At 70.7% G+C, this 57,472-nt stretch carries 48 protein-coding genes and 1 pseudogene (2 of these 49 only partly in view); 28 read left to right on the top strand and 21 right to left on the bottom strand.

What is annotated here, in order from left to right; translation table 11 throughout:
• Positions 1-1,555 carry the 5' portion of an NAD-binding lipoprotein gene (locus AB0D48_RS06935; protein ID WP_362391590.1) on the bottom strand. The gene continues 389 nt to the left of window position 1, outside the view, so only the first 1,555 of its 1,944 coding nucleotides appear in the window; the start codon lies at positions 1,553-1,555; its stop codon lies off the left edge, out of view.
• Between the two features lie 453 nt (positions 1,556-2,008).
• Between AB0D48_RS06935 and AB0D48_RS06930 the strand changes: the two genes are divergently transcribed.
• The 5 genes from AB0D48_RS06930 (at position 2,009) to AB0D48_RS06910 (ending at position 9,894) form a co-directional block, all read left to right on the top strand.
• The gene (locus AB0D48_RS06930) at positions 2,009-2,248 is read left to right on the top strand and encodes a hypothetical protein (protein ID WP_362391588.1); all 240 of its coding nucleotides are present in this window, start codon (positions 2,009-2,011) and stop codon (positions 2,246-2,248) included.
• Positions 2,249-2,346: 98 nt separating this feature from the next.
• Positions 2,347-3,153 carry an HlyD family efflux transporter periplasmic adaptor subunit gene (locus AB0D48_RS06925; RefSeq protein WP_362391586.1) on the top strand — a complete coding sequence of 269 codons (807 nt, stop codon included), beginning with the start codon at positions 2,347-2,349 and terminating at the stop codon, positions 3,151-3,153.
• Positions 3,150-5,429 (top strand): NHLP family bacteriocin export ABC transporter peptidase/permease/ATPase subunit, encoded by a 2,280-nt coding sequence (locus AB0D48_RS06920; protein WP_362391584.1) that lies wholly within the window; start codon positions 3,150-3,152, stop codon positions 5,427-5,429. The genes AB0D48_RS06925 and AB0D48_RS06920 overlap by 4 nt, the downstream gene beginning before the upstream one ends.
• 136 nt (positions 5,430-5,565) lie before the next feature.
• Positions 5,566-8,373, top strand: a complete 2,808-nt coding sequence (locus AB0D48_RS06915) for an NHLP bacteriocin export ABC transporter permease/ATPase subunit (protein WP_362391721.1) — start codon at positions 5,566-5,568, stop codon at positions 8,371-8,373.
• A 270-nt stretch (positions 8,374-8,643) separates the two neighbouring features.
• Entirely contained in the window at positions 8,644-9,894 is a 1,251-nt protein-coding gene (locus tag AB0D48_RS06910; RefSeq protein ID WP_362391582.1) for an MFS transporter, read from the top strand.
• A 164-nt stretch (positions 9,895-10,058) separates the two neighbouring features.
• Here AB0D48_RS06910 and AB0D48_RS06905 read toward each other — a convergent pair whose 3' ends face one another.
• Positions 10,059-11,747 (bottom strand): protein kinase, encoded by a 1,689-nt coding sequence (locus AB0D48_RS06905; RefSeq protein ID WP_362391580.1) that lies wholly within the window; start codon positions 11,745-11,747, stop codon positions 10,059-10,061.
• A gap of 259 nt (positions 11,748-12,006) precedes the next feature.
• Positions 12,007-12,579: a TetR family transcriptional regulator gene (locus AB0D48_RS06900; protein WP_362391578.1), complete on the bottom strand. Its 573-nt coding sequence runs from the start codon at positions 12,577-12,579 to the stop codon at positions 12,007-12,009.
• 140 nt (positions 12,580-12,719) lie between these two features.
• Here AB0D48_RS06900 and AB0D48_RS06895 point away from each other — a divergent pair, with 140 nt between their 5' ends.
• The 3 genes from AB0D48_RS06895 (at position 12,720) to AB0D48_RS06885 (ending at position 16,500) form a co-directional block, all read left to right on the top strand.
• The gene (locus AB0D48_RS06895; protein WP_362391576.1) at positions 12,720-13,511 is read left to right on the top strand and encodes an SDR family NAD(P)-dependent oxidoreductase; all 792 of its coding nucleotides are present in this window, start codon (positions 12,720-12,722) and stop codon (positions 13,509-13,511) included.
• Positions 13,512-14,322: 811 nt separating this feature from the next.
• Entirely contained in the window at positions 14,323-14,508 is a 186-nt protein-coding gene (locus AB0D48_RS06890) for a hypothetical protein (protein WP_362391574.1), read from the top strand.
• A gap of 417 nt (positions 14,509-14,925) precedes the next feature.
• On the top strand, positions 14,926-16,500 hold the full coding sequence (locus tag AB0D48_RS06885; RefSeq protein ID WP_362391572.1) for a M9 family metallopeptidase N-terminal domain-containing protein: 1,575 nt from the start codon (positions 14,926-14,928) through the stop codon (positions 16,498-16,500).
• A gap of 32 nt (positions 16,501-16,532) precedes the next feature.
• Here the strand turns inward: AB0D48_RS06885 and AB0D48_RS06880 are convergent.
• The 3 genes and pseudogenes from AB0D48_RS06880 to AB0D48_RS06870 all read right to left on the bottom strand — a co-directional run.
• Positions 16,533-16,952: pseudogene (locus tag AB0D48_RS06880) on the bottom strand (plasmid pRiA4b ORF-3 family protein); the annotation flags it as partial.
• 429 nt (positions 16,953-17,381) lie between these two features.
• Positions 17,382-17,579: a hypothetical protein gene (locus tag AB0D48_RS06875; protein WP_362391725.1), complete on the bottom strand. Its 198-nt coding sequence runs from the start codon at positions 17,577-17,579 to the stop codon at positions 17,382-17,384.
• A 387-nt stretch (positions 17,580-17,966) separates the two neighbouring features.
• The gene (locus AB0D48_RS06870; RefSeq protein ID WP_362391570.1) at positions 17,967-19,136 is read right to left on the bottom strand and encodes a magnesium and cobalt transport protein CorA; all 1,170 of its coding nucleotides are present in this window, start codon (positions 19,134-19,136) and stop codon (positions 17,967-17,969) included.
• Positions 19,137-19,308: 172 nt separating this feature from the next.
• Here AB0D48_RS06870 and AB0D48_RS06865 point away from each other — a divergent pair, with 172 nt between their 5' ends.
• Both AB0D48_RS06865 and AB0D48_RS06860 read left to right on the top strand, forming a co-directional pair.
• Positions 19,309-20,457, top strand: a complete 1,149-nt coding sequence (locus tag AB0D48_RS06865) for a winged helix DNA-binding domain-containing protein (protein ID WP_362391568.1) — start codon at positions 19,309-19,311, stop codon at positions 20,455-20,457.
• 45 nt (positions 20,458-20,502) lie between these two features.
• A complete protein-coding gene (locus tag AB0D48_RS06860; RefSeq protein ID WP_362391567.1) occupies positions 20,503-22,215 on the top strand; it encodes an AMP-binding protein in 1,713 nt (570 codons plus the stop codon).
• A 38-nt stretch (positions 22,216-22,253) separates the two neighbouring features.
• Here the strand turns inward: AB0D48_RS06860 and AB0D48_RS06855 are convergent, their stop codons facing one another.
• Together AB0D48_RS06855 and AB0D48_RS06850 are read right to left on the bottom strand one after the other, a co-directional pair.
• Positions 22,254-22,742, bottom strand: a complete 489-nt coding sequence (locus tag AB0D48_RS06855) for a glutathione peroxidase (protein WP_362391565.1) — start codon at positions 22,740-22,742, stop codon at positions 22,254-22,256.
• Positions 22,743-22,824: 82 nt separating this feature from the next.
• Positions 22,825-23,670, bottom strand: a complete 846-nt coding sequence (locus tag AB0D48_RS06850) for a hypothetical protein (RefSeq protein ID WP_362391563.1) — start codon at positions 23,668-23,670, stop codon at positions 22,825-22,827.
• 269 nt (positions 23,671-23,939) lie between these two features.
• Between AB0D48_RS06850 and gcl the strand changes: the two genes are divergently transcribed.
• Positions 23,940-25,727: a glyoxylate carboligase gene (gcl, locus tag AB0D48_RS06845; RefSeq protein WP_362391561.1), complete on the top strand. Its 1,788-nt coding sequence runs from the start codon at positions 23,940-23,942 to the stop codon at positions 25,725-25,727.
• 148 nt (positions 25,728-25,875) lie between these two features.
• Here the strand turns inward: gcl and AB0D48_RS06840 are convergent, their stop codons facing one another.
• From AB0D48_RS06840 to AB0D48_RS06825, 4 genes are all read right to left on the bottom strand, one after another.
• The gene (locus AB0D48_RS06840; protein ID WP_362391559.1) at positions 25,876-26,394 is read right to left on the bottom strand and encodes a hypothetical protein; all 519 of its coding nucleotides are present in this window, start codon (positions 26,392-26,394) and stop codon (positions 25,876-25,878) included.
• A gap of 507 nt (positions 26,395-26,901) precedes the next feature.
• The gene (locus AB0D48_RS06835) at positions 26,902-28,359 is read right to left on the bottom strand and encodes a catalase (protein ID WP_362391719.1); all 1,458 of its coding nucleotides are present in this window, start codon (positions 28,357-28,359) and stop codon (positions 26,902-26,904) included.
• A gap of 216 nt (positions 28,360-28,575) precedes the next feature.
• Entirely contained in the window at positions 28,576-29,475 is a 900-nt protein-coding gene (locus tag AB0D48_RS06830; protein WP_362391557.1) for a 2-hydroxy-3-oxopropionate reductase, read from the bottom strand.
• A 75-nt stretch (positions 29,476-29,550) separates the two neighbouring features.
• Positions 29,551-30,384, bottom strand: a complete 834-nt coding sequence (locus AB0D48_RS06825; protein ID WP_362391555.1) for a TIM barrel protein — start codon at positions 30,382-30,384, stop codon at positions 29,551-29,553.
• Positions 30,385-30,509: 125 nt separating this feature from the next.
• On the opposite strand from AB0D48_RS06825, the gene AB0D48_RS06820 reads away from it, so the two are divergent.
• From AB0D48_RS06820 to AB0D48_RS06790, 7 genes are all read left to right on the top strand, one after another.
• On the top strand, positions 30,510-30,761 hold the full coding sequence (locus tag AB0D48_RS06820) for a thiamine-binding protein (RefSeq protein WP_362391553.1): 252 nt from the start codon (positions 30,510-30,512) through the stop codon (positions 30,759-30,761).
• A complete protein-coding gene (locus tag AB0D48_RS06815) occupies positions 30,758-31,153 on the top strand; it encodes a helix-turn-helix domain-containing protein (protein ID WP_362391551.1) in 396 nt (131 codons plus the stop codon). Before AB0D48_RS06820 ends, AB0D48_RS06815 begins: the two co-directional genes overlap by 4 nt.
• Before the next feature lie 154 nt (positions 31,154-31,307).
• On the top strand, positions 31,308-31,826 hold the full coding sequence (gene uraD, locus AB0D48_RS06810; protein ID WP_362391549.1) for a 2-oxo-4-hydroxy-4-carboxy-5-ureidoimidazoline decarboxylase: 519 nt from the start codon (positions 31,308-31,310) through the stop codon (positions 31,824-31,826).
• 2 nt (positions 31,827-31,828) lie between these two features.
• Complete coding sequence (uraH, locus tag AB0D48_RS06805; RefSeq protein WP_362391547.1) at positions 31,829-32,218, top strand: hydroxyisourate hydrolase; 390 nt, start codon at positions 31,829-31,831, stop codon at positions 32,216-32,218.
• Between the two features lie 2 nt (positions 32,219-32,220).
• Entirely contained in the window at positions 32,221-33,144 is a 924-nt protein-coding gene (gene pucL, locus AB0D48_RS06800) for a factor-independent urate hydroxylase (protein WP_362391545.1), read from the top strand.
• A gap of 191 nt (positions 33,145-33,335) precedes the next feature.
• Positions 33,336-34,739 (top strand): 8-oxoguanine deaminase, encoded by a 1,404-nt coding sequence (locus AB0D48_RS06795; RefSeq protein ID WP_362391544.1) that lies wholly within the window; start codon positions 33,336-33,338, stop codon positions 34,737-34,739.
• A gap of 273 nt (positions 34,740-35,012) precedes the next feature.
• The gene (locus tag AB0D48_RS06790) at positions 35,013-36,401 is read left to right on the top strand and encodes a nucleobase:cation symporter-2 family protein (RefSeq protein ID WP_362391542.1); all 1,389 of its coding nucleotides are present in this window, start codon (positions 35,013-35,015) and stop codon (positions 36,399-36,401) included.
• Between the two features lie 66 nt (positions 36,402-36,467).
• On the opposite strand, the gene AB0D48_RS06785 is transcribed toward AB0D48_RS06790, so the two are convergent.
• The 4 genes from AB0D48_RS06785 to AB0D48_RS06770 form a co-directional block, all read right to left on the bottom strand.
• Positions 36,468-37,055, bottom strand: coding sequence for a 3'-5' exoribonuclease (locus tag AB0D48_RS06785; protein ID WP_362391540.1), 588 nt, complete (start codon positions 37,053-37,055; stop codon positions 36,468-36,470).
• A gap of 49 nt (positions 37,056-37,104) precedes the next feature.
• Positions 37,105-38,295 (bottom strand): GDSL-type esterase/lipase family protein, encoded by a 1,191-nt coding sequence (locus AB0D48_RS06780; RefSeq protein ID WP_362391538.1) that lies wholly within the window; start codon positions 38,293-38,295, stop codon positions 37,105-37,107.
• A 267-nt stretch (positions 38,296-38,562) separates the two neighbouring features.
• Positions 38,563-40,182 carry a malate synthase A gene (gene aceB / locus AB0D48_RS06775; RefSeq protein ID WP_362391535.1) on the bottom strand — a complete coding sequence of 540 codons (1,620 nt, stop codon included), beginning with the start codon at positions 40,180-40,182 and terminating at the stop codon, positions 38,563-38,565.
• 252 nt (positions 40,183-40,434) lie between these two features.
• On the bottom strand, positions 40,435-41,070 hold the full coding sequence (locus AB0D48_RS06770; RefSeq protein ID WP_362391533.1) for a nucleotidyltransferase family protein: 636 nt from the start codon (positions 41,068-41,070) through the stop codon (positions 40,435-40,437).
• A gap of 243 nt (positions 41,071-41,313) precedes the next feature.
• Here AB0D48_RS06770 and AB0D48_RS06765 point away from each other — a divergent pair, with 243 nt between their 5' ends.
• Positions 41,314-42,801 carry a PLP-dependent aminotransferase family protein gene (locus AB0D48_RS06765; RefSeq protein WP_362391531.1) on the top strand — a complete coding sequence of 496 codons (1,488 nt, stop codon included), beginning with the start codon at positions 41,314-41,316 and terminating at the stop codon, positions 42,799-42,801.
• Between the two features lie 95 nt (positions 42,802-42,896).
• Here the strand turns inward: AB0D48_RS06765 and AB0D48_RS06760 are convergent, their stop codons facing one another.
• Positions 42,897-43,526: a response regulator transcription factor gene (locus tag AB0D48_RS06760; RefSeq protein ID WP_362391530.1), complete on the bottom strand. Its 630-nt coding sequence runs from the start codon at positions 43,524-43,526 to the stop codon at positions 42,897-42,899.
• Positions 43,526-44,725 carry a sensor histidine kinase gene (locus tag AB0D48_RS06755; RefSeq protein WP_362391528.1) on the bottom strand — a complete coding sequence of 400 codons (1,200 nt, stop codon included), beginning with the start codon at positions 44,723-44,725 and terminating at the stop codon, positions 43,526-43,528. Before AB0D48_RS06755 ends, AB0D48_RS06760 begins: the two co-directional genes overlap by 1 nt.
• A gap of 135 nt (positions 44,726-44,860) precedes the next feature.
• Between AB0D48_RS06755 and AB0D48_RS06750 the strand changes: the two genes are divergently transcribed.
• Together AB0D48_RS06750 and AB0D48_RS06745 are read left to right on the top strand one after the other, a co-directional pair.
• Complete coding sequence (locus tag AB0D48_RS06750) at positions 44,861-45,949, top strand: ABC transporter permease (RefSeq protein WP_362391526.1); 1,089 nt, start codon at positions 44,861-44,863, stop codon at positions 45,947-45,949.
• Positions 45,946-46,638, top strand: a complete 693-nt coding sequence (locus tag AB0D48_RS06745) for an ABC transporter ATP-binding protein (RefSeq protein ID WP_362391524.1) — start codon at positions 45,946-45,948, stop codon at positions 46,636-46,638. The genes AB0D48_RS06750 and AB0D48_RS06745 overlap by 4 nt, the downstream gene beginning before the upstream one ends.
• A 128-nt stretch (positions 46,639-46,766) precedes the next feature.
• Here AB0D48_RS06745 and AB0D48_RS06740 read toward each other — a convergent pair whose 3' ends face one another.
• A complete protein-coding gene (locus AB0D48_RS06740) occupies positions 46,767-47,570 on the bottom strand; it encodes an IclR family transcriptional regulator (RefSeq protein ID WP_362391522.1) in 804 nt (267 codons plus the stop codon).
• Positions 47,571-47,897: 327 nt separating this feature from the next.
• Between AB0D48_RS06740 and allB the strand changes: the two genes are divergently transcribed.
• Together allB and alc are read left to right on the top strand one after the other, a co-directional pair.
• Complete coding sequence (gene allB, locus AB0D48_RS06735) at positions 47,898-49,241, top strand: allantoinase AllB (RefSeq protein WP_362391520.1); 1,344 nt, start codon at positions 47,898-47,900, stop codon at positions 49,239-49,241.
• 2 nt (positions 49,242-49,243) lie between these two features.
• The gene (alc, locus tag AB0D48_RS06730; protein ID WP_362391518.1) at positions 49,244-50,377 is read left to right on the top strand and encodes an allantoicase; all 1,134 of its coding nucleotides are present in this window, start codon (positions 49,244-49,246) and stop codon (positions 50,375-50,377) included.
• A gap of 185 nt (positions 50,378-50,562) precedes the next feature.
• Here alc and AB0D48_RS06725 read toward each other — a convergent pair whose 3' ends face one another.
• Positions 50,563-51,294: an SDR family oxidoreductase gene (locus tag AB0D48_RS06725; protein ID WP_362391516.1), complete on the bottom strand. Its 732-nt coding sequence runs from the start codon at positions 51,292-51,294 to the stop codon at positions 50,563-50,565.
• A gap of 154 nt (positions 51,295-51,448) precedes the next feature.
• On the opposite strand from AB0D48_RS06725, the gene AB0D48_RS06720 reads away from it, so the two are divergent.
• From AB0D48_RS06720 to AB0D48_RS06710, 3 genes are all read left to right on the top strand, one after another.
• The gene (locus tag AB0D48_RS06720) at positions 51,449-52,069 is read left to right on the top strand and encodes a dihydrofolate reductase family protein (protein ID WP_362391514.1); all 621 of its coding nucleotides are present in this window, start codon (positions 51,449-51,451) and stop codon (positions 52,067-52,069) included.
• Positions 52,070-52,251: 182 nt separating this feature from the next.
• Entirely contained in the window at positions 52,252-53,103 is an 852-nt protein-coding gene (locus AB0D48_RS06715; RefSeq protein WP_362391512.1) for a DMT family transporter, read from the top strand.
• Positions 53,104-53,158: 55 nt separating this feature from the next.
• Positions 53,159-54,346: a cytochrome P450 gene (locus AB0D48_RS06710; protein WP_362391510.1), complete on the top strand. Its 1,188-nt coding sequence runs from the start codon at positions 53,159-53,161 to the stop codon at positions 54,344-54,346.
• Positions 54,347-54,420: 74 nt separating this feature from the next.
• On the opposite strand, the gene AB0D48_RS06705 is transcribed toward AB0D48_RS06710, so the two are convergent.
• Positions 54,421-55,425 carry a Gfo/Idh/MocA family oxidoreductase gene (locus AB0D48_RS06705; RefSeq protein ID WP_362391508.1) on the bottom strand — a complete coding sequence of 335 codons (1,005 nt, stop codon included), beginning with the start codon at positions 55,423-55,425 and terminating at the stop codon, positions 54,421-54,423.
• A 149-nt stretch (positions 55,426-55,574) separates the two neighbouring features.
• Here AB0D48_RS06705 and AB0D48_RS06700 point away from each other — a divergent pair, with 149 nt between their 5' ends.
• Both AB0D48_RS06700 and AB0D48_RS06695 read left to right on the top strand, forming a co-directional pair.
• Positions 55,575-56,585, top strand: coding sequence for a sugar ABC transporter substrate-binding protein (locus tag AB0D48_RS06700; protein WP_362391506.1), 1,011 nt, complete (start codon positions 55,575-55,577; stop codon positions 56,583-56,585).
• Positions 56,582-57,472 carry the 5' portion of an ABC transporter permease gene (locus tag AB0D48_RS06695; protein ID WP_362391504.1) on the top strand. The gene runs 147 nt beyond the window's last position, so 891 of the gene's 1,038 nt are visible here — the first part of the coding sequence; it begins with the start codon at positions 56,582-56,584; the stop codon falls past the right edge of the window. Before AB0D48_RS06700 ends, AB0D48_RS06695 begins: the two co-directional genes overlap by 4 nt.

Below are 57,472 nucleotides of genomic sequence, written 5' to 3'. Positions count from 1 at the left end.
GCGCGAGTTCCCGGTGTGCGGCCTCCCCGATGGCCCGCAGGTGCAGCAGCGTGACCAGCGTCCGGTCGTCCGCCTGCGCCTCCACGTCCGTGGCCGTGGCCGTCTGAGAGGTGAGGGGAGGCGCGGCCGTGGCCACGGGGTCCGCTTCACCGATCACGATCACGCTGTCGTACGACGGCACGTCCAGCTTGGCCAGGACGAGCGGGTCGGTGACGTCCCCGCTGTGGAAGGCCACTGCGAGATGGTTCCGGGCGTCCGTGACGTCACCGGTGCCGCACGCCGCCGCGCCGTCACCGAGCGCCACGACGTCCAGGGTGGTTCCGGGGCTCACGTACTGGTCGAGCTGATCCACGATGAGCGGAGCCCGGCGGTTCCAGCCGAGCAGGAGCAGGCGTTCGGCCACCGGGATCCTGGGCCCGGCCGTGACGATCGCCTCCTCCTCGACGCAGCAGGCCACGTCCACTTGTACGGCCGTGTCGTCGTCCTGTGAGATGACGATGATCCGGTCGCCCGCACCGATCGCCGTACCGGGGTCCGGATTGAGGGCGACCCCGCCGTCGGCGCGCAGCAGGCCGACCACGGCGGACGTGGCGAACGACAGCAGGGCCTCGCCGAAGGTGCGTCCCGCGAGCCCTTCGGCGGCGGCGGTGTAGAACTCGTCGCCTTCGAAGTCCAGCAGTTCCTGGTAGACGAGCGAGAGGCCGGGCTGGCGCGCGGTCTGCACGAGGAGCCGGGCGACGATGTCGTCGACGCACAGGACGTGTCCCGCCGGCCCTGCGGCCAGCTTGGCGGTCACGTGGTTGCGGGGGTCACGGACCGCGGCGACGACCACCCCCGCGTCACCCGCCCCGGGGACGGCCGCGTCGAGGGCGAGCAGGGTCTTCACGACGTGGGCGTCACCGCCGTCTCCGGCGGGAGGCAGGACGAGAACCGCCTTCGCGGTCTGCGGACTCACCCGGCGCAGCTCGGTGGGGTCGGTGGTGCTGCCGTTGCGGCAGATGATCCGCGTTCTGCCGCGGTCGGTGACACGGGCGGAGATGTCGTCCTCCATTTCCACCTTGTCCTTCGGGGCGAGCACGGCAATGGCCGACCGGCGCTGGTTCGCGTGGGCGGCGACCAACTCGCCGATCACGGGGAACACCTGGTCGGACCATCCCAGTACCACGGTGTGCCGTGCCTCCAGCACGGTGGAGTGGCCGCGGCGCAGCGACATGAGGCGCCGGTTGATGCCCGTGGTGATCAGACTGACCAGCGTCGAGACGAACAGCAGGGCGACCAGGGCGAGGGACACGGAGGCGAGGACGTAGAGCGGGGGGCCGACCGCACCCCCGATCTTCAGGGTCTGGCCGACGCTGACCCACACGGCCGTGAGCCGGCCCGAGAGAGTGCCGGGGGCCGTCCGGTCGGACCAGACGAGGACCGTGCTCGCCGGGACGACGACCGCGAGGCAGGCCAGGGCGAGCCAGCCGATGAGCGCAGTGGTCCCGCCCGCGACCAGATGGTCGAACCGGTAGCGAAGCCGCAGCCGGAGGGACGTCGTGTGGTCGTGCGTCACGAAAGCTCCCGAGCATGAGACGACGCGCCAGGCGGGCGGCTGCCCGCCACTTCAGGACTCACAGTAGGGAACTCACCGCCCCGTCGTACACCCGGCGTGACCGACCGGTCACTCCGCGCGCCTTCCGAAAACCTGCACATCGTGTGTGTGACCACACCGACCCGCTTTCACAGTTCACCCGCATGCCGGACACCTCCCAGTGTTTTGGCGGGTGTTTGTACCGTTTGATCCCGTGCGGGTGGCGGGTCGCGCGTATCTGTTACTCGTTCCTGCGGAGAAGTTGTCACTATTCGGTGAATGAAGCTGCACGCCGGTAGTCGGAGGTGGCCGTCTGCCCATGAGGGTGCGTCAACAGGATTGGCCTGCTCGCCCGTTCGCGTGCTTTCATCTGCGCACCGCGGCAGTCGAGTAATGACGACGCCGCGCATTCCCCCCAAATGAAAGGTGCGCATAATGCGTAACGACCTTGAGACCCGTGAGATGGCCGACTCCGAGCTGGACGCCGTCTCCGGCGGCATCGTCAGCATCTCCGGTGGCCTGGCCGGCGCCGTGACCAGCGACGTCAGCGGCATCGGGGGCGTCGTCGGCTCCCTCGACACCGTCCAGGCCGCGACCGGTCTCGTCAGCCACGTCCCCGGCCTGGTCTCGGGCATCACCGGCGTTTCGGTGAACACCGGTCGCGCCGGTCTCTGAGTGGGATATCCCGTGAACCCCGGAGTGCTTCCCACGGCTCCGGGGTTCATGGCTGCCCGCGTGCCCGAACGATACGAATGCAGTTGAAGGAATAGTCCGTGCAGTTTCGTCAAAAGGCTCTTTCCAAGCTGCAATCGCCCGAAGAACTCGATCTGCCCGTACGCTTCGCGCGCCCGCAGGGGCGGCTCGTACTGGCCGTGACGGTCGTCGTCATGGCCGCGGCGGCCTTCTGGGCCCTCACCGGCACCGTTTCCGCCAAGCTGAGCGCACCCGGCATCCTCACCCACGCCGAGGGCAGTTACGTGCTCCAGAGTCCGGTCGCGGGACAGGTGACCGGGGTCCTCGCCGAGGAGGGCCAGCTCCTCGCACCCGGCGCGCCCCTGCTCAACGTCCGTACGGAGCAGGGCGACCGGCCGGTGCGCGCGGTGACCGGCGGCCGGCTGACGACCCTGTTCGCCAAGGTGGGTTCGGTCGTCGCGACCGGCGCGGACGTGGCGACCGTGGAACATGTGAAGGACGCGGACGACCCCCTCCTGGCCGTGCTGTACGTGCCGGGCGCCGGCAGCTCGACGATCCCCGTGGGCGCCTCGGTCGACCTGAGCGTCCAGTCGGTCCCCCAGCACCGGTTCGGCATGCTGCGCGGCCACGTCAAGACGGTGGGCCGCGCGCCGCAGACCGCGGCGCAGATCAGCGGCTTCCTCGGCGACAAGGGGCTCGCCGAACAGTTCGCCCGGCAGGGCAACCCGGTCGCGGTCCTCGTGGAACTGGAGCGCTCCTCCGCCACCAGGTCCGGCTACAAGTGGTCCTCCGCGGACGGGCCCCCGTACGCCCTCGACTCCACGACCCCGGTCACCGGCACCGTCCACCTCGCCGCGCAGCGCCCCGTCGACTGGCTGCTGCCATGACCGCGTCGCAGACCGGGGCACCTCCCCGGACACCCCAGCTCCCTCCCGCCGGCCGCCGGCGCCAGCGCCCCGAGCCCAAGGGCGGCACCCGCCGCAAGACCGCGCCCGCCCCCAGGGGCAGGACGCCCCGCCCCGTACGCACCCCCACCGTGCTGCAGATGGAGGCCGTGGAGTGCGGCGCCGCAGCCCTGGCCATGGTGCTGGGACACTACGGCCGCTTCGTCCCCCTGGAGGAGCTGCGCATCGGATGCGGCGTCTCCCGCGACGGCTCCCGCGCCAGCAACCTGCTCAAGGCCGCCCGCGGTTACGGGCTGAAGGCCAAGGGCATGCAGATGGACCTCGCCGCGCTCGCGGAGGTGCGGGGTCCGGCCGTCCTCTTCTGGGAGTTCAACCACTACGTCGTCTACGACGGCATGGGCCGCCGCTTCGGCCGCAGGGGCGTGTACATCAACGACCCCGGCAAGGGACGCCGGTTCGTCCCCATGGAGGAGTTCGACACCAGCTTCACCGGCGTCGTGCTCACCTTCGAACCCGGCGACGGCTTCCGCCGCGGCGGCCGCAAGCCGAGCGTCCTGGGCGCCATGCCCGCCCGCCTGCGCGGCACTTCCGGCACCATGGCCGCCGCCGTCGTCTCCAGCCTCCTGCTCGTGGCCGTCGGCGCGGCGGCTCCGGCCCTGAGCCGCACGTACATCGACATGTTCCTCATCGGGGAGCAGACCTCCCTGCTGGGCGTGCTGTTCGCGTCGATGGCCGTCACCCTGCTGCTCACCGGCACGCTCACGGCGCTCCAGCAGGCCAATCTGCTGCGCGGGCGCGTCATCTCCTCCACCCTGGGCAGCGCCCGGTTCCTGCGTCACCTGCTCAGACTTCCGGTCACCTTCTACTCCCAGCGCAACCCGGCCGACCTGGTCCAGCGCCTCCAGTCCAACGACGCGGTCGCCGAGACCCTCGCGCGGGACCTGGCCGCCGCGGCCGTGGACTCCGTCGTGGTCGTGCTCTACGCGGTGCTGCTGTGGACGTACGACCCACAACTCACCGTCGTCGGCGTGATGATCGCGCTGCTCAACGTGGTGGCCATCCGGACCGTGATCCACCTGAGGGCCACCGGTACCCAGAAACTGCGCGCCGAGAGCGCCCGGCTGACGAACACGTCCTACAGCGGCCTCCAGCTCATCGAGACGATGAAGGCCACCGGCGGCGAGAACAGCTTCTTCCGTCGCTGGTCCGGACAGCACGCGGTCACCCTCGACGTGCAGCAGCGGCTCGGCGTGCCCAGCGCGTGGCTGGCGATCGTCGCGCCCACGCTGGCGGCGCTCAACAGCGCGCTGATCCTGATGATCGGCGGCCTGCGGGCGGTGGACGGGCATCTCTCCGTCGGCCTGCTCGTCGCCTTCCAGACCCTGGTGACCAGCTTCACCGCGCCGATCTCCCGGCTGGGCGGTGTCGCCGGACGGATCCAGGACTTCGCGGCCGACGTGGCCCGCCTCAAGGACGTGGAGAACTTCCCCGTCGACCCGGTGTTCTCGCGGCGCGAGCCCGCGGCCGACACCCGCCGCCTCACGGGCCACGTGGAGCTGGAGAACGTCACCTTCGGCTACAGCCCGCTGGACGCCCCGCTGCTCAAGGACTTCTCGCTGTCGGTCGGACCCGGGCAGCAGGTCGCGCTGGTCGGCGGCTCCGGCAGCGGCAAGTCCACCGTTTCACGGCTGATGTCGGGCCTCCACACCCCGTGGCAAGGCGCCATCCGCATCGACGGGATGCGGCTGGAGGACATCCCCCGCAGCGCGCTGGCCGCCTCCGTCTCCTTCGTCGACCAGGACGTCTTCCTCTTCGAGGGCACCGTGCGCGACAACGTCACGCTGTGGGACCCCTCGATCCCGGACGAGGCAGTCGTCGCGGCCCTCCAGGACGCCGCCGTCCACGATGTGGTCGCGCGCCGCCCGGGCGGCATCCACAGCCGCGTCGAGCAGGACGGCCGGAACTTCTCCGGCGGCCAGCGCCAGCGGCTGGAGATCGCCCGGGCGCTGGTCCGCCGCCCCAGCGTCATGGTTCTCGACGAGGTGACCAGTGCCCTGGACGCGCTGACCGAGCAGACCGTGATCGACAACCTGCGGCGCCGGGGCTGCGCCCTCGTCGTCATCGCCCACCGGCTGAGCACGGTTCGCGACAGCGACGAGATCGTCGTGCTCGACCGGGGCACGGTCGTGGAACGCGGGCGGCACGAGTACCTGGTCGCCGCGCAGGGCCCGTACGCCGAACTGGTCAAGGAGCACTGAGGTGACGTACCCGCACCAGTACCCGTACGAATACCCGCACGAGTACCGGCACGACTACCCGCATGAGACCACGGCGGCCGCCGCACAGCCGGGCTGGGCACCGGGCGGCCAGGACTCCGACCCGGTCGTCGCCGCCCTGGGCACACTGGGCTCGCCGATCGACTGCACGGGCCTGCGCAGCCTGTCCCTGGAGGGCCCGCACGTGCTGTGGCTCGTCGTCCGGGGCGAGCTGGACCTCTTCGCCGTCGACGCCGCGCAGACCGGGCACTGGCACTTCCTCGGCCGGCTGGAGGCGGGCACCCTGCTGCTGGGCCCGGCCGACGGCCCCGAGCACACGCTGGTCGGCCGGCCCTTGCAAGGCTGCCTGCTGCGCCGCATCGAGCTACGGGAGCTGCCCGGCCCCGAATACGGCGCACCGTTCCAGCAGGAATGGGCCGACCAGGCGGCGTACGGCGACCCCGCGGGCCGGCCGAGCCCGCTGGAGGACGCGTTCGCGCGCGGTCTCGGACGCGGGCTGCGGGTGCTCTACCAGGCACCGCTGGACGGCCGCGCGACCACCGGGCCGGGCCCGGCCGACGACGACATCCTCTGGATGCAGATCACCCCCGGCAGCGTGCAGTACGGCGCCGTGTACGAGGAGGGCACGGCCGGCACCCTCCTCGTCGACGCGGCGATGTGGCAGGGCATGGTCGATCAGCAGTACCGGCTGCTGTACGCCCTGGACCGCTCGATCGAGCAGCTCGGGCGCGCCCACGAGGACCGGATGGCGGCCGGTATCGAGGCCGGTCAGGCGGCCCGTACCCAGGCGGACCGGACCCTGCTGGCCTCCATCGACCGCTCCCGCGGCCGTTCCCGTCACTGGGGCGCGAGCGTCGACGCGACCTTCGCGGTGTGCTCCCTCGTGGCCGACGAGGCCCGCATCACCCTGTCCGAGCCGGGCGAGGCCACCACCGCCTCCGAGCGGGTCGACCCCGTCGAACGCATCGCGCTCGCCTCGCGGATACGCACGCGCGTGGTCGGGCTCGGCGGGCAGTGGTGGCGGGAGAACAGCGGCCCCCTGGTCGGCCGGCGCGAGAACGACGGGAGCCCGGTCGCCCTGCTGTGGCGGCGCGGCGGCTACGTGGCGGTCGACCCCGCCACGGGCGCGCGGCAGCGCATCGGCAAGGGCGGTGACATCGGTGAGGACGCCTTCGAACCGCGCGCCGTCATGCTCTACCGGCCCCTGCCCGACGGCCGGGTGGGCCTGCCGGCGCTGCTCCGCTTCAGTCTTCGCGGCACCCTCCTGGAGCTGCGCAGCCTCCTGCTGGGCGGGCTGGTCGCCGTGGTCCTGGGCGCACTGGTGCCCATCGCCACCGGCCAGGTGCTCGGCCGGTACGTCCCCAACGCCGAGAACAGCCTCATCGTGCAGACCGGGCTGGCGCTCATCGCCACCGGGGTGGTCTCGGCCGCCTTCATGCTGCTGCAGAACGTCTCCATCCTGCGCATGGAGGGCCGTATCGAGGCCACCTTGCAACCGGCGGTGTGGGACCGGCTGCTGAGGCTGCCGACGAAGTTCTTCGCCGGCCGCTCCACCGGCGAACTGGCCGGCGCGGCCATGGGCATCAGCGCCATCCGCAGCGTGCTGTCCGGTGTCGGCCCGGTATGCGTCCAGGCGAGCACGGTCGGCACGATGAACCTCGTGCTGCTGCTCGTCTACAGCGTGCCGCTGGCGATGGCGGCGGTCGCCATGCTGGTCGCCGTCGCGGCGGTCTTCCTGGGCCTGGGACTGTGGCAGCTGCGCTACCAGCGCCGACTGATCACCCTCAACAACAAGCTCAACAACCAGGCCTTCCAGACCCTGCGCGGGCTGCCCAAGTTGCGCGTCGCCGCCGCCGAGAGCTTCGCCTACGCCGCCTGGGCACGGGAGTTCGCCCGCACCCGGGAGCTCCAGCAGCGCATCGGCCGGATACAGAACGTCACCACCGTGCTGGGCGCGGTCTACCTGCCGCTGTGCACGCTGGTGATGTTCGTCCTGCTGGCCGGACCTGCCCGCGGAGCCATGTCCGCCGGCGAGTTCCTCACCTTCAGCACCGCCCTGACGATGCTGATGTCCTCGGTCACGCAGGTGACCGGCGCGCTCATCTCGGCCGCCGCGGTGCTTCCGATGTTCGAGCAGGTCAAGCCGCTCCTGAGGGAACTCCCCGAGGTGGGCCGCGCCAGTACCCGGCCGGGCGAGCTGACCGGCGCCGTCGAGGCGAAGAACCTGTCCTTCCGCTACACCGACGACGGACCGCTGGTGCTCGACGGCATCGACTTCCAGATCCGACCGGGGGAGTTCGTCGCCGTCGTCGGAGCCAGCGGCTGCGGCAAGTCGACCCTGCTGCGCCTGCTCATCGGCTTCGACAAGCCGGTGGAGGGCAGCGTCCTGTACGACGGCCAGGACCTGGCGGCGCTGGACCAGGCGGCGGTGCGCCGTCAGTGCGGGGTCGTCCTGCAGAACGCCCAGCCCTTCAGCGGATCGATCCTCGACTGCATCTGCGGCGCGGAGTCGTTCCCGCTGGAGGAGGTGTGGGAAGCCGCCGCGATGGCGGGTCTGGCGGAGGACATCAAAGCCATGCCTATGAACATGCACACCATGCTGTCCGACGGCGGCGGCACGGTGTCGGGCGGCCAGCGCCAGCGCCTGATGATCGCCCAGGCCCTCATCCGCAAGCCGCGCATCCTGTTCTTCGACGAGGCCACCAGCGCGCTCGACAACGAAGCCCAGCGCGTGGTCATCGAATCCACCCGCGCCCTGAACGCCACCCGCATCGTGATCGCCCACCGGCTGTCCACGATCATGGACGCCGACCGGGTGATCGCCATGGCGGACGGCCGCGTCGTACAGCAAGGCCCGCCCGCCGAACTCCTCGCCGACACGAACGGCCTTTTCCACGAACTGGTCCGCCGCCAACTGAGGGACTGATCCGCCCCGTTGGCCGAGGCAGCAGACCGGGCGCGGTGGGGGCCCTGACCCCCGTCGCCGGCATCGGTCATGAGCTCCGGTACGGCTGTTCCGGCTGGTCGACGACACCCTTGCCCGGGCGCGTCCGTCGGAGCCCGTCGCGCTCCTGAAAGGCGACGCACATCCGTGACCGCCAAACGGCGGCTGAAAACGGTCGTTGTGGCGGAGGCGCGTACTCCCACCGGGCACACCCTGCACTAAGGTGCTCGCCGCACCGACTCGAGGGAGATCATGAAAACCGCCGCAGCCTCACCGACGACCCGTACGGCGCCCTTGAGGGTCGCGGCGTTTCGGCGATTCGTGCTCGCCAACCTGATCTCCGCCACCGGGTCCGCGATGGCTCCGCTCGCACTGGCCTACTCGGTCATCGACCTCGGGGGAGGGGCCCGGTCCCTCGGCCTGGTGCTCGCCATGAACACCGTCCCGACGATCGTCTTCCTCCTCATGGGGGGAGTGCTCGCAGACCGCCTTTCCCGCAGCCGGATCCTCTTCCTGGGCAACCTGCTCGCAGCCGCCGCGCAGGGAGCGCTGGCCATGACTGTCGCCGCCGGTCATGCGACGACGACGACCATCGCCCTCTGCGGCTTCGCCTCGGGAATCGCGATGGCCCTGACCGTGCCCGCCGCTCAGGGAGCCATGGGCCAGATCGTCCCCGCCGAGCACCTGCAGCAGGCCAACGCCCTGCTCCGGCTGCCGAGCAACGCGCTCAAGGTACTCGGTCCCGTCATCGGCGGGCTCGTCGTCGCTGCCAGCGGTTCCGCCTGGGCCCTGGCCTGGGACGCACTCACCTTCGCCGTGGCGGCCTTCCTGCTCCTCGGACTCCGCCTGGACGCTCCTCCCACCGTCACGAGCGCTCTGGGGGACCTGCGGGCCGGGTGGAGCAGCTTCTGGTCGCGTACCTGGCTGTGGACCTACACGGCGGCCGGGACCGTCCTCGTCGCCGCATGGCTGGCCGGCTTCCAGCTGCTCGGTCCCGTCGTCGCCGCGCAGCGGTACGCGGGCGCGCGTGACTGGGGACTGGTCCAGGCAGCCTTCGCCACCGGCCTGCTGTCCGGAACACTGGTGTGCCTGCGCTGGAAGCCGAACCGTCTGCTGACCGTGGCGGTCGCGGCCGGCTCCGCACTCGCCCTCCCCCTGGCCACCATGGCGTGGGGCCTGCCGCTGCTGGTCGTACTGCTCACGGCTGTGTTCGCGGGGATCGGCCTCGACGTCGCGATTGTCGCCTGGACCACCGCCTTCCAACAGCACGTGCCGCAGGCGGAATTGGGCCGCATGAGCGCGTTCAACAGTGTCGGCGAACGCCTGGCGATTCCCCTCGGCTACCTCATCACGGCCTTCTCGGTCCACACCTGGGACGACCGAACGGTACTCATGGCGTGCGCCGGTCTGGTCGTAGTCGCCACCGTCCTCAACCTGTGTGTGCCGGACGTGTACCGAATCAACCGGCTCCCGGCAAACGATCAAGCCGGCCCCGGAGCGTGACGCCCGCCGCCCCGCCGGGTCCGGCATGAAACCCGGCCGGCAGCCGCGGACTTGATGGATGTGCGCCTGCCTGCCCACAGCCCACACGTCCAGTCGGCGGATCGGACGGCACCGCGATCCGACGCCGCCCCGACCGACGACCCGGCGGCCCTCCCGGACAGGCCTTAGCAGCGCACCAGCGTGCCGCTCTCCCGGGTGAGGTGGGTGCTGGACATCCAGCCTTCGGTGTTCGTGCCCTCGGCACGGGCGTAGATCCACTTGTTGCCATGGGCGTTGGTGATGTAGCAGTGGTAATAGACCTTCACGCCGGTCTTGACCACGGACACGTAGCTGCACTCCGCGTACGGCCCGGTGTAGAGGTGGGAGTTGTCGAGCAGGTAGCCGTAGCCGTTGCTGCGGTTCTCGTGACTCCAGCCGGTGCAGGCCGTCGACACCGGGGTGGGCTCCTTCACCGTGGAACTGGGCTTGCTCTCCGGAGAGGCGGACGGGCTCGCGGCCGGCTTGGCACCGTTGTTGCCGGGCGTCGTCGCGGGACCCGTCTTGTTCGCCGAGGGAGACGGCTTCGAGGAGGCGCCCGGAGCAACGGAGGACCCCGGGCCGCTGCCCGCCGGGGAACTGGCGGCGGGCGGCGTCGCCTGCGCACCGTTCGCGGTCGTGCCGCCCTCTTGGCCGGTCAGGGCGTAGGTGATTCCGCCGCCTGCGGCGAGGAGTACGACGGCAGCCGCTGATGCGATGAGGGTGCGGCTGCGGCCGCGTGCGCCACGGGCTGCGGTGCGGCTCGTTTCGGGAGTGGGGACTCCGGCGGGGCTCGCGACCGGCGCGCCGGGCTGCGGAAGCGTCGGCGGCAGGTTGGGCTGAAGGTAGCCGGCATGCGGAGGCTGAGGCTGCGGGGTGGGCTGGGGGAAGTTCGGGGGGCCGAACCCGGGGGGCGGTGCGACGGCGGCCGCAGCCCCGGGAACCACTATGGGCGTGGGAGCCGGGCCCTCGGACACCGTCCGGCCCGAGGCGACGCGCTCCAGCATGCCGCGCGCCTGGTCGGCGGCGGGCCGGTCCTCCGGTTCCTTCGCCATCAGCGCCTGGAGCACCGGCGCGAGTGGCCCGGCCCGGCGGGGCTCCGGCAGTGGATCGGTGACGATGGCCGACAACGTGGACCACGCGGAAGTGCGGCGGAACGGCGAAGTTCCCTCCACCGCCGCGTACAGCGTCATGCCGAGCGACCAGATGTCCGACGCGGGCCCGGGCTCCCTGCCCTGCGCGCGCTCCGGTGGCAGGTAGTCGAGAGAGCCGACGATGTCACCGCTGCGGGTCAGCTTGGCCATGGCGTCGTCATCGGAGGCTTCCATGGTGGCGATGCCGAAATCGGTGAGAACGACCCTCCCGCCGTGCTCCATCAGTACGTTGGCGGGCTTGACGTCCCGATGCAGTACGCCGGCCCGGTGCGCGGCGTCGAGCGCGTCCATCAGTTTGGCGCCGATCGCCGCGGCCTCGCGCGGCTCCAGCGGGCCGCGCTCCGTCAACACGTCGTCGAGTGAGGGCCCGTCGACGAATTCCATGACGATGACCGGCAGACCCTCCTCCTCGGTCACGTCGTGCACGGTGACCACGCCGCTGTGCCGGATACGGGCGGCGGCCTGCGCCTCCCGCTGCATCCGGGCCCGCAGATCGGCCAGTTCGGCTGCGGAGGCGTCGGTGAAGGCCCGCAGGACCTTGACGGCGACCTCGCGGTTCAGCAGTTCGTCCACCGCCCGGGCGACCACTCCCATGCCGCCGCGCCCGACCATGGAGGTCACCCGGTAACGCCCTCCGAGCACCTTGCCTATCAGCTCTCCGCCATTCGCTTCCCCCGCCTTCACCGCACGCTCCGTTCCATCGCTTCGATCGCTTCCATGGCTCTTCGTGATCACCAACCGGCGGCCTCAAGGGTAGAGGCAGGAGCGAGCCGCCGCTGCGCACCCGCCCTGCCTCCTACAGCCTCCGACAGCCAGTCGCAGCGGCGGCCTCGCGGGCCGCGCTCGACGCGCGGGGCATCCTCGAACCCCGTGTGCTCGTGAACCGACGGGCCCGCGAGTGACGCCGGCCACGACGCGAGCGCGGGTGCGGACGGCCAGACGCCTACGAGGTCTGCGCCGGGGTGAACTTCGTGAGGACCAGCAGGGTGTCGACGAGGTCCTCGGCGGGGGCGCCGGTGGCCAGGCGGCGCAGCTGCTGCCCGAAGACCAGGGCGACGGCCACACCCGCCAGGCGTTCGGGGTCCGCAGCGCCGAGGTGGGTCAGGATCCGGGTGGCCAGCAGGTCGTACGCGGCGAAGCACTCGGCCGCGGCGGAACGCAGCCGTTCGTCGCGACCGGCCTGGACGTACAGCTCGAACGGCGCGATGTGGCGGCTGTCGAAGGCGTTGCCGCCCGCGACCTGCGCCACCACCTCGGCCGCCTGCCCGATGTCGAAGCGCTCGTCGGAGCATGCGTCGGCGAGCTCCGTGAAGTGCCGGGTCTCCTCGGCCACGAAGTGCAGCAGGCTCTCGCGCAGCAGCTCGTGCTGGGTGGCGAAGTGGTAGGTGACGGAACCGAGGGAGACTCCGGCCTCCTTGGCGATCCGCCGGTTGGTGAGGGCGGCGATGCCGTCCTGCCCGATGATCCGCAGTACGGCGTCGATGATGCTCTGGCGGGTGTCGGAAGCATGGGGCATGTCGACATTCTGCCCGATCGGCCGCCGAGACGCCCGTGCACGGGTGGGGAGTTGGGGATGCCGGCGGTGTGGACAGGGCACGGAGCGATCTCTACTGTTCGTTCGAACGAACAGTAGAGGGCGGCCGCACGGGAGTCAGCATGGACATATCCGGATCGAACGTTCTGCTCACCGGGGCGACCGGAGGCATCGGCTCAGCCCTGGCGGCGCGCCTGGCAGCCCAGGGAGCCCGCCTCACGGTCACCGGACGCAGGGAAGAGGCCCTCAAGGCCACCGCGGACGCCTGTGGCGCCCGTACCGTGGTCGCGGATCTGGCCGTCCGGTCGGACGTCGTCCGGCTCGCCGAGACCTGCGCCGAAGCGGACATCCTCGTCGCGAACGCCGCCCTGCCCGCCAGCGGTGACCTCCTGGACTACACGGAGGAGCAGCTCGACCGCGCCCTCGACGTCAACCTGCGTGCGCCTGTCGTGCTGTCCCGGCTGCTCACGGAGCACATGGTGGGCCGCGGCCGCGGCCACATCGTGCTGGTGGGTTCCATCTCCGGCAAGGCGGCGACGAAGTCGACGTCCCTCTACAACGCCACGAAGTTCGGGCTGCGCGGATTCGCCCTCGCCCTGCGACAGGAACTCAGGGGCACGGGGGTGGGGGTGTCCCTCGTCCAGCCCGGCTTCGTCCGCGACGCGGGGATGTTCGCGGCCACGGGCGCCACCCCGCCGAGCGGCATCAGGACCGTGACGCCCGGACAGGTCGCCGACGGCGTCGTACGAGCCGTCCGGCGCGACCGGTGCGAGGTCAACGTGGCGCCGCTGGAGCTGCGGCTGCTCAGTGCCGTCGCCGGGCAGTTCCCCGGGTTCGCCGAACGGATCCAGGCGCGAGCCGACGTTGACGGCTCGGTACGACAGATCGTCGAGGCCCAGCGCTCACACCGCTAGACGGCGGCGGTCCCGCGTCCCCGGGCGGGACCGCCGCTCTCCCCCTCCCCGCCGGGCGGGACGGCCGCTCACCCGGCCGTCTCCGCCTCCTCCCTGCGGATCCGTCCGTGCCCGCACCCGTACGCCCTCGCACCCGTACGCCTTCCACGCCACCCCACGTGAACGGAGAGCACGACTGTGCCGAGTCAACAGGGCCGTACCCGGCCCGGGTGTCGAGCGCAGGTCCCTGCTCCGATGAGGGGCGCTGCTGGCCGCGGGCGGAGCCGCCGCACTGGTTCCCGCACCGGTCGCGCACGCCTCGACGCGCGGCGGCGGGACCGACACGGTGACGACGCCGTGGACCCTGGACGACGCGGCCAACATCGCCGCCTGGCACGTCATGCTCTGCCTCGGCAAGCGGGTCGCCGCCGTGGGCAACAGTGACGCCCACAGCCCCACGGACGCCGTCGGTCGGCCGCACAACGTCGTGCACGCCACCAGCCTGTCAACGCCCGCCGTACTGGACGCACTACGCCTCGGCCCCTCCTACGCCGTCGAATCCGCCGCCTCCAGCCCTGGCAGCGCGTCGCAGGACCGGACGGCCGGGCGCCAACGGCGCCCCGACCTTCTCCGGCCCGGCCCTGGCGATCACCGGCATGTCCGACGGCTCCTCCCAGGTCCTCGCGATCGGACTCGACGGGATGGTCTACCACCGGCAGCGTCGGCCCGACGGCTCCTGGACCGGATTCCTGCCCCCGCGGGGCGTCACCAGCGCCACCATGGCGGCCAGCGCCATCGGCATCACGGGGACGCGGACGGCTCGGCCCAGGTCGTGGCGGTCGGCCTGGACGGACGGATCTGGCACGTCAGGAAGCCGGACGGCTCCTGGACCCCCTTCACGCAGATACCCGGCCCGAACGGAAGGGACCCCTTCCCCGCAGGGCAGGTCCGCATCACCGCGCTGCGTGACGGCACCACGCACGTGACGGCCATCAGCGCCGGCCAGGCAGGGGCATGACCTTCTCCTCGGCACCGCGCGTTCTCCGCGGGGCCCGGCCCCGCGGTCGATTCTCCCCAGGCGCTCCGAGGACTACTGATCGCTCATCAAGCAAGATCAAGGCGTGCCCCTGAGCGGTCCTGGCACATGCGGGAGGCGAACCGCCTCAACGGTCGACGCGCCTCCACGAAGGGGCTGATCCGCGGCGAGTCGGCCCGCAGGGTCTGTTACGCATGTCCAGCGATCACGTGGTTCCGTCCGGGAGGCTCAAGTTCCTTGACGAGACACCTCCCTGGCGGCTCATCAGTTCCTTCTGATGCTTGCACTCCCTTTCGCTGCCATGTGAACTGTGAAATTGTACGGTCGCACTTTCCGCGGCTATGCCAGCTCCGGGAGTGCTCAACTTCCGTTGCCATCCGGTCCGCACCCCCCACCGCCGTGCCCCACGCACGGCTGCCGACCGGCCTGGAGGCCATCGCTATGCGCAAACCCCCCACTCTCAGGAAACTCACCCAACTGCTGATACCCGCCGTGGCCGCCGCCGGCCTGGGGCTCACCGTGCTCGCCCCCAATGGCACGGCGACCCCGGCCGACACCGGGACACCCGAGCCCGCGCCGAGGTCGGCCCCCGCCCCACAGCCCGCCTCGGCCACCGTGCTTGCCGCCGATCTCGCCCCCGGACACGCCGCCGACCCCGCGCGATCGGCCGCGAAGACCTCGAATCCCGCGCAACGCCCTCCGCTCCCCGCAGCCCAGAACGCCTTGGAGCGCAAGCAGGCCCGCTCTGCGGCGAAGACCGCGGCGGACTGCAACGTCAGCGACTTCACCGCGAAGACCGGCGTTGCCCTGGCCGAGCAGATCAAGAAGTCGGAAACCACCTGCATCAACACGTTGTTCAGCGTGACCGGTGAAGACTCCAAGGCCCTCTTCCGCGAGGAACAGATGGTCACGGTGGCGAACGCACTCAAGGACGTCGCGACCGACTACCCGGGGGACAACAGCACTTCCGCAACCCAGGTGGTGCTGTACCTGCGCGCCGGCTACTACATCCAGTACAACCAGCCGGAGAACGTCGGTGAATACGGCCCGACGCTGAAGAGCGCCGTCCAGGGCGCCCTGGATGCCTTCTTCGGCTCGTCCCACGCCTTTGACGTCACCGAGGCCGACGGGGAAACCCTGGGCGAGACGGTCACCCTGATCGACAGCTCCGGAGAGAACGCCCGCCACCTCGACGTGGTCAAGCGTCTGCAGAAGGACTACGACTCGTCGTACGACCAGTTCTACGGGATGCTCGCGGCGGTCAACAACACCTACACCGTGCTCTTCCGCGGCCACCAGCTGCCGGAGTTCGTGGAAGCCGTGAAGGCGGACCCGAGCGTCCTCACCGGACTGCGTGACTTCGCCGTCGCCCACGACGATCTCCTCGGCACCGACAAGTCCTACCTGGCCGGCAACGCCGGACGCGAACTCGGCCGCTTCCTGCGGCACGCCGACCTCAAGGACACTGTCAAGCCGTTGGTCAAGGAGCTGCTCGGCCGCAGTGAGATCACTGGACGCACCGCCCCGCTCTGGGTCGGCCTTGCCGAGATGACGGGCGAGTTCGAAAAGGAGAACTGCGCCGAGTACGACACATGTGACCTGCAGAACCGCGTGCGCCACGCCGTGCTGACGGTCAAGCACGCATGCGGTCCGAGCGCGAAGATCCTCGCACAGGAGCTGACCGCGTCCGAACTGTCGGCCACGTGCGACAACGTCCTCAAGCAGGACCCGGTCTTCCACAACATCGTCAAGGACGACGGTCCGGTCAAGGACGACAACAACACCAGCATCGAGATCGTCGCCTTCAACTCCAGTACGGACTCAAGACCTACGTCCTCGGCGGTCAGCCGACGGACACCGCCGCGCCCGGCCCCATCACCGGTCGGCGGCTTCGCATTGCCGGACACCGTGCCCGGCGTCAGCTGGGCCAGCCGCGCGGTGATCCCGTCCCGGTCGAAGGCCGCCGGATCGTAACCCGCCGCCCGCAGCTCGGCGACAAGCTCGCCGTACGGGCCATCCCCGGCCCCGTCCGCGGTGTCGAGGAACTCCAGCACCTCGGCCAGCCCCCACACGCCGCCGATGTCCTCGGCCGGTACATCGGCGCGACGCCCACCGACGCAGCGCACTGTCCGCTCCGCGCCGACCGGGCGCGGCAGTGTCTTCTCCAGCGTGATCCCGTGCTCCCAGTCGTCGCCGAAGTCGTAGCGCAGCCGTGCCTTCTCCTCGGCCAGCACGTCGCCGAGCGCGGTGGCGTCCTCGTCGCCGACCTCGTGGCCGAAGCCGAGATCGATGCCGGTGAGCCGGGCCGCATCGCCGTACCCCCGGCCGAACTCGTCGGTGAAGAGATGCAGATGGCCACCGTGCCATCCGAAGGCGACCTGGATGGCGTCGTGCAGCGTCCCGAGCGAGGTATCGGACGGCAGCACAAGGCGCCGCCACAGGGGCGGTCTTGTGCCGTGCAGCACGATCTCAGCTGGAGATCGGACGGGGCCGTCTTCCCGTCTCGCCGCATCTACTGCTCCTACGGCACCGGGGCCACTCGAACGGCCCCATCATGGCGCTGCCGGTATGCCCGGCTCAATCCCGGTTGTGGCGGCCACCGTCCTTCGGGGCATACACGGTCCCGACGCCGCCCGCAGCGGGTATCTTCTGCCCTCGCGACCTTTCGCGGGGCGGTAAAGGCGCTCGGGAGCGCATGGCCCTACCGGCCACGGCTGTCGCATCCCTCGACATGTGCGGACGCGGCGTGATGCCGGGTTTCGTAGCCCGTCCGGGTGTCTGAGCCGCGTGAGTCGGAGCTCTTGGGGCTGGTCGGTCTCGTCGGCAGCCTGCAGATGCGTCTCGTCCGGATTCGATCAGTCGATGTCCGGATCATCGGACTCTTCGAGGAGTCGGGCCGCGAGGTCGTCGGCCCACTCCACGGCCCGGGTACGAAGAGTGGCGATGGTGGTCTCGTCCAGGCCGTAGGCGGCGAAGGCTTCGTCATCGGTCCACTCGGCGCCCCCGATGGTGTCCTCGGCGGGACACCATCGGGTAGCAGACCACTCCGGCACGCATGCTGACGTCGGCGGCCTTCGCGGGCGGTGGGTGGCGGCCGGTTCAGCGCCGGCATCGGGAGGCGTACGGAGCGGGCCGAGGGTGCCTCCGTTCAGCAGCGATGTCACTCTCTGTGATCCGTTGCGGGTGCAGCAAGGGCCACGGTGAGATGTTGACCAGGAAAGCGGGACAGGGCCGAAGCCGCAGACGCAAGACCTGGGTCGTCAGCCGATTCTCCCCAGCGACGCCAGGAGGGCAAAAGTCCTGGTCAGGGCCTGGCCGGAGGTAGGTAGACGAGATTACCGTCACTTCTCCCCAGGGACTCCCCAGCGCCCCGTATGAACACCCATTCCGGAGATGCAACAGCAAACTATGTACGCTGCGTGGGTGGAGCCGGTCGACCCCTAGAGCCAGTCCCGACGCTTGAAAATCACGTACAAACTTACGCAAACCACGCCCATCAAGCCGACCGCGAAGGGGTATCCGAAGCTCCAACTCAGCTCAGGCATCTGCTCGAAGTTCATGCCGTAGATGGTGCCGACCAACGTGGGAGCGAAGAGGATGGCGGCCCAGGAGGAGATCTTCTTGATTTCCTCGTTCTGTTCGAAGCCGGCTTCGGCGAGGGCGCGCATTTCGGCGTTCTGTTGTTGGGAGACCAGGGTGGCGTTCACCGTCAGGATTTCCGTGAGGGCCTGGCGGAAGCCGTCGACGCGTTCGCTGGTGTGGGTGACGTGGTCGGCCACGTCGCGGAGGTAGCGCTGGAGTTCCTCGTCCGTGCCGTATTTGGCGAAGCCCGCCATCAGGCCGTGGAGCATGCCCACCAGGGGGCGGGTGGCGCGTTGGAACTCGACCATTTCGCGGGAGAGCTCGTAGATGCGGCGGGACACCGCCGGGTCGCCGCGGAAGACCTCCGTCTCGATCTCGTCGATGTCGGTCTGGACGCCTTCGACGACCGGGGCATAGCCGTCGACCACCGCGTCGAGGATGGCGTACAGGGCGGCCTCGGGGCCGAGGGAGAGGAGTTCCGGGGTCTCCTCCATGCGGCGGCGCACGGACGAGAGGTCCGGGGCGCCGCCGTGGCGGACCGTGATCAGGAAGTCCGGGCCGACGAAGATGTGGAGCTCGCCGAAGTCCACCTCCTCCTGCGCGTCCAGGTAGCGGGCGGCGCGCAGTACGACGAACAGAGTGTCGCCGTAACGCTCCAGCTTGGGGCGCTGATGGGCCTCCAGGGCGTCCTCCACGGCGAGTTCGTGGAGGTTGAACTCGGCGGCAAGGGAATGGAGTTCGGGCTCGGTGGGGCGGTGCAGGCCGATCCAGGCCATGCCGTCCGGTTCCTCCCGCAGTCGCCGGAAGGTGTCCGCCAGGCTGGCGGGGGATGCGATGCGGCGGCCGTCGCGGTAGACGGCCGAGTCGATCACGCTGCGGTGGTTCGGGGGAGTGGGCGCATCCGGGGCGGGCTGCGGAGCGGCCGGGGGTCCCGCCGGGGGCGTGTCGGCCGGGGAGGCCGGGCGACGCCAGCCCGTGCGCTTGCCGGCGGACGGCGAGGGGTGGCGGTCTGGGCGGCGCTCCGACATCGCAGGTCTGCTCCCGGTCGAAGGATCGAACGTCTGTTTAGGGGCAAGAGGCAGGATATACGGGAGAAAGGGGCGCCGGGCCTGGTGTCTGGAGTTCGGTGGCCGGTCTTTCCTTGAACTCGCCGCCTCCTTGCGGACAGAAGGTGTCCGCAAGGAGCGTTAGTTTGCAGTCATGGCCTCCAGGACGACGCATCCCGTACTCGACACCCGCGCTCTCAACCGTGCCACCCTCGCCCGCCAGTTGCTGCTGAGCCGCGCAGAGATGTCCGCGCGGGACGCCCTCGCGCACCTCCTGGGCCTCCAGGCGCAGAACGTCAAGCCCCCCTATTTCCAGCTCCACGCCCGCCTCGCAGGCTTCCGGCCCGCCGAGCTGGCCGGTCTCATGGAGTCGCGGGAAGCCGTCCGGATGGTCACCATGCGTTCCACCATCCACACGCACACCGCCCACGACGCCCTGACCCTCAGGCCCCTCGTCCAGCCCGCCCGGGACCGGGAGGTGAACTACTTCCGCAAGGGCCTCGCCGGAGTGGACCTGGAACGGCTCGCCGAGCTCGCCCGCGCCTTCGTCGAGAGCGAGCCGCGCACCATGGGGGAGATCCGCGAGGAGCTGCTCCAGGAGTGGCCCGACGCCGACCCGCAGTCCCTGTCCGTCGCCGCCCGGTGCCGGCTGCCACTGGTCCAGGTCACGCCCCGCGGAGTGTGGGGGCGCAGCGGCGGGGTCCGCCTCACCACCGTGGAGAACTGGCTCGCTCAGCCCGCCGGGGAGGCGCAGCCCGTGGACGAGGTCGTGCTGCGCTACCTCGCCGCGTTCGGACCCGCCTCCGTCAAGGACATGCAGGTCTGGGCCGGGCTCACCCGCCTCCGGGAGGCCTTCGAGCGGCTGCGTCCCGGCCTGGCCGTCTTCCGCGACGAGAAGGGCGTCGAGCTCTTCGACCTGCCCGAGGCGCCCCGGCCCCACGCCGACACCCCGGCGCCACCCCGCTTCCTCCCCGAATTCGACAACCTCCTCCTCTCCCACGCCGACCGCTCCCGCGTGGTCGCCCCCGAGATCAAGGGGCGCACCTGGACGGGGAACCAGGCCCACTGCACCCTGCTCGTCGACGGATTCCTCGGCGGCCTCTGGAAGCAGGAGCGGAACGCGATCACCGTCGAGCTGTTCGGGAACGTCTCCCCGGCGCTGAAGGAGGAGATCGCCACCGAGGCCGAGCTGATGGTCGCAACCATGAGCGGAGGACCCGCGGACCCGGGGCGGGACAGCGGGCGGGACCCCGGACGGGACCCCGGAAAGGTCTCCGTACGCTTCGCGTCAATCCACGGCTGACGCCGCTCTGGTGGTCCGTACGGCGCACGCGGCACGATGCCTGGCATGACGACCGAGAGTGCGCAGACCGACAGTGCGCCGAACAGCGCCACCGCCCAGTTCCTGGCCGCGCGGGACTTCCTGCTGGAACGCCGCGGGGACTACGCGGCCGCCCACGCCGGATTCACCTGGCCCCGACCCCACCGCTTCAACTGGGCCCTGGACTGGTTCGACCACATCGCCGCCGGGAACGACGCCGACGCCCTGCGCATCGTCGAGGAGGACGGCACCAGCCAGGCCCTCTCCTTCGCGGAGCTGTCCGTACGGTCCGACGCGGCCGCCATCTGGCTGCGCGAGCAGGGGGTGGCCGCCGGGGACCGGGTCCTGGTCATGCTCGGAAACCAGCGCGAGCTGTGGGAGATCGTGCTCGGCGCGATGAAAATGCGTGCCGTCGTCATCCCCGCCACCCCGCTGCTCGGCCCGGCCGACCTGCGCGACCGCATCGAGCGGGGCCACGTACGCCACGTCATCGCGCGTGCCGAGGACACCGCCAAGTTCGACGGGGTGCCGGGGACCTACACCCGGATCGCCGCCGGACCCGAGGCCCCCACCGGCTGGCGGCGACTGGACGACATGTACGCGGCCGAGGGTGCCTTCACCCCCGACGGCGAGACCCTCGCCACCGACCCGCTGATGCTGTACTTCACCAGCGGCACCACCGCCCGCCCCAAGCTCGTGGAGCACACGCACGCCTCGTACCCCATCGGGCACCTCTCCACCATGTACTGGCTCGGGCTGCGCCCGGGAGACGTCCACCTCAACATCGCCTCGCCCGGCTGGGCCAAGCACGCCTGGTCCAACCTCTTCGCCCCCTGGAACGCCGGCGCGACCGTCTTCGTCCACAACTACGCCCGCTTCGACGCCGAGCGGCTGATGGACGAGATGGACCGGCACGGCGTGACCACCTTCTGCGCGCCGCCCACCGTGTGGCGGATGCTGATCCAGTCCGACCTCACCCGGCTGGCCAGGCCCCCGCGCGAGGCCGTCGCCGCCGGCGAGCCGCTCAACCCGGAGGTGATCGAGAAGGTCCGCGAGGCCTGGGGCATCACCATCCGCGACGGGTTCGGCCAGACCGAGACCACCCTCCAGGTCGGCAACTTCCCCGGGGTCTCCGTCAAGCCCGGCTCCATGGGCCGTCCCGCACCCGGCTACGAGATCGTCCTCCTGGACCCCGTCACGGGCAAGGAGTCCCCCGACGAGGGCGAGCTCTGCGTGGACCTGCGCACGAAGCCCGCCGGCGTGACCACCGGCTACCGCGACGACCCCGAGCGCACCGCCGAGGCCATGGCGGACGGGCTCTACCGCACAGGTGACATCGCCTCGCGCGACGCCGACGGGTACCTCACCTACGTCGGGCGTTCCGACGACGTCTTCAAGGCCTCCGACTACAAGATCAGCCCCTTCGAGCTGGAGAGCGCCCTGCTGGAGCACGAGGCCGTGGCCGAGGCCGCCGTCGTCCCGGCCCCCGACCCGCTCCGCCTCGCCGTGCCGAAGGCGTACGTCACCCTCGCCGCCGGCTGGGAGCCCGGACCGGAGACGGCCCGGGCGCTGTTCGAGCACTCCCGCGCGGTGCTGTCCCCGTACAAGAGGATCCGCCGCATCGAGTTCGGCGAGCTCCCGAAGACCGTGTCCGGCAAGATCCGCCGGGTGGAGCTGCGGGAGCTCACCGCGGCCGGATCGGCGGCGGAGTACGACGAGTCCGACCTGAACCCCGGCTGAGCCGGGCCGGCAAACCCGGGCCCTGGGGACGCCACGACCTAGACGGGCAGGTGCGCCTCGATCGCCGCGACGACCTCGGGGGACTCGGGCTCGGTACGCGGACGGAAGCGTGCCACGACCTCGCCGGCGGGGGAGATCAGGAACTTCTCGAAGTTCCACTGGATGTCCCCCGCCTCGCCCTCCGCGTCCGGGACCTTCACGAGCTCCTGGTAGAGGGGGTGCCGGTTCTCGCCGTTGACCTCGGACTTCTCCAGCATCGGGAAGGTGACGCCGAAACCGGCCGCGCAGAAGGTCTGGATGTCCTCGGCGTTGCCGGGCTCCTGCTCGCCGAACTGGTTGCAGGGCACGCCGATGACGGTGAAGCCCTTCTCCTCGTACGTGAACTGCAGGCGGGCCAGTCCCGAGTACTGCGGGGTCAGACCGCACTGAGAGGCGGTGTTCACCAGCAGGATCGCCTTGCCCTTGTGGGCCCCGAGGCTGGTGGGCTCGTCGGACAGGGTGGTCAGCGGGATGTCGTAAAGGCTCATCGGGCTCTCCTGGCAGGAAGCGGATAACGCCTCCGAGCGTAGGCGATGCCCGCGCCGTGCCCCCGGGGCGGCTGCGCGCCCGCTACGCGCCCGTGCCGACCAGCTCGTCCGCCGGGTCGTTGACCGGCTGCGGCATGCCCGTGAGGTCCATGACGAACAGCGGTATCCCGAGGTCGTCCGCGCGGCTGCGGGCGTCCTGCGTGTATCCGGCGAGCGCGAAGTAGACGCTGGTCGCGGAAGCTGTGAGTCCGTTCAGCCAGACGCACTCCACCGCCCGCACCCCGGCCGGCGCGGTGGTGGGGTCCACCTGCGCGACCAGGCCCGGAGCCCGCAGGTCCACGGCCGCCGAGGGGATCGGCCGCCCGTCGGGCTGCCGTACGTCCTGGAAGCCGAGCCAGCGCAGGTACAGCGCGGCGGTGGCCACCGCGTCGCGGGCCGTACGGATGGTCACCGGCCGGAACGCGGGGCGCGGCACCGGTGCCGTCGGCGGCAGCGGTATGTGCGCCGGATGCGGACCCGGCCCCTCGGTGGCCCGACCGGCCGGGTCCGCCGCCCTGGGAGACCCCGCCTGTACGCCGTCGCCGTCGCCGTCGCGGGACCCGGCCTGCTCAGCCCGGTCCACCGGATGCACGGGGTGCGTGGGGTGAACGGGATGCGCCGGGCGAACGGGGTGCACCGGAATCCGCACCACCGTCCCGCACGATCCGCACCCCAGCTCGGGCTGCGGCCACTCGTTCTCCCGCCCGCAGGACTCGCAGCGCACCGCCACCCAGCTGTCCGACCAGGTCCGATGGGTCAGCGGATCGGGTGGCGCCGTCAGATCCAGCGGCGGATTGACCGGACTCCCGCAGGCGCAGGGGAAGACCGGGGCGGTGTAGCCGTTCTCGCGCAGGCACGCCGGGCAGCGCACCGGTACCGCTTCCGCCATGAGACCTGGACCCCCTCCGTCGCTGTGCGTAGGTCCATGCTCCACCACCCGCGACCGTCGGGGCGAGCCCGCCCGCCGAATCCGGTGGATTCCCGCCGGAGGCTCCGGTCATTTGTGCAACACACCGAGCGAGACGCGGCTTTTGGTGGCATCCGGGGTCCGCGAGCGCCTTGACGTGGGGGAAGCCGCCGCTTAGCTTGTTCCGTATAGCAGAACAAAACTTCCGGATGACGGAAAAAGTCTGACCGCCAGACCCGCAGGAGAACCTGATGCCTCGTATGACAGCCGCCGCTGCCGCAGTTGAGATCCTCAAGCTCGAGGGTGTCGAACAAGCGTTCGGCGTCCCCGGTGCTGCGATCAACCCGTTCTACCGCGAGCTCAAGAACGTGGGCGGCATCAAGCACACGCTGGCCCGCCACGTCGAGGGCGCTTCGCACATGGCCGAGGGCTACACGCGGGCCAAGGCGGGGAACATCGGTGTCTGCATCGGTACCTCGGGCCCGGCCGGCACAGACATGATCACCGGCCTGTACTCCGCGATCGCGGACTCGATCCCGATCCTGTGCATCACCGGTCAGGCTCCGGTCTCGAAGCTCCACAAGGAGGACTTCCAGGCCGTCGACATCGCCTCGATCGCCAAGCCGGTCACCAAGAAGGCCACCACCGTCCTGGAGGCCGCGCAGGTCCCGGGCGTGTTCCAGGAGGCCTTCCACCTGATGCGCTCCGGCCGTCCGGGCCCGGTCCTGATCGACCTCCCGATCGACGTCCAGCTGACCGAGATCGAGTTCGACCCCGCGACCTACCAGCCGCTGCCGGTCTACAAGCCGCAGGCCAGCCGTGCGCAGGCCGAGAAGGCCCTGAGCTTCCTGCTGGAGTCCGCGCGCCCGCTGATCGTCGCCGGTGGCGGCATCATCAACGCCGACGCCTCCGACCTGCTGGTCGAGTTCGCCGAGCTCACGAACATCCCGGTCATCTCCACCCTGATGGGCTGGGGCACCATCCCGGACGACCACGAGCTGAGCGCCGGCATGGTCGGTGTCCAGACCTCGCACCGCTACGGCAACGCGACCTTCCTGGAGTCGGACTTCGTCCTCGGCATCGGCAACCGCTGGGCCAACCGTCACACCGGTTACAACCTGGACGCCTACACCAAGGGCCGCAAGTTCGTCCACGTCGACATCGAGCCCACCCAGATCGGCAAGATCTTCGCCCCGGACTTCGGCATCGCCTCCGACGCCAAGGCCGCGCTGGAGCTCTTCATCGAGGTCGCCAAGGACCTCAAGGCCGAGGGCAAGCTGCCGGACTTCTCCGCCTGGGCCGAGTCCGCCCAGGAGCGCAAGGCCACCCTGCAGCGCCGTACGCACTTCGACAACATCCCCATGAAGCCGCAGCGCGTCTACGAGGAGATGAACAAGGCCTTCGGCCCGGAGACCCGCTACGTCACCACCATCGGTCTGTCCCAGATCGCCGGTGCGCAGATGCTGCACGTCTACAAGCCGCGCAACTGGATCAACTGCGGCCAGGCCGGTCCGCTCGGCTGGACCATCCCGGCCGCGATCGGTGCCGCCACCGCGGACCCGGAGACCCCGATCGTCGCCCTCTCCGGCGACTACGACTTCCAGTTCATGATCGAGGAGCTCGCGGTCGCCGCGCAGCACAAGGTCCCCTACGTCCACGTCCTGGTGAACAACGCCTACCTGGGCCTGATCCGTCAGGCGCAGGGCGGCCTGGGCATCAACTTCGAGGTCAACCTCGAATTCGAGAACATCAACACCCCGGAGATCGGCGTCTACGGCGTCGACCACGTCAAGGTCGCCGAGGGTCTGGGCGTCAAGGCGATCCGCGTCACCGACCCGAACGAGCTGGGTGCCGCCTTCGAGCAGGCCAAGAAGCTGGCCCAGGAGTTCCAGGTCCCGGTCGTCGTCGAGGCCATCCTCGAGCGCGTCACCAACATCTCGATGAGCAAGACGGTCGACATGAGCGACGTCACGGAGTTCGAGGAGCTCGCGACCGAGGCGGGCCACGCCCCGACCGCGATCAAGGCCCTCAAGGTCTGATCCGTAAGGTCTGATCCACCCGCACTGCCGAACGGTCCCCGCCCCTCCTCGGAGGGACGGGGGCCGTTCTGCGTAGCGTGCGGGGGTCGGGGCCGTTCTGCCGTCATCGGGGCCGGGGCCTGGGTCAGGGCCGGGGCCGGGGCCGGGGCTATGTGGGGCGGGGCCCGAGCTCCGTCTCCACCGCACCGGTCAGCAGCCCGCGGGCGCGCTCCAGGGTGAGGGAGCCGCTCAGCCAGCGTTCGCCGAGCCCCTCCACCAGGGCGGTGAGCCGCTCGGCGGCGTCGAGCGACGCGACGTGCAGGTCGGCGAGGCCGGCCGCCTGGGCGTCCGAGACGGCGTCCGCCGTGTCCTGGGACCGGGAACGGGTGGACTCGGCGAGGGGCTCGCGCAGTTCGGCGTGGAAGACGGCGCCGGCCCGCAGCTCGCCCCGGGTGGTGCTGTTCTCGCGGACCCGCGGGGCGTCCTGCAGCTCGCTCAGCAGGGCTTGGAGAAGCGTGGCGCGTGCGTCCTCGCCGCCGTACCGGAGGTGGGCGCCCGTGCCGTGCGTACGGACGGGTCCGCGCGGTGACCGAGGACCTGGTCGTGACGGACTCCGGGCAGGATCGTGGAACAGGTCCCGACGGCGTCGGTCCTGTCGGCCCCGGGCGCGCGTACCCGGACCACGCATGCCCGAGCATCCGTACACCCGACGCCTGCTGGACGCCGTAGCGCGCGGGCCGTAGCGGGCAGGGGCGGGCAGGGTCAAAGGCGCGGGCAGGGGCAAGGGCGGGCAGGGGCAAAGGCGGGTACGACAAAGCGCCGAGTCACGGGACCGTCCGTGACTCGGCGCTCTGGTTGTTACCGCCCGACGGAGCGAGGCTGGCGCGACAGGACGTTCGCACCGCCGGGCGGAGACTGGGGGAGGTGGGGTTCCTCCGCGTACAGGGGACTCTGTGCGTGGCCCCTGTACGGAGAGGAGTGGCTGGGACCGTGGCGGGCGGGCGACGAGAACTCCGGCGCCGTCTCCCTCAGGTCAAGAGACGGGCCTCGGAACCCATTACCACCGCACTGGCTCGCACACCTGCCACGGTCCTCGTCCTGCCCTCGCCGCGTACCACCCCTCATCCGGGTCCACGGGTCGGGCTCAGCACCCGGGGCCTGACCTCCCGTCAGGCCCCCGGTACATCTGTGGGGCTCAGGCGTCGCGCAGGGCGCGGACGGCCTCCTCGACGCGCTTGCCGTAGTCGGCGTCGGCGGCGTGGAAGTGAGCCAGGTTCTTCTCGATGACGTCCTCCAGGGTGACCTGAGACAGACCGCCGGCGATGTTCGCCACCAGACGCTGCTTCTCGGCCTCCGACATCAGGCGGTAGAGCTCACCGGCCTGGAAGAAGTCGTCGTCCTTGGTGTGGGCCGGGGCCTCGTGGGTGCCCGTGTAGCCGGAGACGGCCTTCGGGGCGCCGAGCGCGAGACCGGTCTCGGCAGGGCCCTGGTACGAGTTGGGCTCGTAGTTCTTGTCGTGGCGCGAACCGTTGCGCAGCGCCATGACGCCGTCGCGGCCGTAGTTGTCGGCCTTCGTCGCCTTCGGGGCGTTGACCGGCAGCACGGTGTGGTTCACACCGAGGCGGTAGCGCTGGGCGTCGGCGTAGGCGAACAGGCGGCCCTGGAGCATCTTGTCCGGCGAGGCGGTGATGCCCGGGACGAAGTTGTTCGGGGAGAACGCGGACTGCTCGACCTCGGCGAAGACGTTGTCCGGGTTGCGGTCGAGGACCAGGCGGCCCACGCGCTGCAGCGGGTAGTCGGCGTGCGGCCACACCTTGGTGAGGTCGAACGGGTTGAAGCGGTAGTCCGCGGCCTCGGCGGCGGGCATGATCTGGACGTAGAGGGTCCAGCTCGGGTTCACACCGCGCTCGATCGCCTGCAGCAGGTCGGTCTGGTGCGAGTTCGCGTCCTTGCCGACGAGCTCGGCGGCCTGCTCGCCGGAGAGGCAGCGGATGCCCTGGTTCGTCTTGAAGTGGTACTTGACGAAGAAGGCCTCGCCCTGCTCGTTGGTCCACTGGTACGTGTGGGAGCCGTAACCGTTCATGTGACGGTACGACGCCGGGATACCGCGGTCGCCCATGAGCCAGGTGATCTGGTGCGTCGCCTCGGGGGCGTGCGCCCAGAAGTCCCAGACGTTGTCCGGCTCCTGCTTGCCCGTGAAGGGGTCGCGCTTCTGCGAGTGGATGAAGTCGGGGAACTTGATCGGGTCCTTGATGAAGAACACCGGGGTGTTGTTGCCGACGAGGTCGTAGTTGCCCTCTTCGGTGTAGAACTTCAGCGCGAAGCCGCGCGGGTCGCGGACGGCGTCCGCGCCACCCAGCGAGTCGGCGACGGTGGAGAACCGCAGGAAGGTCTCGGTCTTCTTGCCGACCGTGTTCAGGAACGCGGCGCTGGTGTACGCGGTGACGTCGTCGGTCACCTCGAAGTAGCCGTACGCGGCCGAGCCGCGGGCGTGCACCACGCGCTCCGGGATGCGCTCACGGTTGAAGCGGGCAAGCTTCTCGAGGAGCTGCTGGTCCTGGACCAGGAGCGGGCCACCGACGCCGGCGGTGGCGGAGTTCTGATTGTCGGCGACCGGGGCGCCGGACTCGGTCGTCAGCGTGCGCTTCGACATGGTGACCTTCCGTACGGGTAACTGCTGACGGAAAGTGTCTTCCGTCATGCGGAACAGCCTAATTTCGGCAGGAACTAAACGTCAACAGTTTGTTGAACGAAGTTGAAGAGAGGAAATCCGGACGGTGCCGGCGCTTGGGCGCGACAGGACAGGTGTCAGCACCGGCACCATCCGGAAACTCAGGTCCCCGTGAGGGGAAGGGGGCTCAGGTCGGGATCAGACCTGGGCGCCGGAGAGGCGCTCGACGGCGCGGAGCAGGGCCGAGTGGTCCAGGCCACCGTCACCCTGGGCGCGCAGCGAGGCCACCAGCTGGGCGACGACCGCGCCGACCGGGAGGGCCGCACCGACGTTGCGGGCGGCGTCGGTGACGATGCCCATGTCCTTGTGGTGCAGGTCGATCCGGAAACCGGGCTTGAAGTCGCGGTTCAGGAAGTTGTCCTTCTTGCGGGTCAGGACCGTGGAGCCGGCCAGACCGCCGTTGAGGACGTCCAGGGCGGCCTGCAGGTTCACGCCGGACTTCTCGAGGAAGACGACGGCCTCGGCGCACGCCTGGATGTTCACCGCGACGATGAGCTGGTTGGCGGCCTTCACCGTCTGGCCGGAGCCGTGGGGGCCGCAGAGCACGATGGTCTTGCCGAGGGCCTGGAGGACCGGCAGGGCCTCGTCGAAGTCGGCCTGCTCGCCACCCACCATGATCGACAGGACGGCCTCGATGGCGCCGGCCTCGCCACCGGACACCGGGGCGTCGATGACGCGGATGCCCTTCTCGGCGGCGTTCTTCGCGAGGTCGATCGAGGTCTGCGGGGTGATCGACGACATGTCGATGATCAGCGCACCGGACTTCGCGTTCTCCAGGATGCCGTTCTCACCGTAGGAGATGGCCTCGACCTGCGGGGAGGCGGGCACCATCGTGATGATGACGTCGGCGTCCTTGACGGCCTCGGCGATCGAGCCGGCGGCGGTGCCGCCGGCGGCGGCCAGGCGGTCCAGCTTGTCCTGCTCCAGGGTGAAGCCGGTGACCGAGTAGCCGGCCTTCAGGAGGTTCTCGGCCATGGGGGAGCCCATGATGCCGAGACCGATCCAGGCGATCGACGGGAGCGCAGCGGGGTTGCTCATGATGAGGGTCCTTCTCTTAATGCTTTGTACGAAAAGTGCGTGAGGTGCCTGGCTGATCGCCTGGACTTTGTCCGCCTACTTCGCGGCGCGGGCCTCGGCCGGCAGCCATGCGAAGGAGGCGGCAGCGTCGGCGGCCTTGTACTCCAGGCCTACATAGCCCTCGTATCCGGCCTTCTTCAGCTGGTCGAGCAGCTCCTCGAGGGGCAGCTCGCCGGTGCCGGGGGCACCGCGCCCGGGCTTGTCGGCGATCTGGACGTGCCCGGTCTTGGCGGCGTACTTTTCGATGACCTCGGAGAGGTCCTCATCGTTCATCGCCAAGTGGTACAGGTCGAGCAGGAACTTGGCGTTCCCGAGGCCGGTGGCCTCGTTCACCTTGTCCACGACCTCGATGCCGGCCGGGGCGCTCACCAGCGGGTAGAGCGGCGACTCCGGCTTGTTGAGGGTCTCGATCAGGAGGACCGCGCCGACGCGGTCGGCGGCCTGAGCGGCCACGACCAGGTTCTTCAGCGCGAGCTCGTCCTGTACGGCCGGGTCCACGCCTTCGACGCGGTTGCCGTAGAGGGCGTTGAGCGCCTTGCAGCCGACCGAGGCCGCGAAGTCGGCGGCCACGTTGATGTTGGCGTTGAAGCGCTCCGACTCCTCCCCGGGAACCGACACCGCACCGCGGTCCGGGCCCGGCAGCTGGCCGGCGTAGAAGTTCAGGCCCACCAGCTGGGTGCCGGCGTCCTCAAGAGCCTTCTTGAGGGCGTCGAGCTCCGCCTGTGCGGGGGTGGGGGTCTCGATCCAGGGCCACCACAGCTCGACCGCCGTGAAGCCCGCCGCGGCGGCAGCCGCGGGACGCTCCAGGAGCGGGAGTTCCGTGAAGAGGATCGAAAGGTTTACATCGAAGCGCTGGTCCGTGTATCCCATGAGGGGTGTGCGCTCCTTCCGTATTGCGGAAGTTAGTTTCTGCTTGATGGAAGACTGCATCGAGGTTCGCGCGGCTGTCAAGTGCGGACTCCCGAAAAGTCCTGACCGCCAGGTAGCTTGACCGCGTGCGATTGAGAGTGGAGTTCACGACCGAGCCCTTCGATCTCGAAGAGGCTCCTGCCCACGCCGTGGCCGCCCGCGAGGTCATCCAGAAGGCCCAGCTGGACGCGGTGGACGTCGGCCCGTTCGGCAACACCGCCGAAGGCGAGGCCGACCGGGTGATGGCCGCCGTGGGCGCGCTGCTGCGCGACTCGCTGGAGGCCGGAGCGACGCGCGTGACGCTCCAGGTCAATGTGATCGGGGAGGAGACGCCGTGACCGAGCCCCGCGACCACCCGTTCGTCACCGCGGTCAAGCCGCTCGTCGATGCCATGGGCGGCGAGCTGATGGATCCCGCCCAGGCGCAGCCCGACGACGTCGTGCTCAGCTGGGAGGGTCAGGACCTGCTGGCCGTGCGCCTGCCCCAGCTCTCGGACTCGCTGGACCACATCCTTGCGGCCCTGGAGCGCCGGCACGGCGTACCGTTGTCCCAGCTCGACCGCAAGTCCAAGCAGGACGTCGTGCGGATACTGGAGGCGCGGGGCGCCTTCTCCGTGCGGCACGGTGTGGAAACGGTCGCGGGCGCCCTGGGCGTAAGCCGTTTCACGGTCTACAACTACTTGAACCGGGACTCCGGCCCCAAAGGCACCGGTAAGAGCAGCCAAGAGTAGAAGTCCACTGACCCCCAGTGACGAGCCGCCGCCCAATTCACCCGGGCGGCGGCTTTTGTGTACGGGAAATTTCAACAAAGTGTTGACGCCGTGTTGTCGAGGGCGTTAGCTATGCGCAGCCCGTCAAAGCAACAACAGGCCACGGAGGCCTACCGTGACTTCGAGTCCGACCCCGGGTCTCACCCGGTTCAACGCCTTGGACGACAGCGCGGCCACGGCCGAGCTGCACGAGGTGTGCGCCAGCTCGGCATGGGTGAGCAAGCTGCTCGCCCAGCGCCCCTTCACCACCGTCGAGTCCCTGTTCGCCGCGAACGAGTCCGCCATGGCGGAGCTCACCGCGGAGGACCTGGGCGAGGCGATGGGAGGCCACGCGCCGATCGGCCGGCCGAAGCCGGGAGACCCGACCTCCGCCCGCGAGCAGCGTGGCATGGCCGGTGCCTCGGAGGAGCTGAAGAACGAGCTCCTCGAACTGAACCTGGCGTACCAGGAGAAGTTCGGCCACGTCTTCCTCATCTGCGCCACCGGTGCGACCGGTGAGTTCATGCGGGACGCGGTCAAGGTCCGGATCGACAACTCGCCGGAGCAGGAGCGAGAGATCGCCCGCGGTGAGCTCGTCAAGATCAACAAGATCCGTCTGACCCGCCTCGCCGAACTCGCAGAAGGAGGAGAGTGACCATGAGCACCGAGACCACCGCGTCGGTGTCCACGCACATCCTGGACACCAGCATCGGCAAGCCCGCCGAGGGCGTCGCCATCTCCCTGTCGGCCCGCACCGGACTCGACGGACAGTGGGCGGCCCTGGGCGGCTCCGCCACCGATGCGGACGGGCGCTGCAAGGACCTGCCGGCGCTGCCGGAGGGCACCACTCACGTGCGTCTCGACTTCGAGACCGAGACGTACTTCGCAAAGAAGCAAGCCGAGGCGCAGCAGGACGCCCCCCGCGTAAGGGACAGCGGTGCGTTCTTCCCCGAGGTCACCATCACCTTCGCGGTGAACCCGGGCGAGCACTACCACGTACCGCTGCTGCTCAACCCGTTCGGCTACTCCGTTTACCGAGGGAGCTAGTCATGGCCACGATTCTGGGCCAGAACCAGTACGGCAAGGCAGAGAACCGCGTCGTCAAGATCACGCGGGACGGCGACACCCACCACATCAAGGACCTGAACGTCTCGGTCGCCCTCTCCGGCGACATGGACGACGTCCACTACTCCGGCTCGAACGCCAACTGCCTCCCGACGGACACCACCAAGAACACGGTGTACGCGTTCGCCAAGGAGCACGGCATCGAGTCCGCCGAGCAGTTCGGCATCCACCTGGCCCGCTGGTTCGTGGGCAGCCAGGAGCCGATCCACCGGGCGCGCATCCGCATCGAGGAGTACGCCTGGGACCGGATCCCGACTTCGGACGCCAACTCCAAGTTCATCGGCTCCGACGAGGTCAAGCACTCCTTCGTCCGCAAGGGCCAGGAGACCCGCGTCACCCAGATCACGTACGACGGCCAGAACTGGGAGGTCATCTCCGGCCTCAAGGACCTGGTCGTCATGAACTCCACGAACTCCGAGTTCTGGGGTTACGTGAAGGACAAGTACACGACGCTGAAGGAGGCCTACGACCGCATCCTGGCCACCCAGGTGTCGGCTCGCTGGCGCTTCAACTGGTCGGACGACGAGCAGCGGATGCCCAACTGGGAGAAGTCGTACGCCGAGACCCGGAAGCACATGCTCCAGGCCTTCGCGGAGACCTACTCCCTCTCGCTGCAGCAGACCCTCTACCAGATGGGTTCGCGCATCATCAACCACCGTTCGGAGATCGACGAGGTCCGCTTCTCGCTCCCGAACAAGCACCACTTCCTCGTGGACCTCGAGCCGTTCGGCCTCAAGAACGACAACGAGGTCTACTTCGCCGCGGACCGCCCGTACGGTCTGATCGAGGCCACTGTCCTCCGGGACGGCGTCGACGCCCGTATCCCCGTGGACATGACCAACCTCTGACGCGGCACGCGCGTCCCGGGGCTCCGCAGTGGCCCCGGGACGGCGGCGACACGCATCAACTTCCTGAATCGGCACCCGGACGCACCTCGCGGGGCGGCAGTACTGTCAGCTGTCAAGGCCCCCGGCTCCGGCACTCAAATCTCCTGGGCCTTGCCGTGCCCGCACCGCCACTGAAAGCACGAGGAAGTCCCATGGCAGCATCGGCAGCCCCTGACAGCGCGGTCGAGCGCATCGTCATCGAGAACTGTGCGATCGCGACCGTCGACGCGAACGACACCGAGTACGCCTCGGGCCACGTGGTCGTCGCCGGCAACAAGATCGAGTCGATCGGTGCGGGCAAAGCCCCCGAGAACCTCGAGAACGTGGTCCGCCGCATCGACGGCACCGGGCACCTCGTGACCCCGGGTCTGGTCAACACGCACCACCACTTCTACCAGTGGATCACGCGTGGCCTGGCCACCGACCACAACCTCTTCAACTGGCTGGTCGCGCTGTACCCGACCTGGGCGCGCATCGACGAGCAGATGACGTACACGGCCGCCCAGGGCTCCCTGGCGATGATGGCCAAGGGCGGCGTCACCACCGCCATGGACCACCACTACGTCTTCCCCAAGGGCTCCGGCGACCTCTCCGGCTCGATCATCCGCGCCGCGTCCGAGATGGGTGTCCGCTTCACCCTCGCCCGCGGTTCGATGGACCGAAGCGAGAAGGACGGCGGCCTGCCGCCGGACCACGCCGTCGAGACCCTCGAAGGCGCGCTCGCCGACACCGAGGCGACCGTCAAGAAGCACCACGACCACTCCTTCGACGCGATGACCCAGGTCGCCGTCGCCCCGTGCTCCCCCTTCTCGGTCTCCACCGAGCTGCTGAAGCAGGGCGCCGAGCTGGCCCGCCGCCTGGGTGTGCGCATGCACACGCACGGCTCGGAGACCGTCGAGGAAGAGCAGTTCTGCAAGGAACTGTTCGGCATGGGCCCGACCGACTACTTCGAGTCGACCGGCTGGCTCGGCGAGGACGTGTGGATGGCGCACAGCGTCCACATGAACGACTCCGACATCGCCGCGTTCGCCCGTACCAAGACCGGTGTGGCGCACTGCCCGTCCTCCAACGCCCGCCTCGCCGCCGGCATCGCCCGCGTCCCGGACATGCTCGCCGCCGGTGTCCCGGTCGGCCTCGGCGTGGACGGCACCGCCTCCAACGAGTCCGGTGAGCTGCACACCGAGCTGCGCAACGCGCTGCTGATCAACCGCCTGAACCCGGTCCACCGCGAGCGCGCCCTGAACGCGCGTCAGGCCCTGCGCCTGGGTACGTACGGTGGCGCCCAGGTCCTCGGCCGCGCCGACAGCATCGGCTCGCTGGAGGTCGGCAAGTGCGCCGACCTGGTGATGTGGAACCTCAACACCCTGGCTCACTCCTCCATCGCCGACCCGGTCACCGCGCTGGTCTTCGGTGCGGCCGCCCCGGTGACCCTCTCGCTGGTCAACGGCAAGCAGATCGTCGAGAACAACCGACTGCTCTTCGCCGACGAGGACGCCATCGCGGTGTCCACGCGGGAAGAGGCCCAGCGCCTCGCGCGGATCGCCGCGCAGGCCTGATCCCGATGAGTCCGGCCGGGGGGGACGGCCCCCGGCCGGCAGCCGCGGACCCGAGCGGGGTCCGTCGGCAGCCGTTCCCGGGAAGCGCCTGGTTTTTGAGGGCGCTCCCGGGAGCGGTGACTCGTGCCATTGGCTTGTTTGCTGCGGAACCGACTCGGGCGAATCGTTTCTGCATGTGTCCTCACAACTGAATACGGCTCGACTCGCACAGCTTTCGCACCACCTCCAAGACACCCATGTCCCTGCCGACGTGTTAACCGACCGGAGGAAGCCGTGGCCGCAACGCCCAGGTTTCGAAAAGATGCAGTCGCAGTACCGGAGGAGAGGCACCCGGTCGACGAGACCCTTCCTCCGCTGAAAATGTTCACGAGCGGCCTCCAGCACGTGGCCGCCATGTACGCGGGTGTCGTCGCCCCGCCCATGATCGTCGGCCCTGCCGTCGGCCTCTCCGCCACCGAGACCGCCTTCCTGATGGGCGCCTCGCTCTTCACCGCAGGGCTCGCGACCCTTCTCCAGACCCTCGGCTTCTGGAAGATCGGCGCCAAACTCCCCTTCGTCAACGGCGTCTCCTTCGCCGGTGTGACCCCGATGATCGCGATCGGCAAGGGGGAGGGGGCGGACGCCATCCCGGTCATCTTCGGCGCGATCGTCGTCGCCGGAGTCCTCGGCTTCTTCGCCGCCCCCTACTTCGGCAAACTCGTCCGCTTCTTCCCGCCGGTGGTGACGGGTACGGTCATCACCCTGATCGGCGTCTCGCTCCTGCCCGTCGCCTTCAACTGGTCGCAGGGCGGGAACCGCACCGCCACCGACTACGGCTCGATGAAGAACATCGGCATGGCGGCGGTCACCCTGGTCACGGTCCTGCTGATGCGCAAGTTCCTGCGCGGCTTCCTCCAGCAGATATCCATTCTGCTCGGCCTGGTCGCGGGCACGCTGATCGCCCTCCCGCTGGGCATGACCAGCTTCGACGCCGTCAAGAACGCTTCGGTGATCGGCTTCCCGACCCCGTTCCACTTCGGTGCTCCGCAGTTCCAGGTCGCCGCGATCGTCTCGATGTGCATCGTCATGCTCGTCTGCATGACCGAGTCCACCGCCGACATCCTGGCGCTGGGCAAGATCGTCGGCCGCCCGGCGGACGCGAAGACCATCGAGGGCGGCCTGCGCGCCGACACCCTCGGCAGCGCGATCAGCCCGCTCTTCAACGGCTTCATGTGCAGCGCCTTCGCCCAGAACATCGGACTGGTCGCCATGACCAAGGTCCGCAGCCGGTTCGTGGTCGCCGCCGGCGGCGGCATCCTGATCCTGCTGGGCCTGTGCCCGATGGCGGCCTCCGTCATCGGCGTCGTCCCGCTGCCCGTCCTCGGCGGCGCCGGCATCGTGCTCTTCGGCTCGGTCGCGGCGAGCGGCATCCAGACCCTGGCCGGCGCGGCCATGGAGAAGGGCGAGAACGCGCTGATCGTCGCCGCCTCGGTGGGCATCGGCCTGATTCCCATCGCCGCGCCGGAGTTCTACCACGCCTTCCCGAAGGACCTGCTGGTCGTCCTCGACTCCGGCATCAGCACCGGCTGCGTGGTGGCGATCCTGCTCAACCTCGCCTTCAACCACCTCGGCGCCGGCAAGGGCGCGGCCGCGGCCGCCCCGGATCCGGTCCCGGTGCACTGACCGGCCGTACGGCGGTGCGGACGCCACCCACTGCGGGTGTGGCGTCCACACCGCCGTACGCCGTGGTCAGGGCTGCCAGAGCATCAGGTTGCTCATCAAATCGGCCTGCTCGATCGCGTCGTCCAGCGCGTGGTGCGTGTGCCGCCGCCGTGACAGCAGTTCGCGCGGCATCCGCCCCTTGACCGCGGCTCGCAGAGGGACGCGCGCCTTCGTCGCGTAGAGGGTCTTCATGTCCAGGCATCCGGAGTGGCCGAAGGGGCTGTCGCCGCCGAACCGCATCAAGTACCAGTACAGGAAGGTCCAGTCGAAGGAGGCCGGGTAGCCGCACATCACGGGCTGCGCGCCGGCGGAGACCTCGCGCACCCATGTACGGAACTCCGCCATGGCCGTCTGCGGATCGGCACCCTCCCGGGCCAGCCGGTCCCGGTCCAGCCCGCTCACGGCAAGGGCTTCGGGTACGAACTCCTCGCTGATGGGCCGCAACTCGCGGTAGAACGTGCTCTGTTCGGGATCAGCAGCCGTATACGAACCGCCGTCCTGCCGCCCGGCGACTGCCGCCCCGAAGCTGATCATCGAGTACGGCCCGGGAATGGGTCCGTCGGCCTCGATGTCGACGGAGATGTACAGACTGGGTCGTGCGGTACGGGCTGCCATGCCCGAGAGCATGGCAGCCCGTACCCTTTCGGTCATCCGGTTTTCGCCGCTACGGCGCGGGGGTCAGGTACATCCCGCTCTGGTCGGCTCCGGCGGTGTTCTTGCAGCTGGCGCCGGAGTTCGCGGGCTGGGCGACGGCCAGGGCGAGGCAGCGCCCCACGGCCAGCTGTCCGAAGTAGTTCGGGTGCATGGACTCCTGGATCAGGCCCTGCGACTCGTTGTTGTCGATCCAGCGCGCCCACTCGCTGGTCTTCGCCGAGGCGGGGACCGTGGAGCTCACCTGCTTGCTGGCCTTGGCGCACACCTCGCGGCCCTGGAGCATGTCCCGCAGGTCCAGGAACTGCACGCCCTTGGCGGCGGCGACACCCTTGATACGGCCCGCGATCTGCGGGACGAGCGAGTCCCGCGCCCAGTCCGAGTCCCTGTTCCAGAAGGGGCAGCCGCCGGTGTTGAGGCGGCTCCAGTCGCTCTGGGTGTACCGGTTCTCGGCCCCGCGGGGAATCGGCGACGGGTAGGACTGCAGCACGATCCGGTAGGAGGAATCGGCGTACCCGGCCCCGCGCATGACGGCCCGCACCTCGTCCACGGACTTCCCGACGTTGGCCATGACCTGGTCGATCTTCTGGTCCACGCCGTACTGCTGGTCGTCGTAGCAGTACGAGTTCCACAGGATGAAGTCGTACGCGCAGTCCTTGATGATGTCGGCGAAGCCGAGGTCGTTCCCGCCGATGGACAGCGCGATGACCTTGACGTCGTGGCTCGCGGCCACGGCGGCGAGCTGATCGGCCTGCGGGGCCTCGCCCTTGAAGGCCACCCCGCCGTTTGAGGCGCGGAACACGTTCTCGGAAGTGGCCCCGGAGCAGGCCAGGTTCACGGCGACGTCGGCGATCGCCCCGGCGCTGCGCACCTCGGCGGAGTCGGAGCGGTGGCACCCGCCCGCCGTGGTCCCGTACACCTTGCCGGGATCGTAGGTGCTGCCGGTGACCCAGCCCCGGTCGGTCCCGTTCCGGTTTCCGCTGTTGGTCAGGCTGTTGCCCTTCCAGCGCCCGGCCTCGCCGGATATGTAACTGTCGCCCATGGACACCACGGCGGTGGGCCCGCTCCCGGTACTGGCCGCCGAGGTGCCGGCGCCTCCCGCCACCAGCGCGCTGACGGCGAGCGGCAGGACCATCCCGGCCCCCGCCAGTCGTCGCACGCGACGGCGGGTCCGGTCCTTGCTGACGTTGCGGAATCCGATCACTGCGGAACTCCTGCGGTAGGCCATGCCGAAGCCCAGGGGCAAGTCCGGTGCATGGCTGGAAAAGTGGGGGTACCGCCGGCCGGTGGCATCGGAAAGGTGACACGGCCCCACTTGTTACCGCTAGGTACAGGTAAGTTACGAACAAGTAACAACCGATCGGTCGTTCGGCTCGGTGCCCGGAAAACAGCTCCGCCCCCGCTGCCTGGAGGCAGCGGGGGCGGAGCCGGGGATGTCCGACTGCTGTGCGTTTCAGCCGGAAGCGGGGTATCAGCCGAGCAGCTGGTCGTACGCGGGGAGGGTGAGGAAGTCCGCGTAGTCCGCGTCCAGGGAGACCTGGAGGAGGAGGTCGTGGGCCTGCTGCCACTTCCCGGCAGCGAACGCCTCCTCGCCGACCTCGGCGCGGATGGCGGCCAGTTCCGCCGCCGCGATCTCGCGGGTCAGTTCGGCCGTCGCCGTCAGGCCGTTCTCGAAGACGACGCCGGCGTTGATCCACTGCCAGATCTGCGAGCGCGAGATCTCGGCGGTGGCCGCGTCCTCCATCAGGCCGAAGATGCCGACGGCGCCCAGGCCGCGCAGCCAGGCCTCGATGTAGCGGATGCCGACCTGGACCGCGTTGCGCAGGCCCTCGTACGTGGGCTTCGCGTCCAGCGAGTCGATCGCGATGAGCTCGCCCGGGGCCACCGAGACGTCCTCGCGCAGGCGGTCCTTCTGGTTCGGCTTGTCGCCGAGCACCGCGTCGAAGGAGGCCATCGCGATCGGGACCAGGTCGGGGTGGGCGACCCAGGAGCCGTCGAAGCCGTCGCCGGCCTCGCGGTCCTTGTCGGCCTTGACCTTCTCGAACGCGACCTTGTTGACCTCGGCGTCCTTGCGGGACGGGATGAAGGCCGCCATGCCGCCGATGGCGTGCGCGCCGCGCTTGTGGCAGGTGCGGACGAGGAGTTCGGTGTACGCCCGCATGAACGGCGCCGTCATCGTCACCGCGTTGCGGTCCGGCAGGACGAACTTCTCGCCGCCGTCACGGAAGTTCTTCACGATGGAGAAGAGGTAGTCCCAGCGGCCCGCGTTCAGGCCGGCCGCGTGGTCGCGCAGCTCGTAGAGGATCTCCTCCATCTCGTACGCGGCGGTGATCGTCTCGATCAGGACCGTCGCGCGGACGGTGCCCTGCGGGATGCCGACGTAGTCCTGGGCGAAGACGAAGATGTCGTTCCAGAGACGCGCCTCCAGGTGCGACTCCGTCTTCGGCAGGTAGAAGTACGGGCCCTTGCCGAGGTCGATCAGACGCTTGGCGTTGTGGAAGAAGTACAGGCCGAAGTCCACGAGCGAGCCGGAGGCCGGGCCGCCCTCGAACTGCAGGTGGCGCTCCTCCAGGTGCCAGCCTCGCGGCCGCATCACGACGGTGGCGAGCTGGTCGGCGGGCCCCAGGGCGTACGACTTGCCCGTGCGCGCGTCGGTGAAGTCGATGCGGCGCTCGTAGGCGTCGATGAGGTTGAGCTGGCCAAGGACGACGTTCTCCCAGGTGGGAGCGGAGGCGTCCTCGAAGTCGGCGAGCCAGACCTTGGCGCCCGAGTTCAGGGCGTTGATGGTCATCTTGCGGTCCGTCGGACCGGTGATCTCCACACGGCGGTCGTTCAGCGCGGCCGGCGCCGGGGCCACCTTCCAGTCCCCCTCGCGGACCTGTGCGGTGTCCGGGAGGAAGTCGAGGGTGGAGGTCCGGGCGATCTCGGCGCGGCGCTCGCCGCGACGGGCGAGGAGCTCCGCCCGGCGGGGGGCGAACCGCCGGTGCAGCTCGGCCACGAAGGCGAGGGCCGCTTCGGTGAGGACTTCGTCCTGCCGGGGCAGGGGCTCGGCTGCGACGATGGCCAGCGGGGACGGCGCTGGTGCGGACATATCTGTCACTCCTTCAGCGGCGGTGCCTTGCGGCCGCGGGGGAATGCTCGCGCGAGACGGCACGCAGTGCCGTCGGGTGTGGAGAGTTCCGGAATACGGTCGCGGGGCGCCGTCTGGGATTCAGGGCGCTTCTGACCAGTGGATAGTAATTTCCTCATGGTGGAAGTTCAATGGTTTGTTGATGTCGAGATTCTCCGAGTCGACAGATTCCGGTTGCCGGTGGCCCTCAGTGCCACTCTCGTTACGCCGCGCTCAGAGCAGCCGGGCCAGGTCGGGCGGGGTGTCGATGTCGTAGGCCTCCGCGATGTCCGCGCACTCCACCAGCATGAGCTCGTCCGCGTGTCGCGTGAGGTGCACCCGCGCGCCCTTGTCGCCCGTCGCCGTCGCCGCGATGTCCGCCCACCGGTCCGCGCCGAACAGCACCGGGTGGCCACGCTCCCCGTCGTAGGCCGCCGCCACCAGGCTCTCCGGGGAGCGGTACGCCTCCCGTACCCGGGCCACGGCCGCCGGCCCGATGCCCGGCTGGTCCACCAGCGAGACGAGGGCCGCGCGGGCGCCCGTACCGGCCAGGGAGGCGAGGCCGACCCGCAGGGACGAGCCCATGCCCTCGGCCCACTCGGGGTTGTCCACGACCACGCAGCCGGCCAGGTCCGCGCGCTCGCGGACCTCGGACGCCGAGGCGCCGAGCACCACGTGCACCGGGCCGCAGCCCGCCTCGCGCAGCACCCGTACGGCGTTCTCCACCAGCGGGCGGCCGCGGTAGGGGAGCAGGGCCTTGGGCCGGCCGCCGAGCCGCCGTCCGCCGCCGGCCGCCAGGAGGAGGCCCGCGATCACTGGCGGAGCGTTCCGGCCGGTGGTGTGGTCGCCCGGGTCCGTGTGGGATGACATGCCACCGATTCTCGCTCCTGGTCCCGTGTGCCCGGCCGTCTTTCACGGGTCAGGGCGAGGCGTACGGCGGCCAGTGCGGCCGCGGCCCTTACCGGCCGGGAGATCCGGTTCTCGGTGGCAGCCAGCAGGGCTCGTTCGTCACGGTCGGTAAGCATCGCGGAAGCTCCTTGCCAATCGGGGGCCAATACAGCGAGTCTGGTCCCCGATTGGCCTGGCCGTCAGAGCCAATCAGGGGAGGTTGGCATGGCGAACGGGCGAGTGGTCCACACAGCGGACAGAACCATCGGCAGCCGCCAGCTCGCGGCCCTGCTCCCCGCCGAGGTGCTGGCCCGCCCCGGCTACCGGGCGCTCGCCGACGCCGTGCGCACGCTGATCCTCGACGGCCGCGTCGCCCTGCACGTACGGCTGCCCGCCGAGCGCGAGCTCGCCGAAGCGGTCGGGGCCAGCCGGGCCACCGTCACCGGCGCCTACGACCTGCTGCGCGAGAGCGGCTACGTCCGCAGCCGCCGCGGCTCCGGCACCTGGACCGAACTCCCCGAAGGCCACCGGCCGGTCGGCGCGCACGCGATCGTCGGGGCGGGCGGCTACAGCGCCGACGGGGACACCGGGATCGACCTCGCCATCGCCGCCATGGGCGCCCCGGACGGCAGCCTCGCCGAGGCCCTGGCCTGGGCCGCGCCCCGGCTGCCGGGGCTCGCCCGCTCGCCCGGTTACCACCCCTTCGGCATGCCCGACCTGCGGACGGCGATCGCCGAGCGCTTCACCCGGCGCGGGCTGCCCACCCGCCCCGAGCAGATCCTGGTCACGGCCGGCGCCCAACAGGCCTTCGCGCTGGTCGTCGCCCTGCTCTGCCGGGCCGGGGACCGGGTCGTCACCGAGAACCCGACCTACGCCAACGCCCTCGACGCGCTGCGCCACGCGCGGCTGCGCACCGGGACCATCGCCGTCTCCGACGCGGGCTGGGACATGGAGATAGCCGAGTCCACCCTGCGGCAGCTGGTGCCGAGGCTGGCGTACGTGATCCCCGACTTCCACAACCCGACGGGCTTGCTGATGCCGCCGGAGCAGCGGCTGCGGCTGCTCGCGGCCACCCGGGCCACCGGGACCTGGCTGGTGGTCGACGAGACGATCGCCGACATCGCGCTGGACGTTCCCACGCCCGCGCCCATGGCCTCGCTCGCCCCGCGCGGCGGCGCCGACCACGTGATCACCATCGGCTCGCTCAGCAAGACGCACTGGGGCGGCCTGCGGGTGGGCTGGATCCGGGCCACCGCGAAGATGATCACAGAGCTGACGGCCGTACGGGTCTCCGCCGACATGACCGGCTCGGTACTCGACCAGTTGCTCGCGCTCCCGCTGATGGAGAGCCTGGACCGGGCCCTGCCCGCGCGCCTCGCGCAGCTGCGGATCCAGCGCGAGGCCCTGGTGCAGGCCCTCCAGCGGTACACCCCGGAATGGTCCTGGCAGCTACCGCCCGGCGGTCTGTCCCTCTGGGTAGACCTTGGCGAGCCCGTCAGTTCCGCGCTGGGGGAGCGGGCCGCGGCCGCCGGTGTGCACATCGGGCGCGGCGCCCGCTTCGGAGTGGACCCGGGGACCTTCGAGCACCGGCTGCGGATCCCGTACACCCTGCCCGCCGACCGCCTGGACGAGGGCGTACGGCTCCTCGCGCAGGCCTTCCACGACGGCGTCCCGCTGACCCCGGCGGTGGACCGGCCGCACTGGGTGGCGTAGGCCGTCCGGGCGGCACGGGACCCTCCACCCTCCCGTCGGCGCGGGGCCACCGGCCGTCCCCGCACGGCTTCGGCGGCCGGCCGGCGGCCCGACCGCTACGGCGTGCGGATCAGGCGGCGGGTGGCGGCGGCCGCGACCGCGGAGGTGCGGGAGTCGACGCCGAGCTTCGCGTAGACGTGTACCAGGTGGGACTTGACCGTGGCCTGGCTGAGGAAGAGACGCTTGGAGATCTGCTGGTTCGACAGGCCGTCCGCGACCAGTTGGAGCACCTCCAGCTCGCGCTTCGTCAGCGCCTCCGCCGGAGTCCGCATCCGGTCCATCAGGCGCAGCGCCACCGCCGGGGCCAGCGCCGACTGGCCCGCCGCGGCCGTGCGTACCGCCGCGGCCAGTTCCTCCGGCGGGGCGTCCTTCAACAGGTAGCCCGAGGCGCCCGCCTCCACGGCCGCCAGGATGTCCGCGTCCGTGTCGTACGTGGTCAGCACCAGCACCCGGGGCGCTCCCGGGCGGGCCGTGATCAGGGCCGTCGCCTCGGAGCCGTGCATTCCGGACCCGAACTGGAGGTCCATCAGGACCACGTCCACCGGCTCGCCGGCCGCCAGTTCCACCGCCCGTTCGGCGGTCGCCGCCTCGGCGACCACCGCGAAGTCCGGTTCGGTGTCCAGCACGGCGCGCAGTCCGGCCCGGACGACCGGGTGGTCGTCCGCGAGGAGCAGCCGGATGGTCATCAGGAGGCCTCCAGGGGCAGGGGCAGGGTGACGGCCACGGCGGTGCCCTGGCCGTAGCCGGACTCCACGGTGAACAGCCCGCCCAGCGTCTCGGCGCGCGAGCGCATCGCCGGCAGGCCGAAGCCGCCCTCGCCCGACGGGGCGGAGGAGAGGTCGAAGCCCTGCCCGTCGTCCACGATGTCGAGCGTGACCGAGGCGTCCATGAAGGTGAGCGTGATCTCGGCCCGCCCGGCCCGCGCGTGGCGCACCACATTGGCCAGCGCCGACTGCGCGATCCGCAGCAGCGCCACCTCGTACGGGGTGGGCAGCACGCGCGGCCTGCCGCTCAGCGAGAACCGCACGCGCGGCCCCGGCGCCCCCGAGCACAGCCGTTCCAGCGCGGCGGCGAGCGACCCGTGCTCCAGATCCGGCGGGGTGAGGGCCCGTACGAAGCGACGCGCCTCGGCGAGGTTCTCCTGGGCGGCTTCCCGCGCCCGCGCGATGTGCGCCGCGGCCTGCGAGTCCACGGGCAGCGTCCGCTCGGCGGCCCGCAGCAGCAGCTGGATCGAGGAGAGTCCCTGAGCCAGGGTGTCGTGGATCTCCCGGGCGAGCCGCTCCCGTTCGGCCAGGATCCCCGCGCCCCGCTCGGCGGCGGCCAGCTCCGCGCGTGTCGTGATGAGCTCCTCGATCAGCCGGCGGCGCCGTTCGCTCTCGCGGTACAGCGCCTGGTAGCCCAGTACGGTGGCCACCGCCACGGCCCCGCCCAGCAGCGGACCGAGGAACGCCCCGGGCGTGACGGCGCTGCTGTGCACGAGGAAGCCGCCGATGGCCGCGCAGGCGGTCACCGCGACGGCCGCGACCCCCCAGCGCAGACGCAGCAGGTGCAGCTCCAGGAAGTACAGGGGGAAGGCGATCCACAGCCCGTCGGGGGAGACCGCCAGCAGGGCCGCCCAGACCGCGCCCAGCGCGGCCAGCCACACCGCCCCGGCGCGCGGCGACGTGTGCACGGCGGGGGCCCGTACGCCGCCCGCGTACACGGCGGCCAGGGCCGCGCAGGCGGCGACGACCCAGCCGGCCCGGGGTGTGGAGTCGGCGACGGCCCGTCCGGCGGCCAGCGCGAGCAGCCCGAGGAGCAGCGCGTGCAGGCACAGCCGCAGCACTTTGGACACGGGGGTGAGGGGGCTGGAAGCGGGAGGAGCGGGAGGATTCAGAGCAGCCATGGCCCGACCAGCGTAAGTGGGCCCGGACCGCCCCCCGGTCAACCAAAAGTTTGATGTTCGTATGCATCCTTCGACACGAGGATCGCTACCGTGGCGCGATGCCTTGTGTCCACGCGGACGACCAAGGTGGGGGACATGTTCGTCGCATGGAGAGATCTACGGTTCGCGAAGGGCCGGTTCGCCCTCATGGGCTCGGTCGTACTGCTGATCACGCTGCTGGTCGGCCTGCTGTCCGGGCTCACCTCCGGCCTGGCCCGGGAGAACATCTCGGCCGTCACCGGGCTGCCCGCCACCCATCTGGCCTTCGCGGCGCCCGCCGGTGACCAGAAGGTGTCCTTCACCAGCTCCCAGGTGCAGGAGAAGGCCTGGCAGGCCTGGCGGGGGCGGCCCGGGGTGACGTCGGCGGAGCCGCTCGGCATCCGCACCACCAACGCCGCCTCGGGTGAGCGCACCGCGGCGGTCTCGGTCTTCGGTGTGGAGGCCGCCGGGAAGCTCGGCCCGCGCGGCAGCGGCCTCGGCCAGGGCCGGGTGGTCCTCACCGAGAAGGCCGCGAAGGAGCTGGGCGGCCTCACCGCGGGCGCCGAGCTCACGATCGGCCCGCTCGAACTGTCCGTCGCCGCGGTCTCCGGCACCGACGCCTACAGCCATACCCCGGTCGTCTGGATGGACCTGAACGACTGGCAGCGCATCGGCAGCCCCGGCACCTCCCCGGGCACCCTCGCCACCGTCATCGCCCTCGCCACCAGCGGCTCCGCCGACCTCGCCGCCGGGGACAGGGTCGCCGGCACCAAGGCCCGGACCGTGGACCAGGCCCTGGACGCCATAGGCTCCTACCAGGCCGAGAACGGCTCGCTCCAGCTGATGCGCGGCTTCCTCTTCGTCATCTCGGCCCTGGTGATAGGGGCCTTCTTCACGGTGTGGACCATCCAGCGCAGCGGGGACATCGCCGTCCTGAAGGCACTGGGTGCCTCGACCCCGTACCTGCTCAAGGACGCGCTGGGCCAGGCCGTGGTCATGCTGGCGATCGGCACCGGGCTGGGCACGACGCTCGCCGCCGGCTTCGGCGCGCTGATCAGCGGGGGGAACGTGCCCTTCGTCCTCGGCGCCGCCACCGTGCTCGTCCCGGCCGCCGTCATGATCGTGCTCGGCGCGCTGGGCGCGGCCCTGTCCATCCGGCGGATCACCGCCGTCGACCCGCTGACCGCCCTCGGGAGCGCCCGATGACCCTGCTCGTGCACGACGTCACCCTCACCTACCCCGACGGCGAGACCCGGCTCACCGCCCTCGACTCGGTCGGCCTGGAAGTGCCCGCCGGCACCCTGACAGCGGTCATCGGACCCTCCGGCTCCGGCAAGTCCAGCCTGCTCGCGGTGGCGGCCACCCTGGTCACCCCGGACTCCGGGCGGGTCGTCGTCGCGGGCAGGGACACCGCCGCGCTGAGCGCCGCCGAGAAGTCGGCCCTGCGCCGGGAGGAGATCGGCATCGTCTTCCAGCAGCCGAACCTGCTGGCCTCGCTGACCGCCGCCGAACAGCTCCAGGTGATGGCCCACCTCTCGGGCCGGCCCGCACGGGCGCTGCACCGGCGCGCGCTGGAACTGCTGGACGCGGTGGGTCTGGCGGACAAGGCCGACAAGCGCCCCCACCAGCTCTCCGGGGGCCAGCGCCAGCGGATCAACATCGCCCGCGCCCTGATGAACGAGCCCGCCGTGCTGCTGGTCGACGAGCCGACCAGCGCCCTCGACCACGAGCGCGGCGCGGCCGTGCTCGACCTGCTGGTCACGCTGACCCGCGAGCGCTCGGCGGCCACGGTGCTGGTCACCCACGACCACGCCCACCTGGAGCGGATGGACCGCACGGCGACGATGGCCGACGGCCGCCTGACGCAGAGCCCGGACCCGGTCCCGGCGTCCTGAACGGCTCCTGAACAGCGTCCCGACCGGCGCCCGACGGGAGTCCCGACGAGCGTACGGAACGGCCCCGGCGCCCCTCTGTTTCGAGGGGCGCCGGGGCCGTTCCGTACGGCTGCCTGCCAGGGCTGGTGCTAGGCGGGGCTCTGGTTGGAGAGGGCCACCGACAGCTCGGCTGCGACGCCCTGCAGGATCGGCACGAAGGACTCGGCCACCGCCTCGGTCACCCGGCCCGCCGGGCCCGAGATGGAGATCGCGGCGGCGGTCGGCGAGTTCGGCACCGACACGGCGAGGCAGCGGACTCCTATCTCCTGCTCGTTGTCGTCGACCGCGTAGCCCGTCTTGCGGACCTGCTCCAGCGCGTCGAGGAAGCCCTCGGGCGTGGTGATGGTCTTCTCGGTCGCCGCCGGCATCCCGGTGCGGGCCAGCAGGGCCCGCACCTCGTCGGCGGGGGTGTAGGCGAGGAGCGCCTTGCCCACACCGGTGGAGTGCGGGAGCACCCGGCGGCCGACCTCGGTGAACATGCGCATGGAGTGCTTGGAAGGCACCTGGGCGACGTAGACGATCTCGTCCCCGTCGAGCAGGGCCATGTTCGCCGTCTCGCCGGTCTCCTCGACCAGCCGGGCGAGGTAGGGGCGGGCCCAGGTGCCCAGGAGCCGCGACGCGGACTCGCCGAGGCGGATCAGCCGGGGTCCGAGGGAGTAACGTCGATTGGGCTGCTGACGTACATAGCCGCATGCCACGAGGGTGCGCATGAGGCGGTGGATGGTCGGCAGCGGCAGACCGCTCGCGGCGGAGAGCTCGCTGAGACCGACTTCGCCCCCGGCGTCGGCCATGCGTTCGAGCAGATCGAAGGCGCGCTCAAGGGACTGGACGCCACCGCTGGCGGCGGTGGGCTTGGCGGAAGCGTCGGTGGTGCTGGCGCTGGACGTCGGCACGGCGCGGTCCTTTCGGTGCTGGCAGGCAAGGAATCAGCCTACCGGTCGGTCGGCGTCGGCCCTAGAGCAGGGGCGATGCCGTCCCCGCCGGTCAGAGACGGTTTGTCCGGGTGGCGGACGTCCTCGGGAAGTTACCCTCCCGACCTCCCGTGGCGGTAGCTACATTCTGTATGGCGAAATCTTAATTCCATCCTGTGGAAACCTCCAATTGCGGTCCGCGTGTGTCAGCGGTCCGTCCGGGCGCTCTTGACTGGCTCCGGATCGCCGTGAAGACTCCGTCAACAGAACGTTGAATTTCGCTCTGTGGAAGTAGATGGGGAGGTTCCGGTGGCCGACGTGGCTGTGGAACTGGTACTGCGCTCGACGCGCGTCATCACCCCCGAGGGGACGCGCGCCGCCTCGGTGGCCGTCGCCGCCGGGAAGATCACGGCCGTGCTGGCGTACGAGGCCGAGGTACCGGCCGGAGCCCGGCTGGAGGACTTCGGCGACGACGTCCTGCTCCCCGGCCTGGTCGACACCCACGTCCACGTGAACGACCCGGGCCGCACCGAGTGGGAAGGCTTCTGGACGGCCACCCGAGCCGCCGCGGCCGGCGGGATCACCACGATCCTCGACATGCCGCTCAACTCGCTGCCGCCCACCACCACGACCGACAACCTGCGCGTCAAGCAGGAAGTCGCCCGCGCGAAGGCGCACGTGGACGTCGGCTTCTGGGGCGGCGCCCTGCCGGACAACGTCAAGGACCTGCGCCCGCTGCACGACGCCGGCGTCTACGGCTTCAAGTGCTTCCTGTCGCCCTCCGGCGTCGACGAGTTCCCCGAGCTCGACCAGGAGCAACTCGCCGCCTCCCTGGCCGAGATCACCGGTTTCGGCGGCCTGATGATCGTGCACGCCGAGGACCCGCACCACCTGGACGCGGCCCCGGCCGTCCCCGGACCCAAGTACGCCGACTTCCTCGCCTCCCGCCCGCGCGACGCCGAGAACACCGCGATCGGGAACCTGATCGCCCAGGCGAAGCGGCTGAACGCGCGCATCCACGTACTGCACCTCTCGTCGAGCGACGCCCTGCCGCTGATCGCCGCCGCCAAGGCCGAGGGCGTCAAGATCACCGTCGAGTCCTGCCCGCACTACCTCACCCTCACGGCCGAGGAAGTCCCGGACGGTGCCAGCGAGTTCAAGTGCTGCCCGCCCATCCGCGAGGCCGCCAACCAGGACCTCCTGTGGGATGCGCTCGCCGACGGCACCATCGACTGCATCGTCTCCGACCACTCGCCCTCGACCGCGGACCTGAAGACCAGCGACTTCGCCACCGCGTGGGGCGGGATCTCCTCCCTGCAGCTGGGGCTCCCGGCGATCTGGACCGAGGCGCGCAGGCGCGGACGCACCCTGGAGGACGTCGTCCGCTGGATGTCCGCCGCCCCGGCGAAGCTCGCCGGTCTGACGCAGAAGGGCGCGATCGAGGTGGGCCGCGACGCCGACTTCGCCGTCCTGGCGCCCGAAGAGACCTTCACCGTGGACCCCGCGGAACTGCACCACCGCAACCGGGTCACGGCGTACGCGGGCAAGACCCTGCACGGCGTCGTGAAGTCCACCTGGCTGCGCGGCACGCAGATCGCCGACCACGGCACCCCGACCGAGCCCACGGGCCTCCTCCTCGAAAGGCAGAACTGACAGTGGCACAGCGTTCAACTGGACTGGCTTCCTTCACCGGTAACGCGAACCCGTACGGGGGTGGCGACCCGTACGCGGACTACCGCACCGCGGACTTCCCGTTCACCCAGTACGCGAACCTCGCCGCCCGCGAGCTGGGCGCCGGTGTCACCTTCGCCAACGACGAGTTCTTCGCCCAGCGCGAGAACCTCCTCATCGCCGAGGCCGCGCACTTCGACCCCGAGCACTTCGGCCACAAGGGCAAGATCATGGACGGCTGGGAGACCCGTCGTCGCCGCGGCGTCTCCGCCACCCAGCCGTGGCCGACCCCGGAGGACCACGACTACGCCCTGGTCCGCCTCGGCGCTCCCGGCGTGATCCGCGGCATCGTCGTCGACACCGCCCACTTCCGCGGCAACATGCCGCAGGCCGTCTCCATCCAGGGCACCAACTGGGAAGGCGCCCTCGCGCCGACCCCCGAGGAGCTCCTCGGCGACGACGTCAAGTGGACCACGCTGGTTCCGCGCACCCCGGTCGGCGGCCACGCGGCCAACGGCTTCGAGGTCACGGCCGAGCAGCGCTTCACGCACCTGCGCGTCAACCAGCACCCGGACGGCGGCATCGCCCGCCTGCGCGTGTACGGCGAGGTCGTCCCGGACCCGAACTGGCTCGCCACGCTGGGCACCTTCGACGTCGTCGCGCTGGAGAACGGCGGCTCGGTCCAGGACGCGTCCAACCGCTTCTACTCCCCGCCGACCAACACCATCAACCCGGGCCGCTCCCGCAAGATGGACGACGGCTGGGAGACCGCGCGCCGCCGCGACAACGGCAACGACTGGATCCGCTACCAGCTCGTCGCCGAGTCCGAGATCCGCGCCGTCGAGATCGACACCGCGTACCTCAAGGGCAACTCGGCCGGCTGGGCCTCGCTGTCGATCAAGACCGGCGAGGAGGGCGAGTGGACGGAGTTCCTGCCGCGCACCCGCCTGCAGCCCGACACCAACCACCGCTTCGTGCTGGACGCCCCGGCGGTCGGCACGCACGTCCGGATCGACATCTTCCCGGACGGCGGCTTCTCCCGCCTGCGCCTGCACGGCTCGCTGACGGAGGCCGGCGCGGCCGCGCACGCCGCCCGGCACCAGGAACTGGGCGGCTGACACCACCCCGCCGACTGCCCCGGGGGCCGACACCCCCGGGGCGCGCACGGCCCGAAGGGGCGCACCGTCGACGGTGCGCCCCTTCGGTTCATCGCGACCCGGGCCGCTCCCCCCGGACCTGCCCGCACGCCCCGCGAGGGCCCGCCCGCGAAGGGATGGACCGGTGAGGGCCGGCCCGGCGAGGGCTACGCCGCGTAGCCGCCGTCCACCGCGAACTCCGCGCCCGTCACGTACACGGAGTCCGGCCCGGCCAGGAAGGACACCATGGCCGCCACCTCCGGCGCCGTGCCGAACCGGCCGAGGGCCGTCATCGCCGCCTGCGGGTCCGCGTAGGGGCCGTCGGCCGGGTTCATGTCGGTGTCCACCGGGCCCGGGTGCACGAGGTTCGCGGTGATGCCGCGCCCGCCGAGCTCGCGGGCCAGCGCCTTGGTCAGCCCGGACAGCGCCGACTTGCTCATCGCGTACAGCGCGCCTCCGGGGCCCGGGACCCGCTGGGTCATGCAGCTGCCGACGGTGATGATCCGCCCGCCGGAGCCCATCCGCCCGGCCGCGGCCTGGGCCGTCAGGAACGCCCCCCGGACATTGACCGACAACACCCGGTCCACCTCGGCCAGGCCCAGCCCGTCGAGGGGCCCGAGTACGCCCACCCCGGCGTTGTTGACCAGGACGTCGATCCGCCCCAAGGCCCGTACGGTCTCCTCCACCGCCGCCACGGCCTGCGCCGCGTCGCCCGCATCGGCCCGTACGGCCAGCCCGCGCCGGCCGAGGGCCTCCACCTTGCCGACCACCTCGGCCGCCGCCGGCGCGTCGTGGACGTACGTGATCACGACGTCGAGCCCGTCCTCCGCCAGCCGCAGCGCGCTCGCCGCGCCGATTCCGCGGCTGCCGCCCGTCACCAGGGCCACAGAGCCGTTCATGGTGTCCTCCTCCGTTGAATGGTTGAAATGCGAGACGGTGATCGGGCGCTGGCGGGAATCGGACATGGAGTCTTCGCGCGCCGCACCGATGAGTCCGCGGCGGCCCGGGAGTCTGAACCTGCGTACGGAACGACCGAGCTAGGAGCGCAGAGCCATGGGCAAGCTGACCCTCACCACCTTCCTGACCCTCGACGGCGTGATGCAGGCCCCCGGCGGTCCGGAGGAGGACACCAGCGGAGGGTTCGCGTACGGCGGGTGGCTGGTGCCGTACGCGGACGAGGGCATGGGGGAGTTCGTCACCGAGGTCTTCGGCCGGACCGGGGCGTTCCTGCTCGGCCGGCGGACGTACGAGATCTTCGCGTCGTACTGGCCGCAGCACGACGACCCCGCCGACCCGGTCGCGGGCAAGCTGAACAGGCTTCCGAAGTACGTGGCCTCGACCACGCTCAAGGAGCCCGCCTGGGGCCCGGCCACCGTGCTCGACGGGGAGCACCTGCAGAGCGAGATCGTCCGGGTCAAGGACGCGCTCGACGGCGAACTGCAGGTGCACGGCAGCGGGCAGCTCGCGCAGTGGCTGCTGGCCCGCGACCTCGTGGACGAGCTGAACCTGCTCGTCTACCCGGTCTTCCTCGGCGCCGGGCGCCGGCTGTTCCCGACCGGCGGGCTGCCGACGGCCTGCGAGCTGACGGACTCCCGCACGACGTCGAGCGGCATCTCCATCCACACCTACCGGCCGACGGGCCGCGCCACCTTCGGCTCGTTCCTGGACGAATGAACGGGGCCACCGCCGGCCCGTAATGGGGTCGACCGGTCATGACCGGCGCCGGTACGGTGAGCCCGCACCCGTGCGAGCCGCCGAAGTCTCCACCCGCTTGCCGCCGTTGGAGACGCCCCCCGTGACCGTGATCTCGCCCGCACTCACCGCCCCCCCGCCGGGCCTGGTTCGCCGACCTGCCCGTGCTGGCCGTCGCCGTCGTATGGGGCGGCAGCTACCTCGCAGCCAAGGGCATCACGACCACGCAGACCGTGATCGGCGTGCTCGTGCTGCGCTTCGGGTTCGTCCTGCCCGTGCTGGCCGTGGCCGGGTGGCGGCGGCTGCGGGCGCTGACCCCCGCGCAGTTGCGCGGCGCCGGGCTGCTGGGCCTCGTACTCGGCGGGATCTTCCTGCTGGAGACCTACGGGGTCGTCCACACCTCGGCCACCAACGCCGGGCTGATCATCAGCCTGACCATGATCTTCACTCCGCTCGCCGAGGCCGCGGTGACGAGGCGGACGCCCCCGGCCGGCTTCCTCGCCGCCGCCGGAACCTCCATCGCCGGCGTCGTCCTGCTCACCCAGGGCGGGGGATTCACCGCACCCGGCCCCGGCGACCTGCTCATGCTCGGTGCCGCCCTCGCCCGGACCCTGCACGTCCTGCTCATGGCCCGCGTCAAGGCCGTCCAGGACGCCGACCCGCTCTCCCTGACCACCGTCCAGCTCGGCGGCGCCGTCCTCGTCTTCGCGCTGCTCGCGGGCGTGCCCGGGACCGGGGACGGCCCGTGGGCCGTGGCCGCAGGCTTCGGGGCGGCCGAGTGGGCCGGTCTGGTCTTCCTCTCCGTCTTCTGCACCCTCTTCGCCTTCTTCGTGCAGATGTGGGCCGTCCGCCGTACCTCGCCCTCCCGCGTCAGCCTGCTGCTCGGCACCGAGCCGCTGTGGGCGGCCGCCGCCGGCATCGCCATCGGCGGCGAGCACCTCGGCCCCCTCGGCCTCGCGGGCGCGGCCCTCGTGCTCGCCGGTACCGCGTGGGGACGCCGCGCCATCGGCGGATGAACGTTGTCCGAAACCGCTCCCGTCCGAGGTGAACAGCGGCCCTACGCTGGCCCCCATGCCAGTTCTGGACATCAGCAACCTCGCCGACGACTTCAACGAGAAGCCCTACGCGCACTACGCGCGGTTGAGGGAGAGCGGCCCCGTCCACCGCATCAAGACGGCGGACGGGGAGGAGATCTGGCTGATCGTCGGCCACGACGAGGCCCGCCAGGCCCTCGCCCACCCCGACGTGTCGAAGAACTGGCAGACCGCCGGCCTGTACGCCGACCGCACCACCACCACCCTCAGCACCAACATGCTCCGCTCCGACCCGCCCCACCACACCCGGCTGCGCCGCCTGGTGGCCCGTGAGTTCACCCACCGCCGGGTCGAGGCCCTGCGCCCCCGCGTCCAGCAGGTCACCGACGGGCTGCTCGACGCGATGGCGGCCCGTGCCGACCGTCGCGCCGATCTGATCGCGTCCTTCGCCGTACCGCTGCCGATGACCGTCATCTGCGAACTCCTCGGCGTGCCCGACCTCGAACGCGGCTCCTTCCGGAAGTGGTCCACCGAGATCGTCGCGCCGACGGGCGCCGAGTCCGAGACCGCCGCGCTGCGCGCCATGTCCGGCTATCTGGCCGAGCTCACCGACACCAAACGGGAGTCCCCCGGCGAGGACCTGCTCAGCGCGCTGATCCGGACCCGGGACGAGGACGGCGACCAGCTGTCCCCCGAGGAGCTCATCGGCATGGCGTTCCTGCTGCTGGTCGCCGGGCACGAGACCACCGTCAACCTGATCGGCAACGGCGTACGGGCGCTGCTCACGCACCCCGACCAGCTCGCGGCCCTGCGCGCCGATCCGGACGGGCTGATCGACGGCGCGGTGGAGGAGATGCTCCGCTACGACGGACCGCTGGAGAGCGCCACCTACCGCTTCGCCCGTGCCGACCTGGAGATCGGGGGCACCCTCATCGAGGCCGGCTCGCCCGTGCTGGTCTCCCTGGCCGGCGCCGACCGTGACCCGGCCCGGTTCACCGGGCCCGACGTCTTCGACATCCGCCGCAGCGGCCAGAACCACATGGCTTTCGGCCACGGCATCCACTTCTGCCTCGGCGCCCCGCTGGCCCGCATGGAGGGCCGCATCGCGATCCGGGCCCTGCTGGAACGCTTCCCCGACCTCACCGAGGTCCCGGACGCCGGCCCGCGCGAGTGGATCCCAGGCACCCTGATCCGGGGAGTGAAGCGGCTGCCGGTGCGCTGGTAGCCGTCTCCATGACAAGCCGCAGAAGCCGCAGAGCACGCAGGGGCCTCAGCAGTCGCACCGGCCGCGGAAGCCGCTCACAGATCCGGCAGCTCCTCCAGCCGGACCCGGCGCCGCTCCCGGCGCGAGAGCTCGCACGCCTCCGCGACCCGGAACGCGGCGAGCGCCTCCCGGCCGTCGCAGAGGTTCGGCCCCTCGCCGCGCACCAGGCGCACGAAGGCCGCCAGCTCCGCCTCGTACGCCGGGGCGAAGCGCTCCAGGAATCCCGTCCACGGCTTGCTGGCCGGGGGTGGGCCGTGCGGCTCGGTGGAGGCGATCGGCGTACGGTCGTCCAGCCCGGCGGAGACCTGGTCGAGCTCCCCGGCCAGCTCCATCCGCACGTCGTACCCGGCGCCGTTGATCCGGCTGCCGGTCGAGGTGACGAGCGTGCCGTCGTCCAGCGACAGCACGGCCGCCGCCGTGTCGATGTCGCCCGTCTCGCGGAACTGCGCCGGCCCCGCGTCCGACCCCGCCGCGTACACCTCCGTCACCTCGTGCCCGGTCACCCAGCGGACCATGTCGAAGTCGTGCACCAGGCAGTCCCGGTACAGGCCGCCCGAGGTCGCCAGGTACGGGGCGGCCGGCGGAGCGGGATCGGCCGTCATCGTCCGTACGGTGTGCAGCCGCCCCAGGGCGCCCGAGCGGACCAGCTCCCGGGCCGTGCGGTAACCCGCGTCGAAGCGGCGCATGAAGCCCAGCTGGAGCACGCCGCGGCCGGCTTCCACCTCGCGCAGCGCGGCGAGGGTGCGGGCCAGGTCCGGAGCCACCGGCTTCTCGCAGAACACCGGCAGGCCGCCGCGTACCGCCCGTACGACCAGCTCGGCGTGGCCCTCGGTCGAGCAGGCCACGACCACCGCGTCCACGCCCCAGGTGAAGACCTGCTCCACGGAGGGCGCGGCGGTGGCCCCGAGCCGGTCGGCCAGGCGCGCCGCCCGCGCGGGGTCGGCGTCGGCGAGCAGGAGCGAACCCGCGTCCGCTTGGCGGGCCAGCGCCGCCGCGTGGAACGAGCCGATCCGGCCCGTCCCGATGAGCCCGATGCGCATGCACTCAACGTGACCCCGTACGGGGGACCTGTCAATCTGCCCGCGCATGCCCCGATGGCCCTTCATGGTCCACTGTGGCGGATACTGGGCGGCTGGAACCGGAATGACCGAATCATGACGGACGACGGACGAGGGAAGGACGCGGCGACGTGGCTAGGGTTCGGACAGGGGTGCGCGTCGTGGGCGCCGTGCTCGCGGCGGTACTGGGAGCCTCGCTCGCGGGCTGCAGCAGCACGGGCGGCAAGCGCGCCGAGGAGCGGGCGAAGGCCGCCGCGGCGGGCCGGCCGGCCGTGTCCACCCCGCGCTGGACCTTCGCGATGGTCACGCACGCGGGCGACGGCGACACCTTCTGGGACATCGTCCAGAAGGGCGCCAAGGAGGCCGCGGCGAAGGACAACATCAACTTCGTCTACGCCCACGACGACCAGGCACAACAGCAGGCGCAGTTCGTGCAGAACGCCATCGACCAGAAGGTCGACGGGATCATCGTGAGCCTCGCCAAGCCGGAAGCCCTCAAGGACGTCATCGCCAAGGCCGTCAAGGCAGGCATCCCGGTGGTCACGGTCAACTCCGGCTCCGCCCAGTCCGCCGAGTACGGGGCGCTGACCCACATCGGCCAGGACGAGGAGATCGCGGGCGAGGCGGTCGGCACCGAGCTGACGAAGCGCGGCCGCAAGAAGGCCGTCTGCGTCCTGCACGAGCAGGGCAACGTGGGGCACGAGCAGCGCTGCGCCGGGGCGAAGAAGACCTTCGGCGGCACGATGGAGAACCTGTACGTCGAGGGCACCAACATGCCCTCCGTCCAGTCGGCCCTCCAGGCCAAGCTCCAGGCCGACCCCTCCGTCGACGCGATCCTCACCCTCGGCGCGCCCTTCGCCCCCACCGCCGTCAAGGCGAAGGACGCGGCGGGCAGCAAGGCCGAGGTGGACACCTTCGACCTCAACGAATCCGTCGCCCGCGACCTGAAGTCCGGTGCCCTCGGCTTCGCCGTCGACCAGCAGCCCTACCTCCAGGGATACGAGGCGATCGACCTGCTCTGGCTCTACCGCTACAACGCGGACGTGCTCGGCGGCGGCCGCCCGGTGCTCACCGGACCGCAGATCGTCACGGCCGCGGAGTCGGCCAAGCTGGAGGAGTTCATCAAGCGGGGCAGCCGATGAGCACCGCCGCCCCCGCCGCCGACGAACGGCTCGCGCCGGCGTCCGTGGTCCGCAGGCTGCTGGGCCGCCCCGAGCTGGGCGCCGTGGTCGGTGCGGCCGCCGTCTTCGTCTTCTTCTCCTTCGCCGCCGACAGCTTCCTGCGGGCCTCCAGCCTCAGCACGGTGCTGTACTCGGCCTCCACCATCGGGATCATGGCCGTCCCGGTGGCCCTGCTGATGATCGGCGGCGAGTTCGACCTGTCCGCCGGTGTCATGGTCACCACCTCGGCGCTGGTGAGCTCGATGTTCAGCTACCAGATGACGGCCAACGTCTGGGTCGGCGTCCTGGTCTCCCTGCTGGTCACCCTGGCCGTGGGCTTCTTCAACGGCTTCATGCTGACCCGTACCAAGCTGCCCAGCTTCATCATCACGCTCGGCACCTTCCTGATGCTGACCGGCCTGAACCTCGGGTTCACCAAACTGATCAGCGGCTCCGTCTCCACCAAGAGCATCGCCGACATGGAGGGCTTCTCCTCCGCGCGCGCCCTCTTCGCCTCGCAGTGGAACATCGGCTCGGTCACCCTGAAGGTGACCATCCTGTGGTGGCTGGCCCTGGTCGCCGTCGCCACCTGGATCCTGCTGCGCACCCGCGCCGGGAACTGGATCTTCGCGGTGGGCGGCGGGGCCGACGCGGCCCGCGCGACCGGTGTCCCCGTCGTGAAGACCCGTATCGGCCTCTACATGGGCGTCGCCCTGTGCGCCTGGATCTCCGGCCAGCACATCCTCTTCTCGTTCGACGTGGTCCAGTCGGGCGAGGGCGTCGGCAACGAGTTCCTCTACATCATCGCGGCCGTCATCGGCGGCTGCCTGATGACCGGCGGCTACGGCTCCGCCATCGGCTCGGCGGTC

Origin of the sequence: Streptomyces sp. NPDC048269 (genome assembly GCF_040652395.1) — a bacterium.
Lineage (GTDB): Bacteria > Actinomycetota > Actinomycetes > Streptomycetales > Streptomycetaceae > Streptomyces.
Note: the sequence above shows the minus strand (reverse complement) of the source record. Positions and strands in the feature narration are given on the sequence as shown.

Coding starts and splice junctions, on each gene's coding strand:
- AB0D48_RS06850 (WP_362391563.1), bottom strand. CDS start 23,670: ATGGCGGAAGCGGTACCGGTGCGCTGCCCGGCGTGCCTGCGCGAGAAC.
- AB0D48_RS06900 (WP_362391578.1), bottom strand. CDS start 12,579: ATGCCCCATGCTTCCGACACCCGCCAGAGCATCATCGACGCCGTACTG.
- AB0D48_RS06745 (WP_362391524.1), top strand. CDS start 45,946: ATGACCCTGCTCGTGCACGACGTCACCCTCACCTACCCCGACGGCGAG.
- AB0D48_RS06930 (WP_362391588.1), top strand. CDS start 2,009: ATGCGTAACGACCTTGAGACCCGTGAGATGGCCGACTCCGAGCTGGAC.
- AB0D48_RS06920 (WP_362391584.1), top strand. CDS start 3,150: ATGACCGCGTCGCAGACCGGGGCACCTCCCCGGACACCCCAGCTCCCT.
- AB0D48_RS06870 (WP_362391570.1), bottom strand. CDS start 19,136: ATGTCGGAGCGCCGCCCAGACCGCCACCCCTCGCCGTCCGCCGGCAAG.
- aceB (WP_362391535.1), bottom strand. CDS start 40,182: ATGTCCGCACCAGCGCCGTCCCCGCTGGCCATCGTCGCAGCCGAGCCC.
- AB0D48_RS06725 (WP_362391516.1), bottom strand. CDS start 51,294: ATGAACGGCTCTGTGGCCCTGGTGACGGGCGGCAGCCGCGGAATCGGC.
- AB0D48_RS06750 (WP_362391526.1), top strand. CDS start 44,861: ATGTTCGTCGCATGGAGAGATCTACGGTTCGCGAAGGGCCGGTTCGCC.
- AB0D48_RS06830 (WP_362391557.1), bottom strand. CDS start 29,475: ATGAGCAACCCCGCTGCGCTCCCGTCGATCGCCTGGATCGGTCTCGGC.
- AB0D48_RS06855 (WP_362391565.1), bottom strand. CDS start 22,742: ATGAGCCTTTACGACATCCCGCTGACCACCCTGTCCGACGAGCCCACC.
- uraH (WP_362391547.1), top strand. CDS start 31,829: ATGAGCACCGAGACCACCGCGTCGGTGTCCACGCACATCCTGGACACC.
- AB0D48_RS06705 (WP_362391508.1), bottom strand. CDS start 55,425: ATGCGCATCGGGCTCATCGGGACGGGCCGGATCGGCTCGTTCCACGCG.
- pucL (WP_362391545.1), top strand. CDS start 32,221: ATGGCCACGATTCTGGGCCAGAACCAGTACGGCAAGGCAGAGAACCGC.
- AB0D48_RS06895 (WP_362391576.1), top strand. CDS start 12,720: ATGGACATATCCGGATCGAACGTTCTGCTCACCGGGGCGACCGGAGGC.
- AB0D48_RS06785 (WP_362391540.1), bottom strand. CDS start 37,055: ATGGCAGCCCGTACCGCACGACCCAGTCTGTACATCTCCGTCGACATC.
- AB0D48_RS06760 (WP_362391530.1), bottom strand. CDS start 43,526: ATGACCATCCGGCTGCTCCTCGCGGACGACCACCCGGTCGTCCGGGCC.
- AB0D48_RS06795 (WP_362391544.1), top strand. CDS start 33,336: ATGGCAGCATCGGCAGCCCCTGACAGCGCGGTCGAGCGCATCGTCATC.
- AB0D48_RS06835 (WP_362391719.1), bottom strand. CDS start 28,359: ATGTCGAAGCGCACGCTGACGACCGAGTCCGGCGCCCCGGTCGCCGAC.
- AB0D48_RS06910 (WP_362391582.1), top strand. CDS start 8,644: ATGAAAACCGCCGCAGCCTCACCGACGACCCGTACGGCGCCCTTGAGG.
- AB0D48_RS06865 (WP_362391568.1), top strand. CDS start 19,309: ATGGCCTCCAGGACGACGCATCCCGTACTCGACACCCGCGCTCTCAAC.
- gcl (WP_362391561.1), top strand. CDS start 23,940: ATGCCTCGTATGACAGCCGCCGCTGCCGCAGTTGAGATCCTCAAGCTC.
- AB0D48_RS06720 (WP_362391514.1), top strand. CDS start 51,449: ATGGGCAAGCTGACCCTCACCACCTTCCTGACCCTCGACGGCGTGATG.
- AB0D48_RS06825 (WP_362391555.1), bottom strand. CDS start 30,384: ATGGGATACACGGACCAGCGCTTCGATGTAAACCTTTCGATCCTCTTC.
- AB0D48_RS06860 (WP_362391567.1), top strand. CDS start 20,503: ATGACGACCGAGAGTGCGCAGACCGACAGTGCGCCGAACAGCGCCACC.
- AB0D48_RS06840 (WP_362391559.1), bottom strand. CDS start 26,394: ATGCGTGGTCCGGGTACGCGCGCCCGGGGCCGACAGGACCGACGCCGT.
- AB0D48_RS06710 (WP_362391510.1), top strand. CDS start 53,159: ATGCCAGTTCTGGACATCAGCAACCTCGCCGACGACTTCAACGAGAAG.
- AB0D48_RS06770 (WP_362391533.1), bottom strand. CDS start 41,070: ATGTCATCCCACACGGACCCGGGCGACCACACCACCGGCCGGAACGCT.
- AB0D48_RS06755 (WP_362391528.1), bottom strand. CDS start 44,725: ATGGCTGCTCTGAATCCTCCCGCTCCTCCCGCTTCCAGCCCCCTCACC.
- AB0D48_RS06765 (WP_362391531.1), top strand. CDS start 41,314: ATGGCGAACGGGCGAGTGGTCCACACAGCGGACAGAACCATCGGCAGC.